This window comes from Rhodococcus sp. T2V (genome assembly GCF_029269925.1).
GTDB classification, from domain to species: domain Bacteria; phylum Actinomycetota; class Actinomycetes; order Mycobacteriales; family Mycobacteriaceae; genus Rhodococcus_F; species Rhodococcus_F koreensis.
Window position 1 is genome coordinate 57,672 of the sequence record NZ_JARJBD010000032.1, and the last position, 42,909, is coordinate 100,580.

The window sequence follows — 42,909 nt, forward strand, 5'->3', positions numbered from 1 at the left end:
AACCCAGTCCTGCTGCAACGACGCTTCCTGCGTCGTGGTGTGCCCGGTCAACTGCATACGCCCGACGCCCGACGACCCGGAGTTCCGGACCACCGAGATGCTGTACATCGATCCGCAGGCATGTATCGACTGCGGCGCATGTACGGATGCGTGCCCGGTCGATGCCATCTACCACGAGGACGACCTTCCGGACGAGTACGCCCGATACCGGGACATGAATGCCGAGTACTTCCACAATCATCCACTCGATTCAGAGGGACTCGCATTCGTTCCGGTGTCCTCCGTCCACCTGCCCCGGCAGGAGACTCCGCTGCGAGTGGCAATAGTGGGCTCCGGCCCCGCCGGGGCATACACCGCTGCCGAACTGCTCGCTCGGATACCGAGCGGCTCGCTCGAGATCGAAATGTTCGACCGCCTTCCGACACCGTGGGGACTCGTCCGCGCCGGCGTTGCTCCCGATCACGTCCGGACCAAGGAAATCTCCGAGGTATTCCGCAAGGTCTCGGCGAAGCCGGGATTCCGGTTCCACCTCAACGTAGAGATCGGCCGGCACCTCACCCACGACGAACTGCTCGACCACCATCACGCGGTGATCTACGCCGTCGGCGCTCTCGACGACCGTACACTCGACATCCCCGGAGAAGAACTGGCCGGCAGCGTCGCCGCCACAGAGTTCGTCGCCTGGTACAACAGCCACCCGGACTACGCGCACCGAACGTTCGATCTCAGTGGAGAACGTGCTGTCGTCGTCGGCAACGGCAACGTCGCCCTCGACGTCGCCCGGATACTCGTCTCGAACCCGGATGATCTCGCTCGAACCGACATTGCCGATAACGCCTTGAAGGCGCTGCGAAACAGTGGAATACGTGAAGTAGTCGTGCTCGGAAGGCGGGGAGCCGCCCAGGCGGCCTACACCACCCCGGAGCTCCTTGCACTCGGACGCGTCCCTGGCGTCGACGTAGTCGTCGATCCGTCCGAACTCGGCCTCGGCGGCGGCGAGGGTGTCGACGGCCCGTTCTCGACGACTCTCAAGAGCCGGGTCGCCGCAGAGTTCGCCACCCGCGCGCCAGACCCTGGGCGCAAGCGCATCGTGCTGCGCTATCTCACCTCACCCACGCGGATTCTCGGGCTCGATCGTGTCGAAGGAGTCGAGATCGTTCGCAACGAACTGATCCGAAACGGAAGCGGCACACTCGAGGCCCGACCGACCGACCGACTCGAAACTGTCGAGGCCGGTCTGGTGCTGAGGTCGATCGGCTACCGCGGCACGGCCGTACCGGACGTGCCCTTCGACAGCCGGCTCGGAAGGATTCCCAACGTCGATGGCAGGGTGGTCGATCCCGCTACCGGGACGTCGATTCCGGGCGTGTACACCGCTGGATGGGTCAAACGTGGGCCCTCCGGTGTGATCGGCACCAACAAGCAGTGCGCACAGAATACCGTCGCCGCGTTGATCGAGGATCTGGCTGCAGGACGGCTGCAACAGGCGAAGTCCGGAAACGACCGGGCTGCTCTCGCTGCGTTGGTTTCGGCACGCCAACCCGAGGTCGTCGACCGGCAAGGTTGGCTGGCGATCGACGCGGAGGAGAGGTCGCAGGGGCGCGAGTATGGCCGCCCGCGAGTCAAGTTCACGGATATCGAGGGAATGCTCGCAATCGCTCACACGGTGACGCACCCGGCGGGGTAGGGCCCGGAGGGTCGCGGATCATCAGCCGGTCCGTGTCCACCGGTTTCGTGAGCGGCTGCCCGAGGGCGATGGGAACCTTCAGTCCGTCAGGCCGGCATGCCGGTTCCCATCATCCTGCTCGCCTACGTGACGGGTGCGGGATTCGAGCCGGTCAGCAGTAGGTGGCCGGCGTCGACGGGGATGGTCACGCCTGTCACCGACGCCGCGAGGTCGGAGTTCAGGTAGAGGGCAGTGTCCGCGATGACCTGCGGCGGCATGAATGTCGTGCCCTTGAGGGCGTGGAAGTGATAGCCGCCCTCGATCATGTCGGCCTCGGTCCCGCCCTCGTGGCCGGCGAACATGTCCCAGGCGCCCTGGTGGTCGGTCATCGGCGTCTTGATCGCTCCCGGGTTGATCGAGTTGCACCGGATCCCGTACGGCGCCAGCTCGAGCGCAATGTTCTTCATCAATCCGATCACGCCGTGCTTGGCCGTGACGTAGTGCGCGTAGTTCATGCCCGGCTCCAGTCCGTTGACCGAGGACGTGATGACGATGGACCCGCTTTGACGCTCGATCATGTGTGGTGCCACGGCTTTCGCGGACTTCCACACGCCGGTCAGGTTGACGCCCATCATCTCTTCCCAGTCGTCCTCGCTGAGCTCCCAGAACGGTGCCTGCGTCCAGATGCCCGCATTGGCGATCAGGATGTCGATCTTTCCGAACGTCGAGATGGTTTGGGTGACTGCGTCGTCGAGTGAAGACTGCGACCGCACGTCGACCTCGAAAGACAGCGCCCGGCGCCCGAGGGCCTCGACCTGTGCAACGGTCTCGGCGAGGTCGGATCCGTCCGCCATCTTGTACGGCACGGTGCCCATCTGGGCGGCGATGTCGATGACCACGACGTCCGCGCCCTCGCGCGCCGAGGTCACCGCGTGCGCGCGCCCCTGGCCGCGTGCTCCACCGGTGATGAATGCGACCTTTCCGTCCAGCATTCCCATGATTACCTCCTGATTGATGGAACGTTCTCGCTGCTGTCAGAGTTGTCCGCCGGCGTCGACGGTGTGCGTGGTGCCGGTGATGTACCGGCCGGCGTCACCGACCAGGTACAGCACCGCATTCGAGATGTCGATCGACTCCAGTGCGGGGACGGGAAGCGCGTTGAGTGTGAGCGCCGCTTCCTCGAAGTCGGCACGCGTGGGGTGCCCGAGATCCGGTCGGAAGAGCTGGTAGGTGGGCTCGTTGAGGATCATGTCCGTCGCCACCGTGGTGGGATGAATGGTGTTGACCCGGATGCTCTGCGGGGCGAGTTCCTGCGCGAGCACGCGCATGAATCCGATCAGGCCCGCCTTGGCGGCCGAGTAGTGCGCGGTGTTCGCGTTGGCTTTGAGGGCCGCGAGGGAACTGGTGATCACCACCGAACCGCCGCGTCCGCCGGCAATGATGTGGGGTACCGCGGCAACACAGGTCTTCCAGACGCCGGTGAGATTGACGTCGATCATCGTCGACCATGTCTGTTCGGACATTTCCAGCGTGGGCGCGGGTACCGAGATTCCGGCGTTGGCGAGCACGATGTCGAGGCGGCCGAGTTGAGCGACCCCGTCGTCGACGGCCGACGTGAGCGCGGCGAGGTCCCGGACGTCGACTTCGGCGGTCACGATCCGGCGGCCGAGGGCCTTGACCTGGCGCGCGGTCTCGGCGAGATCGTCCGGGGTGGCCGTTGCATACGGCACGGTCTCCACCGGGCGGCAGACGTCCACCGCGATGATGTCCGCGCCTTCCCGGGCGAGGAGCAATGCGTGACTGCGGCCCTGGCCGCGGGCGGCGCCTGTGATGAATGCGACCTGATTCTCGAGTTGTCCCATGACAGTTGACCTTCCGGCACATGCGGCGCCGATTCGAGCGGCGTCGCGTCGTATCGAGCAGGTTATGTCATGCGGTGACAAAACGTAGCGAATCGGGTGATTCGGTTGGGAAGTCGTCCGCCGGGCACTCGGCCTTTGAGATCATCGACGCGTGACCAGGACCGGCGACCGAACCCCCGCACCCTCCGACCGCGGTGGGCGTCCCGCGGCGACCAGTGCGCACGAGCTGGCAGCGGTGGCGCAGCGGCTGTTCCTCACCCATGGGTTCGAGCAGACGAGCGTCGACGACATCGCCGCGGAGGTCGGCATCAGCCGCCGCACCTTCTTCCGCTATTTCCCGTCCAAGGCCGATGTCCTCTGGGTCGAGTCGGACGCCGAACTGGCCCGGCTGTGCGAACAACTCTCGGCCGGTCTGCCGGCCGAGCCGTACCGGACGGTCGTCACACGCGCGGTGATCGGGGCCCTGCACGTTCCCGAAGACCAGCACGAGTGGGCGCGGCACCGCGCTCAGTTGGTGCTCAGTGTCCCCGCGGTGCAGGTGCACGCCGCGGCCCGGCACGCCGCGTGGCGTGCTGCGGCCACCGAGTTCGCCGGCATCCGATCGGGGGAGCCGGCGACCGGACTGTTCCCGACAGCGGTCGGGTACGCGGTGGTGGCGGCGGTTCACGCCGCGCACGAGTTCTGGCTCACCGACCCGGGCGTCGACCTCGACGAGGCCCTCGCTCGGTCGCTCGATCTCCTGCTGCCACCGGAGCCCGCCGCCCGGTGAGGTCGCCGCGCTCGACGCCGCGGCGCGCGACCGTGACCCGTAGGTGAGTGGCAAAGCGTGCCGGGGCACTCTTTGCCACTCACCTATGGGAGGGGCGCCATTCCTCGAGCTGTTCGACGGCGGCGTTCGCGACCGCGACGGCCTCGTCGCGGTCGACCCGCGACAGCAGGAGGGCGCTGACGGATAGTGACGTCAGGAGCCGGGCCCGGTGCTGCAGGGTGGCGGCCGAGGCATCGGGGTCGTGGGCCCGGAGTGCATGGGTGAGCGCCCCGGACAGTTCGCGCTGGTAGCTGTCGACGACGGACCGTTGCGCGTCGTCGTGTGCGGCGAAACCCGCGGCACTGTTGAGCAGCAGGCAGCCGCGTCCGGGGGTTTCGTCGGGGAGGGAGGCGAGGGCGCCGGCGAGGCTGCGGTAGTAGCGCGAGGCGGCGTCGGGGCGGGTCGGCTCGTCGGTCAGGATGCGGAGCCGGGGGCGCACCACCCGGTCCAGGTAGTCGTGTACTGCGGCGTCGTAGAGTCCGCGTTTGCTGGTGAAGGCGTTGTAGAGGCTCGACCGATTCAAACCGGTGACGCGCTCGAGGTCAGGTATCGACGTGGCTTCGAAGCCCTTGTCCCAGAACAGGTCGCGGGCGCGGCCGACCACCTCGGCCGTGTCGAAGTCCTGCGTGCGCGGCATGACGATCCTCACTCATGGTTGTGAAACGACCATTTCAGTATATATTGAAATGGTCAGTTCAGAACGAGGAGGGGTTTCGTATGGTTGCCGCGGGTCTTGTTCTTGCCGCACTCGCCAGTGCGCTCCACGTGTACATTTTCGTGCTCGAGTCCGTCCTCTGGACCGCGCCGCGCACCCGCGCGACGTTCGGGACCAGCGCCGAAGAGGCCGCCGCCACCAGGGAGCTGGCCTTCAATCAGGGCTTCTACAACCTCTTCCTCGCGATCGTGACGGCAGTCGGCATCGTCGCCGTGATCATCGGCGCCACCGCCGTCGGTTCGGCCCTCATCTTCGCCGGCGCGGGATCCATGCTGCTCGCGGCGCTCGTACTCCTGCTGTCGTCACCCGACAAGGCGCGCGCGGCGATCATCCAGGGGGCGCTGCCGCTGCTCGCCGTCATCCTCCTCGCGCTCGGACTGGCGCTGTGACCTCAGAAGTATCGAAAGGAACACCATGCCGTCGAGCACCCAGATTCAACTGATCAACCGGCCGGTGGGCTGGCCCACCCAGGACGACTTCCGCACCGCCTCCGTCGAGTTGCCCGCACTCGGGCCCGAGCAGGTGCGCGTGCACAACGAGTTCGTCTCGGTCGACCCCTACATGCGCGGCCGGATGAACGACGTGAAGTCGTACATCCCGCCGTTCGTGCTGGGCGAGACGATGACCGGCGGGGCCGTCGGTCGCGTCGTCGAATCCACCGCCGCCACCCATCCGGTCGGCTCGGTGGTCGTCCACGACCTCGGGTGGCGCGACGTCGCACAGGGTGACGCCTCCGCGTTCCGGGTCGTCGAAGAGATTCCGGGAGTGCCGATCTCGGCCTACCTCGGGATTCTCGGCCTGACCGGGCTCACCGCCTACGTCGGCCTCGTTCACATCGCCCACCTGAAGGCCGGCGACGCCGTGTTCGTCTCCGGGGCAGCCGGTGCGGTGGGGACCGCCGCCGGGCAGATCGCGCGACTCGAGGGCGCATCCCGGGTCATCGGATCCGCCGGGTCCGCGGAGAAGGTCGCGCTGCTGACCGACCGCTACGGATACGACGCCGCCTTCGACTACAAGCAGGCGCCCGTGCGCGAGCAGCTTCGCGGACTCGCCGGCGACGGCATCGACGTCTACTTCGACAACGTCGGCGGCGACCACCTCGAGGCCGCCCTCGACGTCATGCGCCCCGGCGGGCGGGCCGCACTGTGCGGCGCGATCGCGGCGTACAACGCCACCGAGCGCACGCCCGGCCCGGACAACATGGTGAACATCATCAGCCGCGGGCTCACGCTCGAGGGCTTCACGCTCGGTAACTACACCCACGTGTTCCCCGAGTTCGCCGCCAAGATGGGACCGTGGCTCGCGTCCGGCGACGTGGTGCACGACGAGACCGTCGTCGACGGCATCGAGAACTCGGTCGACGCGTTCCTGCAGCTCATGCGCGGCGCGAACGTCGGGAAGATGCTGGTGAAGGTGGCGTAGCCACCCGTGCGCGGTTAAGGAGTCCAGAGACTCGTTAACCGCGCACGGGCGCGGAGCGCCTATACCGCTCGCGCACGTCGGGTGCCGGGTCGGCCTCGAAGCGCCGGGTGGACGTCTGGCTCCACTGGGGCGGCTCCGGGGTCCCGGCCAGGGTCCAGGCCGCCTGACGGCATGCGCCGATCGCGACGTACTCCGCCGGCTGCGGCACGAGCACCGGCGCCCCGAAGACTGCGGGCGCGAGTTCACACAGCGCCTGTGAGCGGGCACCGCCGCCGATCAGGAGGATGCGCCGCACCGTGACGCCCTGGGCAATCAGGTGGTCGATGCCTTCTGCCAGGCCGCACAGCAGCCCCTCGACGGCCGCGCGAGCGAGGTGCGCGGGCGTCGAATTCGCCAGCCGCAGACCGTGAACGGAGCCGGTGGCGTCGGGACGGTTGGGGGTGCGTTCGCCCTCGAAGTACGGCACCATCACCAGGCCGCCGCTGCCGGACGGCGCCGACAGCGCCAGCCGCGACAGCTCGTCGTGATCGACCCCCAGTAGCGAGGCGGTCGCGTCGAGGACCCGGGCGGCGTTGAGCGTGCACACGAGCGGCAGCTGGCGTCCGGTGGCGTCGGCGAAGCCCGCGACGAAACCGCCCGGATCGTTCGCGGGTGTCACGGACACCGCGGACACGACGCCCGACGTTCCCACGGAGACGACGACGTCGCCCACCTGGGCGTCGAGGGCGAGTGCGGCGGCGGCGTTGTCACCGGTGCCCGGTCCGACGGCGGCACCCCAGCGGGTCTCGCCGATCCGCTCGGCGGGCCCGGCGACGCGCGGCACGGCGGCCGTGCGCCCCCGCAGCGCCAGCGACAGCAGGTCGGGCCGGTAGGAATCCGTTGCGGCGGAGAAGTATCCGGTTCCGCTGGCGTCGCCGCGGTCGGTGGCCAGGGTGCCGAGATCCGATCTGCCGGTGAGCTGCCAGGCGAGCCAGTCGTGGGGCAGGCACACCGCGGACGTCCGGTCGGCGTTCGCCGGTTCGGAATCGGCGAGCCAGCGCAACTTGCTGACGGTGATCGCCGCGAGGGGCACCACACCCACGGCGTCGGCCCACGCGTCCGGACCGCCGAGGTCCTCCACCAGTTGTTCGGCGGCGCCGGCGGAGCGAGTGTCGTTCCACAGCAACGCCGGACGCACGACTCTTCCGGTGTCGTCGAGGCACACCATGCCGTGCTGTTGTGCTCCGACCGACACCGCCGCGACGTCGTCGAGTCCGCCGGCGGCGGCGACGGCGTCGTCGAGGGCCGAAGCCCACTCGCGCGGATCGACCTCGGTGCCGTCCGGATGCGACGCCCTGCCCTCCCGGACGAGGTCGCCGGTGTCGGCGTCGCAGACCATCACCTTGCACGACTGGGTGGACGAGTCGATTCCCGCGACGAGTGTCATTGCCGGACACCCGCCGCGCGGTCCAGTGTCTCGCGGGTGGGGAGGTCCGCCCCGGCGCGCGCGACCGTGAGACCGGACATCAGCACTGCGTTGTCGAGCACGTTCCGCAGTTCGTCCGGACCGATCGCGTGGAGGGCGGCGCGGCTCTCCGCGCCGAGGAAGCCGTGCGCCCAGAATCCGTCGAGGAGCCCGGCCATGAACGCGTCGCCCGCTCCGACGGTGTCGACCACCTCGACGTTCCTGGCCGCGACCTCGACGAGACCGGCCGCGCAGACCGCGAAGGCGCCCTGGGCGCCCTTCGTCACCGCGACCATCGCCGGACCGCGCGACAGCCACGCGCGGGCGATGTCGACCGGATCCCGGGCGGGGTCGTACCAGCGGAGGTCCTCGTCGCTGACCTTGACGATGTCCGAGATCGACACGAGGTGCTCGATCCGCTGCCGGGCGCGCGTCTTGTCGGTGATCAACACCGGTCGCACGTTGGGGTCGTAGCTGATCGTCGCGGCGGCGCGCCGGCGTTCGAGCATGTTTGCCACCACATCGCAGCCGGGTTCCATCACGGCGGCAATGGAACCGGTGTGGACGAGAGACGGCGCGGATGCACCGCTGGGGGAGGGGAGGTCCCACTCGAGGTCGAACTCGTAGGTGGCGGATCCCGCGGCGTCGAGGGTGGCGTGGGCCGTCGCCGTGCGCTGCGCGGTGACACTGCCGGGCGCGACGCTCACCCCCGACTGCTCGAGGTGCCGGATGATCGACCGGCCCCGAGTGTCGTCACCGATCCGGGTGACGAATTCGACCGGACGGCCGAGCCTGCCGAGGCCGACCGCGACGTTGAGCGGGCTGCCGCCGACGTATTCGGTGGTCGTGCCGTCGCTCGCCGTGACGATGTCGATGAGGGCTTCACCGATGACCAGACTCATGACTGCACCTTCTCACGCAGAGCCTCGAGTGTCTTCCGGGCGCCGACGCCGTGCAATGACTCCAGCGCCCAGAGATACGCGGTGACGAAGCGCGGATTGTCGGCCAGATCGCCGAAGACGGATCGGTTCTCGATGAACGCCGTGGGGTTCTCGTGCTGGCTGCGCGCGATCGGGACGAGGGAGTCCTTCAACTGGTCGACGACGTCGATGGGTTCGCCGTCCTCGTCGACGCCCTCGGCGTAGCGGGCCCAGCTCGCCACGATCGCGGCCGACAGTCGAATGTGCCGGTCGGCCACCAGGTTCTCGCGGATCACCGGCAGCAGCCACTTCGGGATGCGGTCGGACGATTCGGCGCACAGGCGGGCGACGGTGTCGCGGATCTCGGGATTGGAAAAGCGCTCGATGAGCGTGCGCTTGTAGTCGTCGAGGTCGACCCCGGGCACCGGCGCCAGGGTGGGTGTGGCCTCGTCGTCCATGTACGCCAGCAGAAAATCCGCGAAGAGCGGATCCTGGGCGACGTCGTGCACGAGCCGGTACCCGGCCAGGTACCCGAAATAGCACAGGCCCTGATGGCTGGCGTTGAGCAGGCGCAGCTTCATCAGTTCGTACGGTTCGACGTCGTCGACCACCTGCACACCCACGTCCTCGAACGCAGGGCGGCCGAGCGGGAAGGCGTCCTCGAGCACCCACGACGTGAACGGTTCGGCCGCGACGGGCCACCGGTCGTCGACGCCGAAGCGCGACGACAGCGCCTCCGTCACTTCTGGGGTGGTCACCGGCGTGATGCGGTCGACCATGGAGTTGGGGAACGACGTCTCGGCGCGCATCCACTCGGCGAGGTCCGGGTCCTTCAACTCCGCGTACGCCAGGAACATCCGGCGCGCCACGTCGCCGTTGCCCTGAATGTTGTCGCAGGACATGACGGTCGGCGACGGCAGCCCGCGCGCGCGGCGCCGGGACAGCGCCTCGACGACGAGTCCGAACGTGGTCCGCGGGACGGCACCGTCGGTGAGATCGTGCACGACGTCGGGGTTCTCGGCGTCGAACTCGCCCGTGTCGTGGGTGAAGTTGTAGCCGCCCTCCGTGATGGTCAGCGAGACGATCCGGGTGGTCTCCGCGGCGATCTTCTCGATGACCGCCTCGGGATCGTCGGGGGCGAGAAGGTAGTCGACGATGGAACCGATGACGCTCACGTCCCAGGCGCCGTCGGCGTGACGCAGCGCCAGCGTGTACAGGCCGTCCTGTGCGTCGAGGACGTCCTTCATGCGCCGGTCACCGGGCAGCACCCCGACTCCGCAGATGCCCCAGTCGCGCGCCTGACCGCGCCGCAGCAGCCGGTCGACGTACATCGCCTGGTGCGCGCGGTGGAATCCGCCGACACCGAAATGCACTATGCCCACGGTGATGTCGCCTCGGTCGTAATTCGGCACCTGTACGGTGTCGGCGAACTGCTGCAGTGCCTGCGCGCTCAGTTGCATCGGTCTCTCCTCATTCCTGGACGCGTACGACGGCCTTGAGGCTGCCCGGCGCCCGGTCTGCGTTCAGTGCTTGCTCCGCTTCGGCGAGCGGAAATCTTCCGGTGACCATCGAATCGAGATCGACCCGCCCGGACCGCGCCAGCGCGATCGCCGTCGGCCAGGTGTTGGCGTAGCGGAACACCCCGGTCAGCACCAACTCTCGATTCTGGATGGTCTGGACGGGCAGGGTCATCTCGGCGGCGCCCATGCCCACCAGCACGACTGTTCCCGCGGGCCGGACCGCCCGGATGCCGGCCTGGACCGCGCTCGGGGCGCCGGAGGCGTCGACGAACGCGTCCACGTCCAGTCCCGCGACATCCTGCTCGCGCGGGTCGAGTACCGCGGTGGCGCCGAATTTCGTTGCCACGTCGCGTCGCCGCGGATCGAGATCCGAGACGATGACCTCGGTGGCACCGAACGCGAGGGCGGTCTGCGCCGTCGCGATGCCGATCGGTCCCGCGCCCGCGATCAGCACCCGGGAACCCGCCGTCACGCCGGCCTTGCGGGTGGTGGCAATGGCCACGGACAGCGGTTCGCACAGCGCGGCCGCGTCCTCGGACATCTCGTCCGGAATCGGATGGGCGAACGCCGAGCCGATGGTCACGTACTCGGCCAGCGCCCCGTCGATCGGCGGGGTGGCATAGAACTGCATGTGCGGGCACAGGTTGTAGAGACCGCGCCGGGATTCGTCGGTGTCCGGGTCGGGGCGCTGCGGTTCGATGGAGACTCGCTGCCCGATGCGTGTCGCCGGGACACCGGGCCCGACACCCACCACGGTGCCCGACGCCTCGTGTCCCAGCACGATCGGCTGATCGACCACGAACTCGCCGATCCGGCCCTCGCGGTAGTAGTGGGCGTCCGATCCGCAGACGCCGACCGAGGCCACGCGGATCAGGACGTCACCGGGGCCGGGAGTGGGCACGCGGCGTTCTCGGATCTCGATCGCGCCCGGCTCGACGAGCACGCTGGCACGCATCGTCCTGGGGATATCCGAAGGGAGTGTTGTGTGGGTCACACTTCGATGCTAGCGTATTGAGCAGATGAACGCATAGTGATCATTTGCTCACGGCTTCTCGAGGCTCCGAAGACACACTCGACGGGCTCGGGATCATGGCGAGGAGAACCAGTGACGTCCCCCAACTCGACGGCCCCGACGCCGTCTCCCATCGCGGCACCGCCGCCGTCCACGACGGAGGATCTGCGCCTCGCGTTGCGCGCTGCAACGCTGTACTACCTCGACGGAATGACCCAGGCCGAGGTCGCCACGCGCCTCGGTGTCTCCCGCCCGACGGCGGGCCGGCTGGTGGCGCGAGCCCGCGCCCAGGGCCTGGTGCGCATCGAGGTCCAGGCACCCGCGCATCTGCGTGACGCGCTGCGCTCGGACGAGGAGCGCGCGCTCGAGGAGAAGTACGGTCTCGTCGAGGCGGTGGTGGTCGCCGACTCCGTCGACGCCGCCGGCGCGATCGACGACCACAACAGTTTCGCCGGTGTCGGGCGCGCCGCCGCATCCCTGCTGGTGCGACGGATCCGGGAAGGCGACACCCTCGGATTCACGTGGGGGCCCGAAACGGTCGCCGTCGCGCAGGGGTTGCCGTCCGGGGCGGCCACGTGCGCATCCGTCGTCCAACTCGACGGCTCGGTGAGTGCGATCAATTATCAGACGGGAACGGAGTACGTCCTCGGCAGATGCGCGGAGCAGCTGCAGGCCAACACCGTTCGGCTTCCCGTTCCCCTGTACGCGGACGCGTCGACCGTGGTATCCATGCGGGGCGACTCCGTCATCTCCAAGGCGCTCGAGGCCGGGCGGACCGCGGAGATGATGATGTTCGGCACGGGCGCCGTGTCCACGTCGACCACCCTGTTCGAAGGCAGCTTCATCGACACGGACATGCTGTCCGTGCTCACCGGCCTCGGCGCGGTCGGCGAAGTCGGTGGACGCTTCTACCGGCTCGACGGAACCGAGGTTTACGGCCCACTGGACGAACGGGCCATGTCCGTTCCGCTCGACGACATCCGCGCGTGCGGGGGATCGATCCTCGTCACCGGTGGCGTCGCCAAACACCAAGCGGCACTGGGTGCCCTCCACGGCGGACTGGCCAAGATGCTGGTCTGCGACATCGAATGCGCGCGTTGGCTGCTCGATCAGTAGCACCACGCAAGAGAGGTGAAGATCGGTGAAGAAACACAGGAAACCGGCGACGATGCTGGTAGCCGGCGCGGGGGCGCTCTGCCTCACGCTCAGTGGATGCGCGGGCGCCGGATCGCTGGGCGCGTCGGACCAGACCATCACCATCGCGATGGTCTCCAACTCGCAGATGCAGGATGCCCAGAAGCTCGCCTCGCAGTTCGAGGAGGAGAATCCCGACATCGACCTGAAGTTCGTCACGCTGTCGGAGAACCAGGCGCGCGCGAAGATCACGGCATCCACCGCGACCGGCGGCGGGGAGTTCGACGTCGTGATGATCAGCAACTACGAGACGCCGCAGTGGGCGCAGTACGGCTGGCTGAAGAACCTGTCGGAGTACGCCCAGGCGACGGAGGGTTACGACGAGGCCGACTTCATCCCCACCCTGCGTGAGTCGCTGTCCTACGACGGGAGCATGTACTCGGTGCCGTTCTACGGCGAGTCCTCGTTCCTGATGTACCGCAAGGACCTGTTCGAGCAGGCCGGAATCACCCTGTCGGAGAAGCCGACCTGGACCGAGGTCGCCGCGGCGGCGAAGCAACTCGACTCCGAGGACATGGCCGGCATCTGCCTTCGCGGCAAGCCCGGCTGGGGTGAACTGCTCGCACCCCTCGACACGGTCATCAACACGTTCGGTGGCCGCTGGTTCGACGAGGACTGGAACGCCCAGCTGACCAGCCCCGAGGTGGAACGCGCGGTGCAGTTCTACGTCGACCTGGTGCGCGAGTACGGCGAGCCCGGAGCCGCGACGAGCGGTTTCGGCGAGTGCGCCACGCAGCTCGCTCAGGGGCAGGTGGCGATGTGGTACGACTCGACGTCCGCCGTCTCCACGCTCGAGGATCCGTCGTCGAGCGCCGTCGTCGGCAAGATCGGGTATGCACCCGCGCCCATCGAGGTGAAGGACAACTCCGGCTGGCTCTACAGCTGGGCGCTCGGAATCCCCGAGAGCAGCGAGAACCCCGATGCGGCCTGGAAGTTCATTTCGTGGATGACCGACAAGCAATACATACGCACGGTCGGCGAGGATCTCGGCTGGGAGCGGGTGCCTCCGGGCAGCAGGCTCTCGACCTACGAGATTCCCGAATACAAGGAGGCCTCCGCGGCGTACGGACCGCTGACGCTCGAGGCGATCGAGAACGCGACCCCGGAAGCTCCCACCGTGCAGCCCGTTCCGTACACGGGCGTGCAGTTCCTGGCGATCCCCGAGTTCCAGGATCTCGGAACCCGCGTCAGCCAGCAGATCAGCGCGGCGATCGCAGGCCAGCAGACCGTGCCCGAGGCGCTCGCCCAGGCACAGCAGTACGCCGAGGTGGTCGGCGCGACCTACCGGGAGGAAGACCGATGACAACCATCGCCGAGAAACCCACCGCGGACGGCACCGCCGACCGGGTGCGGGAACTGCGGGAGGCCAAGGACGACAGCGTCTCCCGGGCCGAGGGCTGGCGTCGCCGGGGGCCGCTGCTGCCCGCACTGATCTTCATGATCGTGGTGACGCAGATTCCGTTCCTGTTCACGCTGTACTACTCGACGCAGTCGTGGAACCTGGTGCGGCCCGGTTCCCGCGAGTTCGTCGGGCTGCAGAACTACGTGGACGTGTTCAAGGACAGCCAGTTCCGTGAGGTCGCGGTCAACACCGTGATCCTGATCGTCGGGACAGTGCTGATCTCGGTGGTGCTGGGCCTGCTGCTCGCGCTCCTGCTGGACCGAGCCTTCCTGGGCCGCGGTATCGTGCGTACCCTGCTCATCACGCCGTTCCTGGTGACACCCGTCGCCGGTGCGCTGCTGTGGAAGACGACGATGTTCGACCCGGTGTTCGGCATCGTCAACTTCGTGCTCTCCCCGTTCGGGGTGGGACAGGTCGACTGGGTCAGCAGGTTCCCGCTCGCCGCGGTGATGGTGAACCTGGTGTGGCAGTGGACGCCGTTCATGATGCTGCTGATCCTGGCCGGTCTGCAGTCCATGCCGCGCGACATCCTGGAGGCGGCCCGGGTGGACGGTGCCAAGCCGTTCGCGATGTTCCGCGAACTGACGCTCCCGCACCTGCGCCGGTTCATCGAACTCGGTGCGGTGCTCGGCGCCATCTACCTGATCAACACGTTCGACGCCATCTACATGATGACCCAGGGCGGGCCGGGCACCGCCAGTTCCAACCTGCCCTTCTACATCTACCAGCGCGCATTCCTCGGTTTCGACATCGGGCAGGCCGCCGCGATGGGCGTCATCGTCGTGATCGCGACGATCGTCGTCGCGACCCTGGCACTGCGCCTGATCTTCAAGAGCTTTACCGGTAACGAGGAGGCAGCGTGATGAGTACCGACACTGCGGCGGCCCCGGTGGAGTCCGCTCCCGCCGCCCCGGAGACGAGACGGGCGCGCAAGCACCGCAAGTTCAGCCCGTGGAGTGTGGTCGCGTGGATCGTGGCCCTCGGGTTCTTCTTCCCGGTGGCGTGGATGGTGCTCACCGCGTTCAAGCAGGAGGGCGACGCCTACACGACTCCGCCGAAGCTGTTCTTCACGCCCACACTGGATCAGTTCAAGGCGGTCCTGGACAGCGGAATCGGCACGGCACTGCTGAATTCGGCGTTCGCGACCGCCGTGTCGACGATCATCGTGCTGGTGCTCGGTGTCCCGGCGGCGTTCGCGCTGTCACTGCGGCCGGTCCGCAAGACGAAGGACGCCCTGTTCTTCTTCATCAGCACCAAGATGCTCCCGATCGTCGCCGCGATCATCCCGCTGTACGTGATCGTCAACGACATCGGCCTGCTCGACAACATCTGGGCGCTGATCATCCTGTACACGGCGATGAACCTGCCGATCGCGGTGTGGATGATGCGTTCGTTCTTCCTCGAGGTCCCGGGCGAACTCCTGGAGGCCGCGAGCATGGATGGGGCGAGCCTGTGGACGTCGGTGCGGGAGGTGATCCTTCCACTCGTGTCACCCGGAATCGCGGCCACCGCTCTGATCTGTGTGATCTTCTCGTGGAACGAATTCTTCTTCGCGGTCAACCTCACCGCCGTCCAGGCGCAGACCATCCCGGTGTTCCTCGTCGGATTCATCACCGGTGAGGGCCTGTACTGGGCCCGGCTGTCGGCGGCAGCGACGCTGGCGGCGCTCCCGGTCATCCTGGCCGGCTGGGTCGCGCAGAACAAGCTGGTCCGCGGCCTGTCCTTCGGCGCCATCAAATGATCACCCCGGCAACCACTTCCCCCGACTTCGGTACCCATAAGAGGAGCAATCATGGCTGACATCGCGTACAAGGGCGCATCCTGCATCTACGAGAACGCCGACACGCTGGCGGTCGATACGCTCGACCTCGAGATCGAAGACGGCGAGTTCATCGTCCTCGTCGGACCGTCCGGGTCCGGCAAGAGCACGGCGCTGCGGATGCTCGCCGGCCTCGAGGACATCGACGAGGGCACCATCACCATCAACGGCAAGGACATGGTGGGGGTGCCGTCGAAGGACCGCGACATCGCGATGGTGTTCCAGAACTACGCCCTCTACCCGAACAAGACGGTGGGCGAGAACATGGGCTTCGCGCTGAAGATGCGCGGCGTCGGCGTCGAGGAACGCAAGAAGAAGGTGGCCGAGGCGGCCAAACTCCTCGACCTCACCGATTACCTCGACCGCAAGCCCGGCAAGCTGTCCGGCGGTCAGCGTCAGCGTGTCGCGATGGGACGCGCGATCGTGCGCGAACCGCAGGTGTTCTGCATGGACGAACCGCTGTCCAACCTCGACGCCAAACTCCGCGTCCAGACCCGCACCCAGATCGCGGCACTGCAGCGCCGGCTCGGCACCACCACCGTCTACGTCACCCACGACCAGGTCGAAGCCATGACCATGGGCGACCGGGTTGCGGTCCTCAAGAACGGTAAGCTGCAGCAGTTCTCGGCCCCCACCGAACTGTACGACCGGCCCACCAACGCGTTCGTGGCCGGCTTCATCGGTTCCCCCGCGATGAACCTGATGACCATGCCCATCGTCAGCGACGGCGTGCGGCTCGGAAACTCCACGCTCCCGCTCGAACGCGACCAGCTGTCGACGCTGCACGCGGCCGGCCTGGACACCGTGACGGTCGGCGTGCGCCCCGAGCAGCTGGAACTGTCGACCGGGGAGGGCGGCATCGAGGTGATCGTCGACCTCGTCGAGGAACTGGGAAGTGAATCCTACGTCCACACCCACATTGCCGGGGACGGCACCCAACTCGTCGCCCGGTCACTGACCCGCACCCCTGCCCGGCTCGCCGACACCGTCTCGCTTCGCAAGCGGGACGGCGCGGTGCACCTGTTCCACCCGGAGACGGGGGATCGGATCGGGGACTGACTTCGGGTTACGGATTCGCCGTGCGGGCAGGGAAGTAGGACTCCCGCGCCCGCACGGCGATACGAGCTTCGACCTCGAGGGCTACGACTCGCATCTCGACGCACACCTCGGCACAGGCCAAGATGTAATGGCGTCGTGTGAGGAGGACACATGCAGAACGTGCGAAGTCCGCGGCGTCGTCGGCGTGCCCGACCCCCGCGGCAGCGCCCTTACCGAGTCCGAGCCGGACGTAGGAGGAGTTGTGTTTGTCCCGTTCAGTGTCAACGATTTTCTCGACCGCGCGGCGACCGTGTACGGGGACCGGATCGGGGTGGTCGACGAACCTGACCAACCCGCCCCGTCCCAGGGGTCTCTGACCTACACCGAGATCGCCGACCTGGCCCGCCGCCAGGCCGCCAAACTCGACGAACTCGGCATCGGCGCCGGTGAGCGGGTCGCGATCGTCAGCCACAACTCCAGCCGGTTGATGACCTCGTTCTTCGGCGTCAGCGGTTCGGGCCGGGTGCTGGTCCCGGCCAACTTCCGGCTGCGCCCCGACGAGGTCCGTTACATCGTCGAGGACTCCGGTGCCCGCGTCCTCTACGTCGATCCCGAACTCGAGGACGCGCTCGAGGAGGTCGACTGCGAGCACAAGTTCGTCCTGGGCTCGGACACCGACCTGTACGCCGCTCCCGGGGCGGTGCCGCAGCCGTGGGAGCCGGACGAGTCGGCCATCGCCACCCTCAACTACACCTCCGGGACCACCGCCCGCCCGAAGGGTGTGGAGATCACCCACCGCAACATCTGGGTCAACGCGGTCACGTTCGGGCTGCACGCCGGGATCGGTGACCGGGACGTGTACCTGCACACGCTGCCGATGTTCCATTGCAACGGCTGGGGTCAACCGTTCGCGCTGACCGGCGTCGGCGCCCGGCACATCGTCCTGCGCAAGGTCGACGGCGCCGAGATCCTGAGGCGGGTCCGCGACCACGGGGTCACGCTGCTCTGTGGTGCGCCGGCGGTCGCGTCCGCGGTCCTCGAGGCCGCACAGACTTGGGACGGCGAGATTCCCGGCCGGGACCGGGTGCGGATCATCATGGCCGCTGCGCCGCCGCCCACGACGACCGTCGTGCGGGTCGAGGAAGAGCTTGGCTGGGAGTTCATCCAGATCTACGGTCTCACCGAAACCTCCCCGCTGCTGACCGTCAACCGCACCCGCGCCGAATGGGACGACCTCGACCCGGAGAACCGCGCGGCGAAACTGATCCGGGCCGGCGCCCCGGCACTCGGTGTCCGGCTGCAGATCGAGGAGGCCGAGGAAGGCGCGGGGGAGGTGCTGGCCCGCTCCAACGTCGTGATGGAGGGCTACTGGAACAAACCTGAGGAGACCGAGAAGGCGCTGGCCGGTGGCTGGTTCCACACCGGCGACGGCGGCGCGATCGGCGAGGACGGGTATCTGACCATCGCCGACCGGAAGAAGGACGTGATCATTACGGGCGGCGAGAACGTGTCTTCGATCGAGGTCGAGGACTGCCTGTTCTCCCACCCGGCCGTGTCCGAGGTGGCCGTGATCGCCGTGCCGAGTGAGAAGTGGGGAGAGACGATCAAGGCCCTGGTGGTCCTGCACCCGGACGTGGAGCCTGGCGACAGCACCGAGGCGGAACTGATCGGCTGGTGCAAACAGCACCTCGCCGGGTACAAGGCACCGACCTCGGTGGAGTTCCGGGACGAGCTGGCCCGCACCGCCACCGGGAAACTGCAGAAATTCAAACTGCGCAGCCCGTACTGGGACGGACACGAACGTCAGGTCAACTGACATCGAGTTTTCGGTGTCCACACGCCTCAGGCCGGCCAGTTGGCCAGCACGCGTTGTTTAAGCTCATCCGGGTAACCCTGTTCGAACGAGGAATGAAGGTTGCGGCCCTCTCCGAATGCGGGCAGGAGCAGGTCGTAGACGATCTTCGGGCCCTGTCCGGAGGCGTACTCACGCTCTTCGTAGCACTGCGGTAGCCGAACGATCCGCTGGTCTTCGAATACCGCACGCCGGCCGGTGGGGTGCACACGGGTGGAGATGGCCCACACGACATCCGAGAGGTTCGTCGGGTCGATGTCGTCGTCGACGAGGAAGACCTTGGGGATGAACAGCATCGCGCCGGTCTCGAATAGAACGTCGCCCACGTGTTTCGCGAACTGTTCACTCGAGACGCCCGGTAGCTCGTCACGCCAGTCCGCCGGCACGACTACCAGGAGCCAGTGCACCGCGGCGCCCTCCGGTGCCCAGACCGTCTTCACCGGAAGCCTCGCGGCTCGGAGGTGGGTCAGGGCGTCGGCGGCGATGCCCATGGCCCAGATGGTGTGTGATTCGTCCGCCGGGCGCCCGGCCACCACCAGCGGCCAGATCGGATCGTCGCGGTGCGTGATCGTCTCGACGTGGAACGTGGGCTGCATCGACGAGCCGGTGCCGAGGTATCCGCCGTACTCGCCGTACGGCCCTTCCATGCAGTCTCGGGTGATGGAAACATGGCCCTCGATCACGATCTCCGCGGTGGCGGGAACCTCGAGGTCGATGCTGATCGCCTTGACCAGTTCGACCGTTTCGCCCACGAGCGCGCCGACGTAGTCGACTTCGTTGACTTCGGCGGGCAAGGGAATTCCCGACACACACGAGATTGCCGGTGCCGGCCCTTGAACCAGCGCATAGGGCATCGGCTCGCCCAGCTCGACCCACTCGGCCCACACTTGACCGATGTGCTGGCTCGGCACGACGAGGCCGACCATTCTCCGACCATCGACCTTCATGACACGGGCGATCGACCAATTCACCCACCTGCCGTCGGGCGTCCTCACGATCAGGGTTCCCCAGGTGTTGGCGTAACGTCCGCCATCCTTGCCGTGACCGAACGGGATCGGGAACAGGTCGAGGTTCGCATCCTCGCCGCGGAGAATGTTCTGATGACAGAGCGCCTCGGACGAGTCGACGAGGACGGGCGGCTGGAGCGGGATATCGCGGGCTGCTGCAAGGGCATTGACGATGTCGGGGCCGGTCGATTCGGGAGGCAGGCCCAGTGACAGCGCGACCCGCGCGTACGGCATGTCCGGCCGCGAGGACAGCGCGGCAGGTGCGCCGAGGATCCGAAATCCCGGCGCCGCGCCCTCGATGTTCTCGAACAGTGGTGCACCAGACTTGATTTCACAACTACGCCGGGTGATTGCGCCGGGTTCGAGATCGCCGTCGACCTGCCGGGTGATGTGCATGATGTCGCCGAGATCGTCGAGTGCGGCGATGTAGCTTCTCAGATCACTGAGGTACGTCATGAGGCATTCCTTTGATCGAATGAGTGCGAGCGGCCTTTGTCCCGTTCCACCGCGTGGTGAGGCTGTTGTCCAGGCCGAACTGGTCGAGGACCCTCGAGGCGATGTGATCGACGATGTCTGCCGTCGTCTCGGGGTTGTTGTAGAAGGCGGGCATGGGCGGCAGCATCATGGCGCCGGCGCGGGTCAACGCGAGCATGTTCTCGAGATGAATTGCACTCAAAGGAGATTCGCGGGGAACGAGAACGAGCCGTCGTTGTTCCTTCAGTGAGACGTCGGCCGCCCGGGCGACCAGGCCGTCGCCGTAGCCGCAGCGGATGGCCGCGAGCGTCTTCATGCTGCACGGAGCGACTATCATGCCGTCTACGCGGTAGGAGCCACTCGCAATGGCTGCTGCCTGATCTTGCTCGCTGTATGTCTTCGATGCAAGTGCCATGACGTCGTTAACCGAATAAGGAGTCTCCATGTGGATGGTTGCGCGAGCCCACTTCGTGATCACCAGGTGGGTTTCGACCCCGAGGTCACCGAGTGCTTCGAGAATGCGAATTCCGATTGCGGCGCCGGTCGCGCCGGTCATTCCTACTACAAGCTTCATGCCCACTGCCTTCATTCGGTCCGGCTGAACTCGCAAGGCGCAGTTCGTTTCAGAACAGTTCGAGTACGAACTATAATTACAGCACTATGAGGAGTCAAGGGACGCTATGACCGACAACACCGAATCTGTTCTTTCTGCGCCGCTCTGGCCGCACGGCGATACCGCGCTCATGCACCTGATCCGCCGCGCCGGCCAGCGGTGCACGACCAGTTGGACCTCGACCGTGACCACCGGTCTGTCCGCGGTCCAGTACGCCATTCTGGTTGTGCTCGCTGAAATGAAAACATGTGATCAGCAGACGCTCGGAAGTCGCGCCGGCTTCGACAAGGCGACCGGAACCTACCTGATCGACAAGATGAGCAAGAGCGGTCTGGTCAAGACGCACTTCGATCCGGCCGACCGCCGGCGCAAGCTGGTCTCCCTCACTGCTGCCGGCCGCAAGGCGTTGAATCAGATGATCGACGAAGCTCGGGAAGCTGAAGCGATGGTGACCTCCGGCTTGGAGCCCGGCGACATCGCGGAACTGAAACGTTTGCTGAGCAAGATGACAGGACTGCAGTGATCCGGCAGTCCGGCGGGGTGGTCACGGGGCATGCTCGCCGAAAACTATTCGAGAACAGTCGAATTCACGACATCGAGACCGTAGCACCGGCCTGCCGGTCGGTGCTAGGGTCTCGATGAAAAGCCTTCGCTGGGAAACTCGGCCCGTCAGCCGCGCGCGCGTCGCTCGGTACCGGCCAGCGCATCGCTGCACGCGCGGGGCGTCGTCCCGTACCGCTCGCGGAACTCGTTGATGAAGTGCGACGTGCTTCGGTAACCGACGGCCTTCGAAATCTCCGTGACGTTGCACTCGTTCTCGATCAGTAGCTCACGCGCCTTGTTCAGCCGGATCTCCTTCACGAACTGGTACGGCGATCGTCCGGTCACATCCCGGAACAGGTGCGAGAACGCAGAGGGGCTCATAAACGCACGCTCGGCGAGTTCGCTCACGCTCAGCGGCTCGGCGAGGTGTTCCTGCACGTACGCGATGACCGCGCTGACCGGATTGCTCGCGCTCTCGCTCGCCGCCCTCTCGACCAGCCGGGTGTACTGCTCGGCCTGCAGCGCCCGGTAGACGATCTCCTTCAGGTACGTCGGCGCGAGGACGCGGCGATCGGCTCCGGTGGACAGGGCACGGAGGAAGCGCAGGATCGCGTCCAGCATGTCGCGGTCCAGCGCCGACACGAAGTCGTGGTGCGCCTCGCCTTTCTGCCGTGTGCGGGTGAACGCCGTGGTCTCCCGCTCCAGGAGGATGTCGGACGACACCTGCCGCACCAGATCCGGATCGAGCTGGAGCCCGAACGACAGGAACGGCTTCGCCGGGCTGGCTTCGATGATCTCCGTCAGGAACGGAACATGGTTGCTGATTGCCAGATACGTGAACGGGTCGTAATAGCAGGCGTTCCCGTTCGTCGTGACGCATTTGCGGCCCTGGGCGATCACGCACAAGTGTAGTTCGCGGACCTCTTCCCACTGCGGCTCCGCGGGTGCGTCGAACCGGTAGATGGTCAGCCCGGGCCACAACCCGTCGTTGGTGCCCGGCTCCGGAGCGCGGGACTTGAGTTCGGCGACCAGATCTCCCGAGGTGATTCGGAACTCGAGCGGATTCAGTGCGTTCATCGCAGCCTCCCGTGCGGGGGTAAGTGGCGGATCAACCCGCTCCTCGGATTCACACACTATAACCGCAATTCGCCATTCTTCTTCGGTTGATTTTCACGGATTACCGCAACTCCCATACCCGGACGAGTGACCTGTACCTGCCGGTAACCCACGTGGTCGCGCTTTGTTAGCAGAATCCTGCGGTTCGATTGCGGATTCCAGCGCGACTCTCCGCTGAGGCTGTTCCTGCGCCCCTCGGGGGCTCTCTAATGGGCCGAGGGAACACCCTCAGCGAACAACCGAGACGAGAAACGAGGCACATCCGACATGACTAGCGCCCTCATCGCCGTCACCGGCGTCGACTACTGGACGCTCGCGGACGGCACCACACACCCCTGCGGCTACTGGCCGGAGGAACTCAGTACGCCGTACCAGGTCTTCGTGGACGCAGGCATCGACATCACGATCGCCACGCCGGGCGGTGTCACACCCACTGCCGACCAGGTCGGGTTCGCTCCCGAATACAACGGAGGCAGTGCCGAAGAAGGGCAGCGCATCAAGGCGCACCTGGAGTCGATCGCGGCCCTGCGTTCGCCCGAGGTGCTCGAAGACGTCGACGCGGCGTCGTTCGATTTCGTCTTCGTGCCCGGGGGACACGGTCCGATGGAGGATCTCGCGGTTTCCGAGTCGTTCGGTGCGCTGCTGCGTCAGTTTTTCGATGCCGGCAAGCCGGTGGCCGCGGTATGCCACGGCCCGGCCGCGTTGCTGCCCGCGCGGGATGACAACGGCGAGTGGCTCTTCGCGGGCCGCAAGGTCACGGGGTTCAGCAACGAGGAGGAGCATCAGGTGGGCTTCGCGCCGCGTGCGAAGTGGCTCCTCGAAGACCGCCTGAAGAGCTCGGGAGGTGTCTATTCCTCCGCGCCGGATGCGTGGACCGGGTTCGTCGTCGTAGACGGCAATCTGTACACCGGTCAGAATCCTGCCTCGTCGGAGGGAATTGCACGCCGACTGGTTCTCGACGTCGTGGAGCGTCGCCAGGCGGTCGACGCCGGCGCCCGGTAACCCGGGAAACAGCAGGTCGCAGAGGGAGTCGGAGGGCATGTTCGGGCTCCCCCTTGGTCTTTCGCAACCACATGTCACACCGAATCATCGATCCAGTTCGTGCAGTCCTCGAAAGGGTTGGTAGACAACGACGTCGGCGGCCTCCTTCACGCTCCGAACTGCACCAACAGAGAGGCTTACCCGTGACCATGACCGACTCGCTGCAGGACCGTATCGCGTCTGTCGACGCACAGCACGGCGTCCTCGTCGGCGGACGCCGGCTCCCGGGATCGCTCGGCACGTTCGACGTCGAGGATCCCGCAGACAAATCCGTCATCGCCCGGGTCGCGAACGGGGGAGTAGCCGAGGCCACCGCCGCGGTCGATGCCGCCGCGGCTGCGGCTACCGACTGGGCCGCGATCAGCCTCCGGCAGCGATCCGAGATTCTCTACCGTGCCTTCGAGCTGATCCGGGGAGAGGTCGACGGTCTCGCGGCGCTGATCTGCGCGGAGAACGGCAAGTCGATTGCCGACGCCCGCGCCGAGGTCACCTACGCTGCGGAGTTCTTCCGGTGGTACGCCGAGGAGGCGGTGCGCACGCAGGGCACGTACGGTCCGGCGCCGGCCGGCGGCGTGCGCACCGTCGTGACCCGGCGCCCGGTCGGCATCGCCGCGCTCGTCACGCCGTGGAACTTCCCGGCCGCGATGGCGGCCCGCAAGATTGCCCCTGCGCTCGCGGCAGGCTGCACCGTCGTCCTCAAGCCGGCCGCCGAGACCCCTCTCACTGCCCTGGCAATTGCGCGGCTCCTCGCTCGGGCCGGTGTCCCCGACGGCGTAATCAACGTGGTGCCGACGCTCGAAGCGGGTGAGGTCGTGCGCACCTGGCTCGAGGACGACCGGGTGCGCAAGCTGTCCTTCACCGGCTCGACCGGTGTGGGCCGCCTGCTGCTTCACCAGGCCGCGGACCGGGTGCTCAATGCGTCGATGGAACTTGGCGGCAACGCGCCGTTCGTCGTCACCGAGGACGCCGATCTCACGGCGGCCGTGGACGGCGCGATGATTGCGAAGTTCCGCGGGGGAGGACAGGCGTGCACCGCGGCCAACCGGTTCTATGTCCACGCCGACGTCGCCGACGAGTTCGTCCGACTCTTCGCGGAACGGATCGAGACGCTCGTCGTCGGACCGGGCAGCAACCCGGCGACCGCGATCGGCCCGCTCATCAACGGACGATCGGTGGAGAAGGTCGCGGCCATGGTGGACGACGCCATCGCCGGCGGTGCCCGTGTCGCCGCACAGGCCGCTGTCCCTGCCGAGCTCGGCGGATACTTCCACGCGCCCACCCTGCTCGTCGATGTCGCCCCCGATGCGTCGGTGGTGCGGGAGGAGATCTTCGGACCCGTTGCCCCAGTGGTGACCTGGCGCGACGAGAACGAACTGGTCGGTCTTGTGAACGGCACTGAGATGGGCCTGTCCGCCTATCTCTACGCCCGCGACCTCAAGCGGGCGCTCCAGCTTGCCGAGCGAATCGAGGCCGGAATGATCGGCATCAACCGTGGCCTCGTCTCCGACCCCTCCGCGCCGTTCGGTGGGCTCAAGCAAAGCGGACTGGGACGCGAGGGCGCCCGCGAGGGACTCGCGGAGTACGAGGAGATCCAGTACTTCAGTGTCGACTGGAGTGAATAGTAACGACCGTGACGATCGCGTTGATTCCAGCGCTAGAGAACTCTATTCCATTGCAGCACAACGTCAGAACGATAGGGTAATGACATGACTTCCATTCGCTCTCACGCCATTCTCGACCACGACGCGTCGTCCGTGTGGGCCGTGATCCGCGACGTGGGCTCGGTTGCCGACTGGTTCCCCGCGATGGCGAACTCGGAACCGACCGGCTCCGGTCGCAGCGTCACCCTTGCGGACGGCGCCACGCTGGTCGAGAATACGGTGACCCTGGACGAGGACCTGCGGCGCTTCCAGTACCGGGTCGTCGGCGGCGATCTCGACGTCGGCTCGCATCTCGGCACGATCGACGTCATCGACCTCGGCGGCGGCCGCTCCGTGCTCGTCTACGGCTCGGACGTCGAGCCGGCGGAGGTCGCCGAGGCCTTCGACGCGGCGATCGGCGACGCCGTCGACGGCCTCAACTCCTACCTCGCGACACGACACGCAACTTCTGCCTGACGCCTATCCTTCTGCGGGAGAACTCGATCCGGCCGCGCGAACAGGGCCGGCGCCTCGCCGTGCCCTTTCGCCCACATCGGGGTTCCCGCAGGAATGCGCAACAGCACAGCAGGATTCTGCGATGTGCGCCAGACCACAACCCAGCTAGGTTTTAAGAACTCAACCAGCCCATGACCGGGAGTAAACGAATGCCTCGCATCGCCTACCTCGTATCCAGTGCACGGGAGATCGAACTCCGTGACAGCAGCAGTCATCCGACCGGGTACTTCGCCGAAGAGGTGCTGAAGCCCTACGAACGATTCGTCGCAGCAGGTGTCGACGTCGTGGTGATCACGCCGGACGGCAACACCCCGATCGCCGACCCCTACGGTCTCGAACTGATATTCCACTACCCGGACAAGGACCGAGACTTCTACGCTTCGGTGTACAGGACGTTCCATCACGATCCGGACGACATCTGGATCACCCTGCACAACACGACCGAGCAGCAGCTGATGGCGTCCCGCAGGATCGCAGCACGGCTGGTGGATGCCGGCACGACGCCCGCCGAGGCGCACGAGATCGTCAGCAGGGCCGCGAAGATCGCCTGGCAGCAGGACAGGTTGCTGGTCGATGTGATGCTCGAGGAAGGCCTGGACGGCGGCCTGTCCGCGCAGGCGCTCCGGAGTGCGGTCGAAGAACTGGAATCGGACAGTCAGGCGCTCTCCGACGAACGTAAGGCCAAGCTGGGCGCCATCGAGGGACTTCGCTCGCCGGTGGCACTTTCGGACCTGAGCGACGAGCAGCTCGCCGAATTCGACGCCGTGTTCGCGCCGGGCGGGCACGGCCCGATGGTGGACCTGCCGAACAACCCGGACGTGAGCAGGCTGCTCGCGATCCTGCACGCCAAGGACGCGCCGATCGCCTCGCTGTGCCACGGGCCTGCGCTGCTGCTCTCGGCGCCGGAGCGCTCCGACGGCCAGTGGTTGTTCGAAGGTTTCCGGCTCACCTCGTTCACCGACGAGGAGGAGGACCAGACCCGGCTGGGGAAGCTTGGCATGCCGTGGTACCTGGATGCCGCGCTCAAGAACGCGGGTGCGGTGTTCGACGACGCGCCTTTCGCGTGGGCGTCCCACGTCGTCGTGGACCGCAACCTGATCACCGGTCAGAACCCCAACTCGACCGAGGCGACTGCCGACGCTGTCCTGAAGGCGTTGAACCTGTGACCCCGCAAGCGATTTCCAAGGAGCGAACCGTGACAACAAGTCCCCGTCAGACCGTCGAGGCCTTTCTGACCGGCTTCCGGCACCTGGACGTCGACGCGGCACTGTCCACCGTGTCCGACGACGTGCAGGTGACCGTCTACCCGTTGCAGGTTTTCGACAGCGGAAAGGACGTGATCCGCACAGTGCTCGACGACCTGGTCACGTCGTTTCCCGACCTGCACCTCACCGTCCGGAGTGTGCTCGAACTCGGCCAGGTGGTCGTCGCCGAGATGAAGATCGAAGGCACCCAGGCCGCCGACTACGTGGGCGCGATCAATCAGGAGAAGCACCTCGACGTGGACTCCGCGTGGCGGTTCACCGTTGCCGGCGAGGGGATCACCGGGATCGACGTCTACTGGTGCCAGAACCAGCTCTACCGCCGCCTGGCCGTCAAGCGCACCGACCAGGTCACGATCGTCTAACAGGAGGCATCGATCCATGACAGCCCAACTCGATTCCGCTCCAACCGAAACCAGGACACCGGCCGACATCGTCGCCGAGTTCTTCGACGCCTATCGACGCCGCGACGTCGAGGCGATGGCCGACATGTGCACGGACAACGCCGATTTCTCCTACATCCCGTTCGAGGTGTGGGCCAAGCAGCGGGTGATGCGCGGCGACGGCAAGGTCCGCACCGTGGGCAAGGTGATCTGGAGCGGATTGATCAATGCGTTCCCCAACCTCTACAACGTCGTGCACCACATCGACGGCAACGAGAACGGTGACGTCGTCGTCGCCTGCGACATCGCAGGCACCCAGCAGTCGCCGTGGGCATTCATTGCGCCGCAGGGAAAGCCCTTCTCCGAACCGCACCTGTTCATCATGCACGTGAACTCGGAAGGCCTGATCGACAGCATCCGGGCCTACTGGGACAACGCGGGCGTCTGCCGGCAACTCGGTCACCTCGAAGTCGACTAACGAAGGAACACAACACCATGACACTGCTCAAGCGAGAAGAATGGCAGGACTTCGTCCGCGACGTCGACTGGACGCTGTCCTACGTGGACGACGAGGCCGTCTATCCGGAATGGTTCTGCGGAACCGGCAAGGTACCCCGGGATGCGTGGCTGAAGTGGGAAGAGGACTACAAGGTCAGCTACCAGGAGTACGTGTACACCCAGCGTGAGAAGGAGGCGTCGACGTACGCGGTGAAGGCCGCGCTGCAGCGCTCGACGGTCTTCGACAACCTCGACGAGGGGTGGAAATCCTCGACGAAGATGCACTTCGGTGGCGTCGCGCAGGTCGAGTACACGGCGACGCTCGCCGAGCTGAAGATGGCCCGGTTCGGCCTGAGTGCGGCGTGGCGCAACATGGCCACGTTCGGCCAGCTCGACGAACTGCGGCACGGCGCGCTCACCACCTACTTCGGACACGAGTTCGTCGGCAAGGACCCGCAGTTCGACTGGACGCAGAAGACGTACTCCACCAACGACTGGGTGCCGATCGCACTCCGCACCTACTTCGACGGCATCATGACCACCTCGAACGCGGTCGATTGTGCGCTGCAGGTGCCGTTGACGTTCGAAACCGGTTTCACCAACCTGCAATTCGTCGGTCTGTCCGCGGACGCACTGGAATCCGGCGACATCAACTTCGCCAACATGATCTCGTCGATCCAGACCGACGAGGCACGGCACTCCCAGCAGGGCGTCGCGACCCTCGAGATCCTCGTCGAGCACGACCCGGTCCGCGCACAGTGGGTGATCGACAAGGCCTTCTGGGGCTCCGCCCGCCTGTTCGCCGCCCTGACGGGTCTGCCGATGGACTACTACACCCCGGTCGAGCACCGCAAGCAGTCCTACCGGGAGTTCATGGAAGAGTGGATCATCGACCAGTTCGTGCGCACGATCGAGGGCTACGGGCTGAAGAAGCCGTGGTTCTGGGACGAGTTCATGCGCGGGCTGGACACCTGGCACCACAGCCTGCACCTGGGCATGTGGTGGTGGCGACCGACGTTGTGGTGGAAGCCGAAGGCCGGTGTCTCCAAGGACGAGCGCGACTGGCTGCGGGAGAAGTACCCCAACTGGGAGACGATCTACGGCGAGAAGTGGGACGTCATCATCGACAACATCAACGCCAACAACGTCGAGGCCACGCTGCCGGAGACGCTGCCGTGGCTGTGCAGCACCTGCCACCTGCCCGCGTGCAACCCGACCCAGGCGCGCAACGGCAGCTGGCGGGTACGCGACCACTCGCTGAAGTACGACGGCAAGACCTACCACTTCTGCACCATGGGCTGCCGCCAGATCTGGTGGAAGGACCGCGACAACGTCAATCACGAGACCCTGGTCGACCGGTTCCTCGCCGGGCAGATCCAGCCGATGGACGTGTCGGGCATCCTCGCGTACATGGGCGTCACCCCGGACGTGATGGGCGACGACCCGGACTACGCGGCGTGGACCAAGGACTACATCGGCCGCGAAGCCAGCGGTCTGATCCGGGTGGGAGGGGCGAGCTGATGACGCAGGAACAAGTCGAGCTGGGAGTCGAAGACCGCGCTCCGGAACCGGTTCCGCTCAACGCGATCTTCTCGACCGACTTCGTCCAGATTCTGGTCGCGGTCACCACGGCGAGCACGATGAACGAGGTCGCGGACGCGGTCGCGTACCACTCCGAGGGACGCCGGGTGCGAGCACTTCCGTACCCCAAGGTCGTGATTCACCACGGCCGAAAACTGCCGGGGCACATCACCGTCGCCGAAGCCGGCATTCAACCGCTCGACCACGTCGCGGTCGAGTACGAGACCCCCGGAGGCACGTCGTGAAGGACCCCGTTGGACCCGTCCTGCGAATGGGCGAAGAGGTGGACCAGATCGTCGGGGCGATCGAGGACGACAACCCGGACATCGAGATCGAGGTCATCGACCGCGGATCGTACGTGCGGATTCAGGGGGAGGAGCGGGTCGTGCTCACCGAGGCGACACTCCAGGCGTACCTCGGCTCGGACTATCGCATCCGTTCGCTGGAAAACCTGATGTCCTCGTTCAGCGGTCGTGCCATCACCGCGAGCGACTCGATCACCTGGCTGAGCGCGGGTGCCCACAAGGCAGGCGCGGCCCACACGGAAGGAGCGACGCGATGACCACTCCCGCACGCAAACAGCGGAAACTGCGCACGTTCAGCGCGTTCGGCGACGTGCGCCGGATGCCGAGCGAGTACGAGATCGTCACACACGCCCAGAACTGGAACACCAGAAACGGCCGGCTCAGCACGTTCGAGCAGAACACGTCGTCGCCGCTGAACCTGTGGTTCCTCACGTACCGGGAGAACTCGCCGCTGCAGGCGGGCGACTGGGACAGTTTCCGTGACCCGGACCAGATCGCCTACCGCTCCTACGTGAACCTGCAGGCGGACGAGCAGACCAAGCTCGACGGCATGCTCGACAGCTACTCGGGCGCGGACGCCGGGCTCTCCGAGAACCAGGTGGCGCTGCTCGGGTCGGTACTCACGCCCTCTCGTTACCTCGTGCACGGCTTCCAGCAGGCCCAGGCCTACGTCGCCTACATGGGACCGAGTTCCACCGTCACGAGTGCGGGCGGGTACGCCAACGCCGACTTCCTGCGCCGGGTGACCATGATCGCCTACCGCACCCGGATGCTGCAGATCGCCCATCCGGGCTCCGGAATCGGCGTGAACGAGCGGCAGATCTGGGAGCAGCACCAGGCCTGGCAGCCGGCCCGGGAGGCGATCGAGCGGGCGCTCGTCGCCTACGACTGGGGCGAGGCGTTCACCGCGCTCGACCTGGTCCTGGCACCCACCTTGGACGACGTGCTGATCCGGCAGTTCGGCGAGACCAGCAAGGCGAACGGGGACGAGCTGTCCTGGCTGCTGAGCGGGCTGCTCGAGCACGACAGCACGCGACGCGACCGATGGACCGGAGCGCTCGCCCGGCACGCGCTGCAGCAGCGGGCTGACAACGAGGCCCCGCTACGCAAGTGGATCGACCGCTGGTCGGCACTCGCCGACGACGCGGCGGCAGGGCTCGCGACACTGCTCGGCACGCCGGCGTCCGACGTCGTGGACAGCGCGCGGTCGGCCCGCGCGGAGTTCCACGACAGCTTCTTCAACGATGTTGTGACAAAAGCCAACTGAGGAGTGGCCATGAGTGAAACGTTGGCACAGCAGTGGCACAAGGTGCTGCACCTGGACGACCTGTGGGAAGGCGAGATGGAATCCGTCGAGGTGGACGGCAAGCCGGTTCTGCTGATCAACCACGACGGCGACGTGCTCGCCTACCAGAACCGGTGCCCGCATCAGGAGTGGCCGCTGAACGACGGCGACCTCGAGGACAAGAAATTGACCTGCGCCCAGCACCTGTGGGAGTTCGACGTCACCACCGGGAAGGGCATCAATCCGTCCACCTGCTCACTGGTCACCTATCGGTGCAAGGTGGACGACAACGGCGACATCCTGGTGTGTGTCGCATGACCAGGCTCGTGCTGATCGGTGGCGGTGTCGCGACAACGGCCACCGCCACCGGCCTCCGGGAGGCGGGGTTCGACGGCGACATCGTGCTCGTCGCCGATGAACCTCATCTCCCGTACGAGCGCCCGCCGCTGTCGAAGGAGTTCCTCGCCGGGACGTTCACTCATGCGGACTTCCAGGTCAATCAGGAGAGCTGGTACCGAGACAACGAGGTCGAGCTGCTGCTCGGCACCCGGGCCGAGGGGATCGAGGTCGCGGAGCGCCGAGTGTCCCTGTCGGACGGTCGTTCGCTCACGTACGACGCGCTGGTTCTCGGCACCGGGGTACGGGCGAGAACACTGCCCGGCTTCGGCGGCGACCGGGTGCACGTCGTGCGCACGATCGCGGACTCGACGCGGCTCGCGCAGCGGCTCGCACCCGGGTGCCATCTGGCGATCCTGGGCGCGGGGTTCATCGGTTGCGAGGTGGCCGCGGTCGCCGCGGCCAGGGGCGTGCGGGTGACGATCTTCGATCCGAACCCGCTGCCGCTCGCCCGGGTGCTCGGTCCCGAGATCGGCAGCGCGATGATCGGCATCCACGGCGACCACGGTGTCGACATCCGCACCGGTGAGGTGGTCACCGACATGACGGAGACCGGTTCGGGGATCGTGCTGCGGACCCGCGACGGCGAGCTGGTCGAGTGCGACGAGTTGCTGGTCGGCATCGGTTCGGTGCCCAACGTCGAACTCGCGGCCGAGGCGGGCCTCGAGGTGGACGGCGGAATCCTCACCGACCAGTACGGCCGCACCAGCGTGCCGGACGTGTACGCAATCGGGGACGTCGCCGAGCGGTTCCACCCGGCGCACGGCCGCAGGGTCAGGGTCGAGCACCACGAAACCGCGATGCGGCACGGCGCGAACCTCGCACGCAACCTGCTCGGGGAGCCCGAACCGTTCACCGAGGAGCACTTCTTCTGGACGCACCAGTACGAGCACAACGTGCAGTCGCTGGGCCAGTTCACCGGCGAGGGCACACCGGTGGCCCGCGGGTCGGTGGAAGAGCGGTCGTTCTCCGTGTTCTCCCTCCTGAACGGGCGGATCAGGGCGATGGTCGCGCTGGATCGCCCACGCGACGTGCTGCAGGCGCGCAAATTGATGGCCGTGCCGCACGAGATCACCGAGGAACAACTCGCCGACGAGGGGTTCCAGCTCAAGAGCCTGCTGCCGCAGAAGGCAGGCGCACGTAGATCGGAGGTGCGCAGATGACTACGTTGGCAGAAGCCACCGACATCACCGTCCGGGAGTCTCAGCTCAGGGTCGCCGAGCCCGAGGCGTCGGCAGCGCTCGAACGCGTGATGGGCGAACCCGCGGTGGAGGCCCGGGCTCAGTTGCGTTTCGCGCCCGGGCTCACCTGTGAGCAATTGGCGCGGATGCTGGACACGGCGCTGGTCCGGGCACAGGAGCGGGGCCTGGCCGGCGATGCGCTGGTGGTGAGCGGCGGCAGCGCGGTGGCGGCCGAGGACATCGTGCGGGTGCGGCGCAAGGCGCACGGCATCGCGGACTGGATCAGAAGCGCGACCAGCGACGTGACGATCGTGTTGCGGCCCAAGGGGTTGGCGGCAGCGGCGTCGGTCGCCCCGCCTGCCGCGCCGCCGGCGGAGACGCCGGTCGTTCCGCCGACACGGCCACGCGTGCCGGAGACGGAGGCGGAGCTCGCGGTTCGCGAGGCGTTGTACGACGTGATCGACCCCGATCTCGGCGTGAACATCGTCGACCTCGGCTTCGTGCGCCGGGTCGAGATCGCCGAGGACGGCGTCGCGACGATCACGATGACGCTCACGTCGGCGGCGTGCCCGCTGACGGTGGTGATGGAAAGCCAGATCCGCACCGTGCTGTCCGAGATGGACACCGAGTACGTCGTGCAGTGGGAATGGCTGCCGAGCTGGCGCCCACACGACATCAGCGAAGACGGGCGCGACCAGCTACGGGCCATCGGGTTCACCGCATTCTGACACCGGAACAGACACCGACAAGGAGATCTACTGATGGCAGCTCAGCACGAAACGAAGGTCGAGACACTGACTGCGCTGATGAAGGCGTTCAACGCTCACGATCTGGACGCAATCATGGAGTTCTTTACCGAAGACTGTTCCTTCGACACGTCGAAGGGACCCGAACCCTGGGGTCAGCGTCTCACCGGCAAGGCGGCGGTGCGAGAGGGACTGGGCGCGCGGTTCGCCGGAATGCCCGATGTCCAGTACGACGCCGACCGGCACTGGGTCTCGGGCGACCTCGGCGTCTCCGAATGGCTCGTCACCGGCACGACGACCGACGGCAAGCAGGTGAGCGCGCGCGGATGCGACCACTGGGAATTCCGGGACGACAAGATCGTCCGCAAGGACTCCTACTGGAAGATCGTCGACGCCCCCGCCTAGGACGGAACTGCTCCGATACTCGCCCAGCCGTACAGCCGAATCGACTTCCTGTGCGGCTGGGCGTCCCACTGGGTGGGGAGAGCCCGGTCGAAACCGGGCAGCGGGTACGGTGAGAGAAGATAAAGTATAGTTATGATGTTTAAGCGTGGGGTGGAGCCTCGGCGGACGCACCCTCCGGCTCCGTCAGACTCTCATCCGTCCTGAAGTGCGTTGGCGGGGATATGAATTCTGTGGAGAAAGACGTCTTCTCTGTCGATCTCGGTCGAGTGCGGGACGACTCCGTCTCGAAGTTGGTCGACGGCGTCGTGCATCAACTGGAGATGACGATCGCGGTCGGCCTGCTGGCCGGCGGGGAACGGCTACCCACCGAGGCCGAGTTGGCCGCCAAACTGCAGGTTTCGACGGTGACGTTGCGGCAGGCTCTGACCGTACTGCGGGACCGCGGTCTGATCGAAACCCGGCGCGGCCGGGGCGGGGGGAGCTACGTCCGCGACTTCGGCACCGCCGACCGCGAACGGGCGGACGCGCAACTTCGCACGACGAGTGCGGAGAAGTTGCGGGACCTCGGGGACTTGATGGGGGCATTGACCGGCGCGGCAACCCGCCTGGCGGCCCTGCGTGCCTTGCCCGAGGACGTCGATCGGCTGGAGGATCTCGCACGGAATTTTGCCGAGGCCACTCGTGCGGACGTTCGACGCCGCGCGGACAGCCGCTTCCACATCGAACTCGGCGCCGCGGCGCAGTCGTCGCATCTGACGACGTTGATCGTCCAGGCGCAGGCCCAGGTGGCGCCGCTGCTGTGGGACACGGACGCGCTGGATCCGCACGATGCGATCCGCGAGCACGCGTTGATCGTGGAGGCCATCCGCAATCGTGATCCCGACGCCGCACACCGCCATGCGCTGGAGCATTGTGCACGAGAAACCCGCGTTCTGGTCGATCGTCACCTCGCGTTGGCGGCGACGTGAAGAACGAGGACGGCCGCCGGCCCGCGCAGCTTCCGGAATTGGATCGGCTGACCGCAGAGATCACCGACTATCTGCGCGTGGCACTGAACAGCCTCACTCGTGTGCGTGCCGACATGCGCGAGTTGCTCGATCGCGTGGAGCGGGACGGGCGTCGACCCGCCCGCTCCGATCTCGGCGGAATCCGCGAGAGTCTGCAGGCGTGTCTACGGAACCCCGAGTACGCGGTGGATCGCATCGGCGTGGCCACCGCCGTGGACTATCTGACGGACAGCCCGTACTGGATGGAGTGGTGGGGCTACGACGACCACGGGGATCTCGAGTTCATCGGTCACAGCGTCAACCCCGGACAGGTCTCCTTCTACGACTACTCCAGCCGGGGCTGGTTCTCCATTCCTCGGACCTGCGGCACCCCGGCGATCATCGGACCGTACGTCGACTTCGGCGGTATCGACTCCTACAGTTACACGGTCACGATCTCGGTGCCGGTCATCACTGAGGGTGGTTTCGCCGGCGTCGCGGGTGCCGATGTTCTGGCGCGTCGGTTCGAGCGCTTCCTGTTCACGGGGGACCGGGACCGACGGCCCGTCGTTCTGGTGAATGCGGACCTGCGCGTCATCGCCTCCACGACGTCCGGATACCTGCCCGGGGACCTTCTGCAACCGGGCGACGTCACGTCGTGGTCTCGGTCGGAACTGGCCGCGGACCTCTTCCCGAACGGCAGAAGCTGGCAGTTGGTCTCGCCTCTGCCCTGATCCTGGCCGTCGGATCCGCGGTTGCCCGTGTCCGGTAGCCCCTGACCTGGAACTTCGTCTTAGAACTTTAAAAAGTGAAAATATCTTCTATTGCTTATAGACTCGGCTTGTGTCACGATGATGTGGCGGGCGTCACAACTCCTGCGGAGCGCAGGGCTACCGCTGGCGGTGGGAGCCTGGGCAATCGCCAAAGACGTTGTGGCGCATGCAGCTTTGTGGAAATCCGCCGCCGTTGTCGGGTCCGCAACTTCGAGGTCGAGCAATTCGGCCTTCGCTGCAGCAGTCAACTTCACTACTTCGGCTTCAGGAGACATGCATGTACGACGTGATCGTCGTTGGTGGCGGTACAGCGGGAGTGGCCACGGCCTACTTTCTTCGAGACCTGAAATTGGATGTCTGCGTGCTCGAGGCAACCGGTGAAGTGGGAGGAAGGTCGAACACGGTAGATCTCGCGGGGGCGAGTGCGAACTCCGGTGCGCTGTTCATCTACCGGAACACCCGGACCGAAGAACTCGCCACCGAACTCGCTCTCGACGTCGTACCGTTCGAACCCACGACGTACGGAATCCATGTCAACGGCAAGACGATCGTCGCCGAGACCAACGAAGATCTCGTCGCGCGTCTCGATCTGACCGACTCCGAAAAGGCGGAGCTGAGCGAATTCATCGACAGTGCTCTTCTCGAATACCACGAGCACACGAGCAACGGTGTACTGGACCAGGACGATCAGGGTCTGGCTACCGAGACGATCGCCGAACGGCTCAGCGGACTGCAACCCGGCGTGCGCCGGATCATCGATGCCGCTCTGCGCGGCGGGGCAGTGGGAGACCCGGCCAAGCTGTCGGCGAAATACGCCCTCCGCTACTTCGCGAGCTACCTCGCGCGAGAGAAGCGCAACCGATCCTTCGCGCTCGGCGGCATGCAGGCCATCCCCAGGGCGATGCACGGCCGCCTGCCTGCGGACACCGTTCGGTTCGACACCGTGGTCACCGGTGTCGCCTTCAAGGACGAGCAGGACGCCTACGAGGTCAGCTTCACCGGCCCGGAGGGAGCGGGAACACTCCTGACCCGTCATGTCGTGTCGACGCTGCCTGCCCCTCTGGTTCCCACCGTCTTCAGCGATCTACCGACATGGAAGACCGACGCGCTCAGCAGCTTCGACACTCCCGGCAGCACCACGCTCAATATCGTCGCCGATATCGACGGGCTGTCCGGCATCGAAGACTGGGCGTTCATCGTGACCGCCGGAATGCCGTTCGACGCGATCATCAATCCGACCCCGGGCCGGGTAGGACCCAACTGGGCCGCAGGCAGAGTGCAATTCACCTGCTACGGGAATTCCACCGGATTCCAGCCGGGGTTCGCCGAGGACGAGGCCCGCGTCGCCGACTGGGTGGAGAGCTTCTTGACCGTTGCGCCGCAGCTCAGGGGAAGGATCACCGGCGTTTACGCACGGACGTGGGAACACTGCTTTGCGCTACTCGGCCCCGATCGCGCCGCGAATCTGGCCGAACTCCAGCGATCGGTGGGCTCGATCCACTTCGCCGGGGACTACACGTCCGAGACCGCGGGGACCCACGGGGCGTACACGGAAGCAGAACGGGTCGCTTCCCTGATCCGGGCCTCCGTTGCCTCCTCGAATAATTGACCGGCGCTCGCCGGCCCTGACACCGACTTCAGAACACCATCACTGACGAGGAGCTCGTTATGACGACGATCAACCCCTTGGACGATGCGCCACTGTCCAGATTTCACAAGAAGCTAGCGCTGTTCTCCTCTGGCGGACCGTTTCTCGACGGTTACGTCTTGTCGATCATCGGTGTCGCGATGGTGCAGTTCGCGGATCAGTGGAGCCTGTCGTCCGTCGAACAGGGCCTGGTCGGTGCCTCGTCACTGGTCGGAATCCTGCTGGGCGCCTACGCCGGTGGATGGTTGACCGACAAATTCGGACGTGAGGTTCTGTTCACGATCGACCTGGTCGCCATCATCGTGTTCTCCGTGGCTCAATTCTTCGTCCAAGACGTGGTGTGGCTGATCATTCTGCGCCTGCTGATCGGTATGGCCGTAGGCGCGGACTATCCGATCGCCACCTCCCTGCTGACCGAATTCACGCCGCGCAAGTATCGGGGTCCGTTCCTCGGCGCATTCGTCGCGATGTGGTTCGTCGGCGCCGCAGCCGCTTACGTCGTCGGAGAATTCCTGGCACGAACCGGTCACGAAGACGCATGGCGTTGGATGCTGGCCAGCGCCGCAGTGCCTGCGATTCTGATCGTCCTCGCCCGGGTCGGAACACCCGAATCCCCACGCTGGCTTGCGAACAAGGGAATGATCGACGAAGCGAACGACGTGATGCGGAAGGTCTACGGACCCACCGTCAGCATCGCTGACCTCCCGATGGAAGACGGCACCGACGTCAGCGTCAAGGACCTTCTCCGATCCGGATACGGAAAGCGGATGGCCTTCATCACGCTGTTCTGGACCTGCTCGATCGTGCCGCTGTTCGCCGTCTACGCGTTCGCACCCGCCATCCTCGGGGCGCTGAAGCTCGAAGGCGATGCAGCACACTTCGGATCGGCCGTGATCACGATCCTGTTCCTGGTCGGATGCGTCGTCGCGCTGCTTCTGGTCAACCGGATGGGCCGGCGGCCCCTCCTCATCCACAGCTTCCTGTGGTCCGGACTCGCTCTCCTGATCCTCGGACTGTTCCCCGAAGCACCGAGCGTGATCATCATGGCGCTGTTCGCGATCTACGCGGTGGTCATCGGCGGCAGTCAGATCCTGCAGTGGGTATACCCGAACGAGCTGTTTCCCACCGAGATCCGGGGTTCCGCCGTGGGAATGGCCTCCTCGCTCAGTCGCATCGGCGCCGCGGTCGGCACGTTCCTGGTGCCGCTGTCGCTCAGCGGTATCGGCATCGGCCCCACGATGCTCATCGCGGCCGCGATCACCCTCCTCGGCGCGGTCTTGTCACAGGTCATGGCACCGGAGACCCGCGGAATGGCACTGACGGAAAGCGCCGCACTGAGCACCACCACACGCACGACGCTACCTACCGCCTGACTCCCAGCCGGCAGGGCAGAGACAGTTCGCAGGTACCCGGGCGCTCACCGAGCGTCCGGGTACCTTGCGGCTACGAGCGATTCGACGTTCCCGGGCCCCCGACGAGCCTTCCCAGTGCGAGGCCGACGTGCAACTCCAAGCGGTCCTGGCCGATCGACAGATCCAGCGTCGTGAGTTCCTGAATTCGACGCAGCCGGTAGTAGAGGGTCTGCCGATGAATGCTCAGAGCATCGGTCGTCGCGGCGATGTCGCCACCATTGTCGAAGAAGGTCTCCGCGGTGGAGAGAAGGTCTCGGTTCCGGTGCTCGAACAGCGCCCTGACCGCAGGGGTGATGACCGCTTCGGCGATGAGCTCCGCGGATGCGATTGCGGCCAGCCGATACACACCGAGCTGATCCCAATACGCCACCGGCCCCGTGGAGGGCTCGAGTGCGATGACGTCGAGGCACAGCCTTGCCTGCCGCCAACTCTTCCTGGCATCCCGAAGGTCCGCGTAGGTTCCCCCGACTCCGACGACGCTTCCCTCGGCGGAGTAGCTGTCGACAGCTGATCGAAGTGTGGCAGACGATGAATCACGCTGCGTAACAAAGACTGCCGTGAGTCGTCCCATCGGCACTGCGGTGACGCCCGGCCGTCGATCGATCGCGTCGTGGTCCGTTGCGAGCATCGTGAATTCGGCGTCGGGCACGTCGCCCGACGCCCGGAGATGCTCGGCGGCAGCCGAAGACCTGTCCGGATCGCCTTCGAGCAATTCCGCAAACACCCCCGCCAGGTCTCCGTTCCCCGGTGCGTCGGCGGCGAGCAGCGCGCCCGCCTGGGCCGCGAGCGGCATCAATTCTTCGAGTTGATGGTCGGAGATCGATGCGTCGTCGTCCGGCAGGACGAACAAGAACCCGTACGTTTTTCCTCCGTGCCGGACAGGGAGGCAGATTCGTGCCTTCGAGCCGGTATTCCTGTTCGCCGGTGTCCGAACCGGCCTGGTGGCGTAAGTGATTCCGCAATCGACGATCCAGTTGCGGGTATCCGCATCGGTCGCTTGCCTGACGACCGACTGTGAGTGATCTTGTGACATTTCGATCGACCGGGCACTGTACGCGATCATCTCGAAATCGCTGTCGAGCAGCACTACGGACGCCCTCAGGTGCCGGCGCGTGCGTGCCATGAAGTCGTCGACGCTCGCAAGGGCAACAGCCCGGCCGATCTGATTCATGACTAATATATTAACATGCGGCCAGTCTGTTGATCATCCATATGTCTGACGTACACCTGCGTACTTCTGGCATCTGTCGATAGTCGCGGGGCGCCTCGGGGGTGTTATATGGATCACATCCAAACACGGGACGTGATCATTACAAGGGCGGGAGCGTTGCTACCGCCAGGTTTGATCGAAGTCGCTGGGCGAGTAAAAGTCTCGCTCGGCGGATGCGGACAGACTGCCCCGCGTCCACGTGTGTCGAATCGATCGTGAGAGCTGCCGATGTCTGATTTGGATACGAACCCGTCACCCACACTGCAGAAGAGCCTCAAGCAACGTCACTTGACGATGATTGCTATCGGCGGCGTCATCGGCGCCGGACTGTTCGTCGGTTCCAGCGCGCTGCTGAACTCCTCGGGCCCTGCCGCAATCTTCTCCTACGCGATCACCGGTCTCGTAGTCATTCTCGTCATGCGCATGCTCGGCGAAATGGCCGTGGCAGACCCGTCGACCGGCTCCTTTGCCGGATACGCGCGTAAGGCGTTCGGAAACCGCGCGGGTTTCACCACCGGGTGGCTGTACTGGTTCTTCTGGGTAGTCGTCGCCGGGGCCGAGGCCGTGATCGGCGGAAAACTCCTGCAGCGGTGGATAGATCTCCCCTCGTGGCCCATGGCGGCGGCGCTGCTGCTCGCCATGGTCGCCACCAACCTGCGGTCGGTGCGCAATTTCGGTGAGTTCGAGTACTGGTTCGCCGGCATCAAGGTCGCCGCGATCATCGCGTTCCTCGCCATCGGGGCGTGCTTCGTGGTGGGCCTGTGGCCGGGGCACAGCGCGGACGTCTCCAACCTGACCGATCACGGGGGATTCGCACCGAACGGATGGACGGTCGTTCTCTCCGGTGTCGTCGTCGCGGTCTTCTCGATGGTCGGCCCCGAGATCGCCACGATCGCGGCGGCAGAGTCCGAAGAACCCGAGAAGTCGGTTGCCAAGGCCGCGAACTCCGTGATCGGCCGTGTCGGAGTGTTCTATCTCGGCTCCGTGCTTCTCCTGGCGATCATCGTCCCCTGGACTTCCATCAAGGTCGGCCAGTCGCCCTTCGTCGACGCCTTGAACGTCATGGGTATCCCGGGCGGCCCGGACATCATGAACGCGGTGGTCCTGGTTGCGGTGCTGTCCTGCCTGAATTCGAGTCTCTACACCGCCTCGCGCATGATGTTCGTGCTGGCCAATCAGGGCGACGCACCGCGTTCGGTCGCTCGGGTGGACAAGAACGGAGTTCCCCGCGGGGCGCTGCTGGCCGCGTTGTGCGTCGGGCTGGGCTGCGTTGCGCTCGACTACTTCTCGCCGACGACGGCGTTCGCGTTCATCGTCAACGCGTCGGGCGCCACGATCCTGATGGTGTACCTGATGATCGCGCTCTCCCAGATCAAACTCCGGTCAATGCTCGGCCGGGAGAAGGCTCGCGAACTCCGCTTCAAGATGTGGCTCTTCCCGTACCTCTCGATCCTCGGGGTCGTCGGTATCCTCGCGGTCTTGATCTCGATGTTCTTCGTCGAATCCACGCGATCGCAGATCTCCCTCAGTCTGGGTGCCCTCGCCGTCACCCTGATCGCATACCAGGCTCGGCGCACGTTCGGTCCCGGGCGTACGCCGGCCGGTTCCGTCGAAGGCCGAACCATCGACAAGGAACCAGACTTCGACACCGAGGCGTCGTACGCGGCACCGAGCGACCGGTAGTCGCGGGATTCCTCTGGGCCGGAGCACGCTGCTCCGGCCCAGAGGCATGCGCTACGTGACCCCGCCTAGTCTGCCGCGTCCCCGGAACGCTCTTGCCGTCCGGGCCTCGGATGGCGGGAGGAAACGGTCAGACGTCGTGCGGCGCTTCCGGTTGCGGTGCTCGTTCCGGGCTGCTGCCGCGGCGTGCGGGCAGTCGAGAATCGGCGATCGGCCTCGGTCGCGCCGCCCCAGATCCCGTACGGCTCACGAACTGTCTGGGCGTACGTGTGGCACTCGGTCACGACCGGGCAGGAGTGACAGATCTGGGTGACGAACTCTTCGCGATAGCGTCGGGCCTGCCGTGTTTCGCCCTCGGGGGAGAAGAACAGGTCGGTGTCCATGTTCCGGCAGCGGGCATGCAACTGCCAGTCCCACAACTCCGTCGAGGGTGCGTACGGGTGCGCTGTCAGAGACGCGCTCATGACTTCTCCGCTTCTATCCGGTCTTTCACGCTATCGGTGACCGTAGTCGGGATCACACCCGCCGTCAATAGATTCGATCTGTGATCACAAGTGGTGATACGATGGCTGTAACCGTCGGTGACCTCTCTCCGGCGATCTCGCCACAACTCGGAGGTCCTCATGGGCAGGCCGAATACTCTCGTTCTGCGGGAGATGAAAACGACTCCACCGCATAGTTCTTCGTCGAACTTGCTTGCGGACCGGGTATACGAGACCCTGCGCGGGCACATCGCGCAGGGTCACTGGGCGCCGGGGACGCAGCTGCGGATCCGGGAGGTCGCCGCGTTGGTGGGCACCAGCGTGATGCCGGTCCGGGAGGCGTTCCGGCGGCTCGAGCAGGCGGGTTTGATCGTCACGGAGCCCTACCGGGGAGCGTCGGTGCGGGAGCTCAGTATCGACGAACTCGAATACGTGTACGACGTGCGCATCATGCTCGAACCCGATGCCGCGCGCCGCGGCGCCGTCCTGGCCGACGACGCGGCCGTCGAGACGATGAGACAGCACTGGCGGCTGCTGGAGAGCGCGGCTGTGCACGGCGACATCGCAGGAGCGGTCGCTCAGGACGAACTGCTGCTGTCGGCGTTGTTCTCCGCCGGAAACAACCCGGTTCTCACCGGGCTGATCCAGGGGATGTGGGACACCTGCCGCCCCTACAAGAACCTCTGGGTGCGCGACGCCGTCGGACACGGACTGTCCCGGTGGAGTTATCTCGCCGACATCGTCGCTGCGGTCGAAACCCGCGACGGCGAGAGCGCATTCCGCATTCTCGAACACGTGTGCCGCACCTCCCGGTCCACCGTGCGGGGAATTCTCGATCCGCTGTCCGTCTGAGTCTCCGAGCACATCGACGGACCACCCGTAGATTTCATCGCTGGAACCCGGATCCGGAAGGTGTGCCGCCCATACGGATGACCGTATGGGCGGCACGGCAGGACTCGATCGGCACCGTCGACGTCGGTTCGTGGTGCCGATCGAATCAGCGACTGTGGTTGTGCATGACGTGCTTGGTGCGGGAGTAGTCGTCGAGGGCG

Annotated in this window: 43 protein-coding genes (1 of these 43 cut by a window edge); 31 read left to right on the plus strand and 12 right to left on the minus strand. The window is 66.1% G+C overall.

What is annotated here, in order from left to right; all coding sequences use genetic code 11:
* On the plus strand, positions 1-1,687 hold the 3' portion of the coding sequence (locus tag P3H15_RS25475; RefSeq protein ID WP_276139780.1) for an FAD-dependent oxidoreductase. The gene continues 14 nt to the left of window position 1, outside the view; only the last 1,687 of its 1,701 coding nucleotides appear in the window; its start codon lies off the left edge, out of view; the stop codon is at positions 1,685-1,687.
* Between the two features lie 122 nt (positions 1,688-1,809).
* On the opposite strand, the gene P3H15_RS25480 is transcribed toward P3H15_RS25475, so the two are convergent.
* Both P3H15_RS25480 and P3H15_RS25485 read right to left on the minus strand, forming a co-directional pair.
* Positions 1,810-2,664: a mycofactocin-coupled SDR family oxidoreductase gene (locus P3H15_RS25480; RefSeq protein ID WP_276139781.1), complete on the minus strand. Its 855-nt coding sequence runs from the start codon at positions 2,662-2,664 to the stop codon at positions 1,810-1,812.
* A 36-nt stretch (positions 2,665-2,700) separates the two neighbouring features.
* Positions 2,701-3,528: a mycofactocin-coupled SDR family oxidoreductase gene (locus tag P3H15_RS25485; protein ID WP_072937029.1), complete on the minus strand. Its 828-nt coding sequence runs from the start codon at positions 3,526-3,528 to the stop codon at positions 2,701-2,703.
* Positions 3,529-3,679: 151 nt separating this feature from the next.
* Here P3H15_RS25485 and P3H15_RS25490 point away from each other — a divergent pair, with 151 nt between their 5' ends.
* Positions 3,680-4,297, plus strand: coding sequence for a TetR family transcriptional regulator (locus P3H15_RS25490; RefSeq protein ID WP_276139782.1), 618 nt, complete (start codon positions 3,680-3,682; stop codon positions 4,295-4,297).
* Between the two features lie 79 nt (positions 4,298-4,376).
* Here P3H15_RS25490 and P3H15_RS25495 read toward each other — a convergent pair whose 3' ends face one another.
* Positions 4,377-4,973 (minus strand): TetR/AcrR family transcriptional regulator, encoded by a 597-nt coding sequence (locus P3H15_RS25495; protein ID WP_276139783.1) that lies wholly within the window; start codon positions 4,971-4,973, stop codon positions 4,377-4,379.
* An 80-nt stretch (positions 4,974-5,053) separates the two neighbouring features.
* On the opposite strand from P3H15_RS25495, the gene P3H15_RS25500 reads away from it, so the two are divergent.
* Positions 5,054-5,440 carry a DUF1304 domain-containing protein gene (locus tag P3H15_RS25500; RefSeq protein ID WP_276139784.1) on the plus strand — a complete coding sequence of 129 codons (387 nt, stop codon included), beginning with the start codon at positions 5,054-5,056 and terminating at the stop codon, positions 5,438-5,440.
* Between the two features lie 25 nt (positions 5,441-5,465).
* Entirely contained in the window at positions 5,466-6,473 is a 1,008-nt protein-coding gene (locus P3H15_RS25505) for an NADP-dependent oxidoreductase (RefSeq protein WP_276139785.1), read from the plus strand.
* A gap of 34 nt (positions 6,474-6,507) precedes the next feature.
* On the opposite strand, the gene P3H15_RS25510 is transcribed toward P3H15_RS25505, so the two are convergent.
* The 4 genes from P3H15_RS25510 to P3H15_RS25525 are packed head-to-tail and all read right to left on the minus strand — an operon-like array spanning position 6,508 to position 11,312.
* Positions 6,508-7,899, minus strand: a complete 1,392-nt coding sequence (locus P3H15_RS25510) for a xylulokinase (RefSeq protein ID WP_276139786.1) — start codon at positions 7,897-7,899, stop codon at positions 6,508-6,510.
* Entirely contained in the window at positions 7,896-8,819 is a 924-nt protein-coding gene (locus tag P3H15_RS25515; protein WP_276139787.1) for a carbohydrate kinase, read from the minus strand. The genes P3H15_RS25510 and P3H15_RS25515 overlap by 4 nt, the downstream gene beginning before the upstream one ends.
* Positions 8,816-10,297 (minus strand): mannitol dehydrogenase family protein, encoded by a 1,482-nt coding sequence (locus P3H15_RS25520; protein ID WP_276139788.1) that lies wholly within the window; start codon positions 10,295-10,297, stop codon positions 8,816-8,818. The genes P3H15_RS25515 and P3H15_RS25520 overlap by 4 nt, the downstream gene beginning before the upstream one ends.
* Positions 10,298-10,307: 10 nt before the next feature.
* Positions 10,308-11,312 carry an NAD(P)-dependent alcohol dehydrogenase gene (locus tag P3H15_RS25525; RefSeq protein WP_276139789.1) on the minus strand — a complete coding sequence of 335 codons (1,005 nt, stop codon included), beginning with the start codon at positions 11,310-11,312 and terminating at the stop codon, positions 10,308-10,310.
* 150 nt (positions 11,313-11,462) lie between these two features.
* Here P3H15_RS25525 and P3H15_RS25530 point away from each other — a divergent pair, with 150 nt between their 5' ends.
* The 6 genes from P3H15_RS25530 (at position 11,463) to P3H15_RS25555 (ending at position 18,638) form a co-directional block, all read left to right on the plus strand.
* A complete protein-coding gene (locus P3H15_RS25530; RefSeq protein WP_276139790.1) occupies positions 11,463-12,485 on the plus strand; it encodes a sugar-binding transcriptional regulator in 1,023 nt (340 codons plus the stop codon).
* Between the two features lie 52 nt (positions 12,486-12,537).
* Entirely contained in the window at positions 12,538-13,866 is a 1,329-nt protein-coding gene (locus P3H15_RS25535; RefSeq protein WP_276139822.1) for a sugar ABC transporter substrate-binding protein, read from the plus strand.
* Positions 13,863-14,828 carry a carbohydrate ABC transporter permease gene (locus P3H15_RS25540; protein ID WP_276139791.1) on the plus strand — a complete coding sequence of 322 codons (966 nt, stop codon included), beginning with the start codon at positions 13,863-13,865 and terminating at the stop codon, positions 14,826-14,828. Before P3H15_RS25535 ends, P3H15_RS25540 begins: the two co-directional genes overlap by 4 nt.
* On the plus strand, positions 14,828-15,706 hold the full coding sequence (locus tag P3H15_RS25545; RefSeq protein ID WP_276139792.1) for a carbohydrate ABC transporter permease: 879 nt from the start codon (positions 14,828-14,830) through the stop codon (positions 15,704-15,706). Before P3H15_RS25540 ends, P3H15_RS25545 begins: the two co-directional genes overlap by 1 nt.
* A gap of 51 nt (positions 15,707-15,757) precedes the next feature.
* Positions 15,758-16,843 (plus strand): ABC transporter ATP-binding protein, encoded by a 1,086-nt coding sequence (locus P3H15_RS25550; protein WP_276139793.1) that lies wholly within the window; start codon positions 15,758-15,760, stop codon positions 16,841-16,843.
* A 241-nt stretch (positions 16,844-17,084) separates the two neighbouring features.
* The gene (locus P3H15_RS25555; protein ID WP_276139794.1) at positions 17,085-18,638 is read left to right on the plus strand and encodes an AMP-binding protein; all 1,554 of its coding nucleotides are present in this window, start codon (positions 17,085-17,087) and stop codon (positions 18,636-18,638) included.
* A 26-nt stretch (positions 18,639-18,664) separates the two neighbouring features.
* Here P3H15_RS25555 and P3H15_RS25560 read toward each other — a convergent pair whose 3' ends face one another.
* Together P3H15_RS25560 and P3H15_RS25565 are read right to left on the minus strand one after the other, a co-directional pair.
* Positions 18,665-20,137 carry a UbiD family decarboxylase gene (locus P3H15_RS25560; RefSeq protein WP_276139795.1) on the minus strand — a complete coding sequence of 491 codons (1,473 nt, stop codon included), beginning with the start codon at positions 20,135-20,137 and terminating at the stop codon, positions 18,665-18,667.
* Positions 20,121-20,729 carry a UbiX family flavin prenyltransferase gene (locus P3H15_RS25565; protein ID WP_276139796.1) on the minus strand — a complete coding sequence of 203 codons (609 nt, stop codon included), beginning with the start codon at positions 20,727-20,729 and terminating at the stop codon, positions 20,121-20,123. The genes P3H15_RS25560 and P3H15_RS25565 overlap by 17 nt, the downstream gene beginning before the upstream one ends.
* Positions 20,730-20,835: 106 nt before the next feature.
* Between P3H15_RS25565 and P3H15_RS25570 the strand changes: the two genes are divergently transcribed.
* Positions 20,836-21,291 (plus strand): MarR family winged helix-turn-helix transcriptional regulator, encoded by a 456-nt coding sequence (locus P3H15_RS25570; protein ID WP_276139797.1) that lies wholly within the window; start codon positions 20,836-20,838, stop codon positions 21,289-21,291.
* Between the two features lie 146 nt (positions 21,292-21,437).
* On the opposite strand, the gene P3H15_RS25575 is transcribed toward P3H15_RS25570, so the two are convergent.
* Entirely contained in the window at positions 21,438-22,388 is a 951-nt protein-coding gene (locus tag P3H15_RS25575) for an AraC family transcriptional regulator (RefSeq protein WP_276139798.1), read from the minus strand.
* A gap of 306 nt (positions 22,389-22,694) precedes the next feature.
* Here P3H15_RS25575 and P3H15_RS25580 point away from each other — a divergent pair, with 306 nt between their 5' ends.
* From P3H15_RS25580 to P3H15_RS25665, 18 genes are all read left to right on the plus strand, one after another.
* Positions 22,695-23,429 (plus strand): type 1 glutamine amidotransferase domain-containing protein, encoded by a 735-nt coding sequence (locus P3H15_RS25580; protein WP_276139799.1) that lies wholly within the window; start codon positions 22,695-22,697, stop codon positions 23,427-23,429.
* Positions 23,430-23,617: 188 nt separating this feature from the next.
* Positions 23,618-25,090 (plus strand): NAD-dependent succinate-semialdehyde dehydrogenase, encoded by a 1,473-nt coding sequence (locus P3H15_RS25585; protein ID WP_276139823.1) that lies wholly within the window; start codon positions 23,618-23,620, stop codon positions 25,088-25,090.
* 84 nt (positions 25,091-25,174) lie between these two features.
* Positions 25,175-25,585 carry an SRPBCC family protein gene (locus P3H15_RS25590; RefSeq protein ID WP_276139800.1) on the plus strand — a complete coding sequence of 137 codons (411 nt, stop codon included), beginning with the start codon at positions 25,175-25,177 and terminating at the stop codon, positions 25,583-25,585.
* 188 nt (positions 25,586-25,773) lie between these two features.
* Positions 25,774-26,790, plus strand: coding sequence for a DJ-1/PfpI family protein (locus tag P3H15_RS25595; RefSeq protein ID WP_276139801.1), 1,017 nt, complete (start codon positions 25,774-25,776; stop codon positions 26,788-26,790).
* A gap of 29 nt (positions 26,791-26,819) precedes the next feature.
* Positions 26,820-27,251 carry a nuclear transport factor 2 family protein gene (locus tag P3H15_RS25600; protein WP_276139802.1) on the plus strand — a complete coding sequence of 144 codons (432 nt, stop codon included), beginning with the start codon at positions 26,820-26,822 and terminating at the stop codon, positions 27,249-27,251.
* A 16-nt stretch (positions 27,252-27,267) separates the two neighbouring features.
* Positions 27,268-27,747 carry a nuclear transport factor 2 family protein gene (locus P3H15_RS25605; protein WP_276139803.1) on the plus strand — a complete coding sequence of 160 codons (480 nt, stop codon included), beginning with the start codon at positions 27,268-27,270 and terminating at the stop codon, positions 27,745-27,747.
* A 17-nt stretch (positions 27,748-27,764) separates the two neighbouring features.
* Positions 27,765-29,288: a toluene monooxygenase gene (locus P3H15_RS25610; protein ID WP_276139804.1), complete on the plus strand. Its 1,524-nt coding sequence runs from the start codon at positions 27,765-27,767 to the stop codon at positions 29,286-29,288.
* Entirely contained in the window at positions 29,288-29,593 is a 306-nt protein-coding gene (locus P3H15_RS25615) for a toluene-4-monooxygenase system B family protein (protein WP_276139805.1), read from the plus strand. Before P3H15_RS25610 ends, P3H15_RS25615 begins: the two co-directional genes overlap by 1 nt.
* A complete protein-coding gene (locus P3H15_RS25620; RefSeq protein ID WP_276139806.1) occupies positions 29,590-29,910 on the plus strand; it encodes an MmoB/DmpM family protein in 321 nt (106 codons plus the stop codon). The genes P3H15_RS25615 and P3H15_RS25620 overlap by 4 nt, the downstream gene beginning before the upstream one ends.
* Positions 29,907-30,920: a toluene hydroxylase gene (locus tag P3H15_RS25625; protein ID WP_276139807.1), complete on the plus strand. Its 1,014-nt coding sequence runs from the start codon at positions 29,907-29,909 to the stop codon at positions 30,918-30,920. The genes P3H15_RS25620 and P3H15_RS25625 overlap by 4 nt, the downstream gene beginning before the upstream one ends.
* A gap of 9 nt (positions 30,921-30,929) precedes the next feature.
* The gene (locus P3H15_RS25630) at positions 30,930-31,256 is read left to right on the plus strand and encodes a Rieske 2Fe-2S domain-containing protein (RefSeq protein WP_276139808.1); all 327 of its coding nucleotides are present in this window, start codon (positions 30,930-30,932) and stop codon (positions 31,254-31,256) included.
* Positions 31,253-32,497 (plus strand): NAD(P)/FAD-dependent oxidoreductase, encoded by a 1,245-nt coding sequence (locus tag P3H15_RS25635; RefSeq protein WP_276139809.1) that lies wholly within the window; start codon positions 31,253-31,255, stop codon positions 32,495-32,497. Before P3H15_RS25630 ends, P3H15_RS25635 begins: the two co-directional genes overlap by 4 nt.
* Positions 32,494-33,243 (plus strand): iron-sulfur cluster assembly protein, encoded by a 750-nt coding sequence (locus P3H15_RS25640; protein ID WP_276139810.1) that lies wholly within the window; start codon positions 32,494-32,496, stop codon positions 33,241-33,243. Before P3H15_RS25635 ends, P3H15_RS25640 begins: the two co-directional genes overlap by 4 nt.
* A gap of 33 nt (positions 33,244-33,276) precedes the next feature.
* Positions 33,277-33,666, plus strand: coding sequence for a nuclear transport factor 2 family protein (locus P3H15_RS25645; protein ID WP_276139811.1), 390 nt, complete (start codon positions 33,277-33,279; stop codon positions 33,664-33,666).
* 221 nt (positions 33,667-33,887) lie between these two features.
* Complete coding sequence (locus P3H15_RS25650; RefSeq protein ID WP_276139812.1) at positions 33,888-34,634, plus strand: FadR/GntR family transcriptional regulator; 747 nt, start codon at positions 33,888-33,890, stop codon at positions 34,632-34,634.
* Entirely contained in the window at positions 34,631-35,386 is a 756-nt protein-coding gene (locus P3H15_RS25655) for a cache domain-containing protein (RefSeq protein WP_276139813.1), read from the plus strand. Before P3H15_RS25650 ends, P3H15_RS25655 begins: the two co-directional genes overlap by 4 nt.
* A 316-nt stretch (positions 35,387-35,702) precedes the next feature.
* Positions 35,703-37,034, plus strand: a complete 1,332-nt coding sequence (locus P3H15_RS25660; RefSeq protein ID WP_276139814.1) for an FAD-dependent oxidoreductase — start codon at positions 35,703-35,705, stop codon at positions 37,032-37,034.
* Between the two features lie 59 nt (positions 37,035-37,093).
* Positions 37,094-38,446 (plus strand): MFS transporter, encoded by a 1,353-nt coding sequence (locus P3H15_RS25665; protein WP_276139815.1) that lies wholly within the window; start codon positions 37,094-37,096, stop codon positions 38,444-38,446.
* 70 nt (positions 38,447-38,516) lie between these two features.
* Here P3H15_RS25665 and P3H15_RS25670 read toward each other — a convergent pair whose 3' ends face one another.
* Positions 38,517-39,656, minus strand: coding sequence for a CdaR family transcriptional regulator (locus P3H15_RS25670; RefSeq protein WP_276139816.1), 1,140 nt, complete (start codon positions 39,654-39,656; stop codon positions 38,517-38,519).
* Positions 39,657-39,923: 267 nt separating this feature from the next.
* Between P3H15_RS25670 and P3H15_RS25675 the strand changes: the two genes are divergently transcribed.
* Positions 39,924-41,378, plus strand: a complete 1,455-nt coding sequence (locus tag P3H15_RS25675; RefSeq protein ID WP_346348805.1) for an amino acid permease — start codon at positions 39,924-39,926, stop codon at positions 41,376-41,378.
* A gap of 65 nt (positions 41,379-41,443) precedes the next feature.
* Here the strand turns inward: P3H15_RS25675 and P3H15_RS25680 are convergent, their stop codons facing one another.
* On the minus strand, positions 41,444-41,839 hold the full coding sequence (locus P3H15_RS25680) for a WhiB family transcriptional regulator (protein WP_276139818.1): 396 nt from the start codon (positions 41,837-41,839) through the stop codon (positions 41,444-41,446).
* Positions 41,840-41,998: 159 nt separating this feature from the next.
* Here P3H15_RS25680 and P3H15_RS25685 point away from each other — a divergent pair, with 159 nt between their 5' ends.
* A complete protein-coding gene (locus tag P3H15_RS25685; RefSeq protein ID WP_276139819.1) occupies positions 41,999-42,709 on the plus strand; it encodes a GntR family transcriptional regulator in 711 nt (236 codons plus the stop codon).
* Positions 42,710-42,909 lie beyond the last annotated feature (200 nt).

Excerpts from the sequence above, each read along its gene's own strand:
- P3H15_RS25480 (WP_276139781.1), bottom strand. The coding sequence starts at position 2,664 with ATGGGAATGCTGGACGGAAAGGTCGCATTCATCACCGGTGGAGCACGC.
- P3H15_RS25485 (WP_072937029.1), bottom strand. The coding sequence starts at position 3,528 with ATGGGACAACTCGAGAATCAGGTCGCATTCATCACAGGCGCCGCCCGC.
- P3H15_RS25495 (WP_276139783.1), bottom strand. The coding sequence starts at position 4,973 with ATGCCGCGCACGCAGGACTTCGACACGGCCGAGGTGGTCGGCCGCGCC.
- P3H15_RS25500 (WP_276139784.1), top strand. The coding sequence starts at position 5,054 with ATGGTTGCCGCGGGTCTTGTTCTTGCCGCACTCGCCAGTGCGCTCCAC.
- P3H15_RS25505 (WP_276139785.1), top strand. The coding sequence starts at position 5,466 with ATGCCGTCGAGCACCCAGATTCAACTGATCAACCGGCCGGTGGGCTGG.
- P3H15_RS25510 (WP_276139786.1), bottom strand. The coding sequence starts at position 7,899 with ATGACACTCGTCGCGGGAATCGACTCGTCCACCCAGTCGTGCAAGGTG.
- P3H15_RS25515 (WP_276139787.1), bottom strand. The coding sequence starts at position 8,819 with ATGAGTCTGGTCATCGGTGAAGCCCTCATCGACATCGTCACGGCGAGC.
- P3H15_RS25520 (WP_276139788.1), bottom strand. The coding sequence starts at position 10,297 with ATGCAACTGAGCGCGCAGGCACTGCAGCAGTTCGCCGACACCGTACAG.
- P3H15_RS25525 (WP_276139789.1), bottom strand. The coding sequence starts at position 11,312 with ATGCGTGCCAGCGTGCTCGTCGAGCCGGGCGCGATCGAGATCCGAGAA.
- P3H15_RS25535 (WP_276139822.1), top strand. The coding sequence starts at position 12,538 with ATGCTGGTAGCCGGCGCGGGGGCGCTCTGCCTCACGCTCAGTGGATGC.
- P3H15_RS25540 (WP_276139791.1), top strand. The coding sequence starts at position 13,863 with ATGACAACCATCGCCGAGAAACCCACCGCGGACGGCACCGCCGACCGG.
- P3H15_RS25545 (WP_276139792.1), top strand. The coding sequence starts at position 14,828 with ATGAGTACCGACACTGCGGCGGCCCCGGTGGAGTCCGCTCCCGCCGCC.
- P3H15_RS25550 (WP_276139793.1), top strand. The coding sequence starts at position 15,758 with ATGGCTGACATCGCGTACAAGGGCGCATCCTGCATCTACGAGAACGCC.
- P3H15_RS25560 (WP_276139795.1), bottom strand. The coding sequence starts at position 20,137 with ATGACGTACCTCAGTGATCTGAGAAGCTACATCGCCGCACTCGACGAT.
- P3H15_RS25565 (WP_276139796.1), bottom strand. The coding sequence starts at position 20,729 with ATGAAGCTTGTAGTAGGAATGACCGGCGCGACCGGCGCCGCAATCGGA.
- P3H15_RS25570 (WP_276139797.1), top strand. The coding sequence starts at position 20,836 with ATGACCGACAACACCGAATCTGTTCTTTCTGCGCCGCTCTGGCCGCAC.
- P3H15_RS25575 (WP_276139798.1), bottom strand. The coding sequence starts at position 22,388 with ATGAACGCACTGAATCCGCTCGAGTTCCGAATCACCTCGGGAGATCTG.
- P3H15_RS25580 (WP_276139799.1), top strand. The coding sequence starts at position 22,695 with ATGACTAGCGCCCTCATCGCCGTCACCGGCGTCGACTACTGGACGCTC.
- P3H15_RS25585 (WP_276139823.1), top strand. The coding sequence starts at position 23,618 with ATGACCGACTCGCTGCAGGACCGTATCGCGTCTGTCGACGCACAGCAC.
- P3H15_RS25590 (WP_276139800.1), top strand. The coding sequence starts at position 25,175 with ATGACTTCCATTCGCTCTCACGCCATTCTCGACCACGACGCGTCGTCC.
- P3H15_RS25595 (WP_276139801.1), top strand. The coding sequence starts at position 25,774 with ATGCCTCGCATCGCCTACCTCGTATCCAGTGCACGGGAGATCGAACTC.
- P3H15_RS25605 (WP_276139803.1), top strand. The coding sequence starts at position 27,268 with ATGACAGCCCAACTCGATTCCGCTCCAACCGAAACCAGGACACCGGCC.
- P3H15_RS25610 (WP_276139804.1), top strand. The coding sequence starts at position 27,765 with ATGACACTGCTCAAGCGAGAAGAATGGCAGGACTTCGTCCGCGACGTC.
- P3H15_RS25615 (WP_276139805.1), top strand. The coding sequence starts at position 29,288 with ATGACGCAGGAACAAGTCGAGCTGGGAGTCGAAGACCGCGCTCCGGAA.
- P3H15_RS25625 (WP_276139807.1), top strand. The coding sequence starts at position 29,907 with ATGACCACTCCCGCACGCAAACAGCGGAAACTGCGCACGTTCAGCGCG.
- P3H15_RS25630 (WP_276139808.1), top strand. The coding sequence starts at position 30,930 with ATGAGTGAAACGTTGGCACAGCAGTGGCACAAGGTGCTGCACCTGGAC.
- P3H15_RS25635 (WP_276139809.1), top strand. The coding sequence starts at position 31,253 with ATGACCAGGCTCGTGCTGATCGGTGGCGGTGTCGCGACAACGGCCACC.
- P3H15_RS25640 (WP_276139810.1), top strand. The coding sequence starts at position 32,494 with ATGACTACGTTGGCAGAAGCCACCGACATCACCGTCCGGGAGTCTCAG.
- P3H15_RS25645 (WP_276139811.1), top strand. The coding sequence starts at position 33,277 with ATGGCAGCTCAGCACGAAACGAAGGTCGAGACACTGACTGCGCTGATG.
- P3H15_RS25650 (WP_276139812.1), top strand. The coding sequence starts at position 33,888 with ATGAATTCTGTGGAGAAAGACGTCTTCTCTGTCGATCTCGGTCGAGTG.
- P3H15_RS25660 (WP_276139814.1), top strand. The coding sequence starts at position 35,703 with ATGTACGACGTGATCGTCGTTGGTGGCGGTACAGCGGGAGTGGCCACG.
- P3H15_RS25665 (WP_276139815.1), top strand. The coding sequence starts at position 37,094 with ATGACGACGATCAACCCCTTGGACGATGCGCCACTGTCCAGATTTCAC.
- P3H15_RS25670 (WP_276139816.1), bottom strand. The coding sequence starts at position 39,656 with ATGAATCAGATCGGCCGGGCTGTTGCCCTTGCGAGCGTCGACGACTTC.
- P3H15_RS25675 (WP_346348805.1), top strand. The coding sequence starts at position 39,924 with ATGTCTGATTTGGATACGAACCCGTCACCCACACTGCAGAAGAGCCTC.
- P3H15_RS25680 (WP_276139818.1), bottom strand. The coding sequence starts at position 41,839 with ATGAGCGCGTCTCTGACAGCGCACCCGTACGCACCCTCGACGGAGTTG.
- P3H15_RS25685 (WP_276139819.1), top strand. The coding sequence starts at position 41,999 with ATGGGCAGGCCGAATACTCTCGTTCTGCGGGAGATGAAAACGACTCCA.